The organism is Lacinutrix salivirga (genome assembly GCF_053604675.1).
This window is the reverse complement of the sequence record NZ_JBSHNP010000135.1, coordinates 1-57,671: the sequence shown is the minus strand read 5'-3', so window position 1 is coordinate 57,671 and position 57,671 is coordinate 1. Positions and strand designations below refer to the sequence as shown.

General features: G+C 31.6%; 56 protein-coding genes. 14 read left to right on the top strand and 42 right to left on the bottom strand.

Annotated elements, in window-relative coordinates:
• Nucleotides 1–224 precede the first annotated feature (224 nt).
• Complete coding sequence (gene pepE, locus ACVC5O_RS11905) at nt 225–932, bottom strand: dipeptidase PepE (protein WP_452221705.1); 708 nt, start codon at nt 930–932, stop codon at nt 225–227.
• A gap of 146 nt (nt 933–1,078) precedes the next feature.
• On the opposite strand from pepE, the gene ACVC5O_RS11900 reads away from it, so the two are divergent.
• From ACVC5O_RS11900 to ACVC5O_RS11870, 7 genes are all read left to right on the top strand, one after another.
• Entirely contained in the window at nt 1,079–1,858 is a 780-nt protein-coding gene (locus ACVC5O_RS11900; protein ID WP_452221704.1) for a carboxypeptidase-like regulatory domain-containing protein, read from the top strand.
• Nucleotides 1,845–2,651 carry a hypothetical protein gene (locus ACVC5O_RS11895; RefSeq protein ID WP_452221703.1) on the top strand — a complete coding sequence of 269 codons (807 nt, stop codon included), beginning with the start codon at nt 1,845–1,847 and terminating at the stop codon, nt 2,649–2,651. The genes ACVC5O_RS11900 and ACVC5O_RS11895 overlap by 14 nt, the downstream gene beginning before the upstream one ends.
• 53 nt (nt 2,652–2,704) lie before the next feature.
• Entirely contained in the window at nt 2,705–3,205 is a 501-nt protein-coding gene (locus tag ACVC5O_RS11890; RefSeq protein ID WP_452221702.1) for a DUF6702 family protein, read from the top strand.
• 68 nt (nt 3,206–3,273) lie between these two features.
• Nucleotides 3,274–5,574, top strand: a complete 2,301-nt coding sequence (locus ACVC5O_RS11885) for a M1 family metallopeptidase (RefSeq protein WP_452221866.1) — start codon at nt 3,274–3,276, stop codon at nt 5,572–5,574.
• Nucleotides 5,575–5,659: 85 nt separating this feature from the next.
• Nucleotides 5,660–5,947 carry a Sec-independent protein translocase subunit TatA/TatB gene (locus tag ACVC5O_RS11880; protein WP_452221701.1) on the top strand — a complete coding sequence of 96 codons (288 nt, stop codon included), beginning with the start codon at nt 5,660–5,662 and terminating at the stop codon, nt 5,945–5,947.
• 135 nt (nt 5,948–6,082) lie between these two features.
• Nucleotides 6,083–8,347 carry an ATP-binding response regulator gene (locus ACVC5O_RS11875; protein WP_452221700.1) on the top strand — a complete coding sequence of 755 codons (2,265 nt, stop codon included), beginning with the start codon at nt 6,083–6,085 and terminating at the stop codon, nt 8,345–8,347.
• Between the two features lie 127 nt (nt 8,348–8,474).
• Nucleotides 8,475–9,998: a S8 family peptidase gene (locus tag ACVC5O_RS11870; protein WP_452221699.1), complete on the top strand. Its 1,524-nt coding sequence runs from the start codon at nt 8,475–8,477 to the stop codon at nt 9,996–9,998.
• A gap of 52 nt (nt 9,999–10,050) precedes the next feature.
• On the opposite strand, the gene ACVC5O_RS11865 is transcribed toward ACVC5O_RS11870, so the two are convergent.
• From ACVC5O_RS11865 to ACVC5O_RS11805, 13 genes are all read right to left on the bottom strand, one after another.
• Nucleotides 10,051–10,836 (bottom strand): T9SS type A sorting domain-containing protein, encoded by a 786-nt coding sequence (locus tag ACVC5O_RS11865; RefSeq protein ID WP_452221698.1) that lies wholly within the window; start codon nt 10,834–10,836, stop codon nt 10,051–10,053.
• Nucleotides 10,837–10,984: 148 nt separating this feature from the next.
• Nucleotides 10,985–11,674: an ATP-binding cassette domain-containing protein gene (locus ACVC5O_RS11860; protein ID WP_452221697.1), complete on the bottom strand. Its 690-nt coding sequence runs from the start codon at nt 11,672–11,674 to the stop codon at nt 10,985–10,987.
• Between the two features lie 286 nt (nt 11,675–11,960).
• Nucleotides 11,961–12,602, bottom strand: coding sequence for an O-methyltransferase (locus tag ACVC5O_RS11855; RefSeq protein WP_452221696.1), 642 nt, complete (start codon nt 12,600–12,602; stop codon nt 11,961–11,963).
• Nucleotides 12,603–12,682: 80 nt separating this feature from the next.
• Nucleotides 12,683–12,814 carry a hypothetical protein gene (locus tag ACVC5O_RS11850; RefSeq protein ID WP_452221695.1) on the bottom strand — a complete coding sequence of 44 codons (132 nt, stop codon included), beginning with the start codon at nt 12,812–12,814 and terminating at the stop codon, nt 12,683–12,685.
• Nucleotides 12,814–13,899 carry an amidohydrolase family protein gene (locus tag ACVC5O_RS11845; protein WP_452221694.1) on the bottom strand — a complete coding sequence of 362 codons (1,086 nt, stop codon included), beginning with the start codon at nt 13,897–13,899 and terminating at the stop codon, nt 12,814–12,816. Before ACVC5O_RS11845 ends, ACVC5O_RS11850 begins: the two co-directional genes overlap by 1 nt.
• A gap of 79 nt (nt 13,900–13,978) precedes the next feature.
• Nucleotides 13,979–14,512, bottom strand: a complete 534-nt coding sequence (locus ACVC5O_RS11840) for a 3-hydroxyanthranilate 3,4-dioxygenase (RefSeq protein ID WP_452221693.1) — start codon at nt 14,510–14,512, stop codon at nt 13,979–13,981.
• A 255-nt stretch (nt 14,513–14,767) separates the two neighbouring features.
• Nucleotides 14,768–15,550: an SDR family oxidoreductase gene (locus ACVC5O_RS11835; protein ID WP_452221692.1), complete on the bottom strand. Its 783-nt coding sequence runs from the start codon at nt 15,548–15,550 to the stop codon at nt 14,768–14,770.
• 99 nt (nt 15,551–15,649) lie between these two features.
• On the bottom strand, nt 15,650–17,119 hold the full coding sequence (locus ACVC5O_RS11830) for an aldehyde dehydrogenase (RefSeq protein ID WP_452221691.1): 1,470 nt from the start codon (nt 17,117–17,119) through the stop codon (nt 15,650–15,652).
• Nucleotides 17,120–17,128: 9 nt separating this feature from the next.
• A complete protein-coding gene (locus ACVC5O_RS11825) occupies nt 17,129–17,734 on the bottom strand; it encodes a hypothetical protein (protein ID WP_452221690.1) in 606 nt (201 codons plus the stop codon).
• 60 nt (nt 17,735–17,794) lie between these two features.
• The gene (locus ACVC5O_RS11820; RefSeq protein ID WP_452221689.1) at nt 17,795–18,238 is read right to left on the bottom strand and encodes a RidA family protein; all 444 of its coding nucleotides are present in this window, start codon (nt 18,236–18,238) and stop codon (nt 17,795–17,797) included.
• 421 nt (nt 18,239–18,659) lie between these two features.
• Complete coding sequence (locus tag ACVC5O_RS11815) at nt 18,660–20,057, bottom strand: FAD-dependent oxidoreductase (RefSeq protein WP_452221688.1); 1,398 nt, start codon at nt 20,055–20,057, stop codon at nt 18,660–18,662.
• Between the two features lie 73 nt (nt 20,058–20,130).
• Nucleotides 20,131–21,396 (bottom strand): kynureninase, encoded by a 1,266-nt coding sequence (gene kynU / locus ACVC5O_RS11810; RefSeq protein WP_452221687.1) that lies wholly within the window; start codon nt 21,394–21,396, stop codon nt 20,131–20,133.
• Nucleotides 21,397–21,591: 195 nt separating this feature from the next.
• Nucleotides 21,592–22,251 carry a hypothetical protein gene (locus ACVC5O_RS11805; protein WP_452221686.1) on the bottom strand — a complete coding sequence of 220 codons (660 nt, stop codon included), beginning with the start codon at nt 22,249–22,251 and terminating at the stop codon, nt 21,592–21,594.
• A gap of 79 nt (nt 22,252–22,330) precedes the next feature.
• Here ACVC5O_RS11805 and ACVC5O_RS11800 point away from each other — a divergent pair, with 79 nt between their 5' ends.
• Nucleotides 22,331–23,125 (top strand): class I SAM-dependent methyltransferase, encoded by a 795-nt coding sequence (locus ACVC5O_RS11800; RefSeq protein ID WP_452221685.1) that lies wholly within the window; start codon nt 22,331–22,333, stop codon nt 23,123–23,125.
• Here ACVC5O_RS11800 and ACVC5O_RS11795 read toward each other — a convergent pair.
• The 4 genes from ACVC5O_RS11795 to ACVC5O_RS11780 form a co-directional block, all read right to left on the bottom strand.
• On the bottom strand, nt 23,122–25,056 hold the full coding sequence (locus ACVC5O_RS11795; protein WP_452221684.1) for a T9SS type A sorting domain-containing protein: 1,935 nt from the start codon (nt 25,054–25,056) through the stop codon (nt 23,122–23,124). The two genes, ACVC5O_RS11800 and ACVC5O_RS11795, sit on opposite strands and share 4 nt — an antisense overlap.
• Nucleotides 25,057–25,181: 125 nt before the next feature.
• Nucleotides 25,182–25,832, bottom strand: a complete 651-nt coding sequence (gene msrA / locus ACVC5O_RS11790) for a peptide-methionine (S)-S-oxide reductase MsrA (RefSeq protein ID WP_452221683.1) — start codon at nt 25,830–25,832, stop codon at nt 25,182–25,184.
• A 120-nt stretch (nt 25,833–25,952) separates the two neighbouring features.
• Nucleotides 25,953–26,732 carry a zinc ribbon domain-containing protein gene (locus tag ACVC5O_RS11785; protein ID WP_452221682.1) on the bottom strand — a complete coding sequence of 260 codons (780 nt, stop codon included), beginning with the start codon at nt 26,730–26,732 and terminating at the stop codon, nt 25,953–25,955.
• Nucleotides 26,733–26,735: 3 nt separating this feature from the next.
• The gene (locus ACVC5O_RS11780; RefSeq protein ID WP_452221681.1) at nt 26,736–27,830 is read right to left on the bottom strand and encodes a Nif3-like dinuclear metal center hexameric protein; all 1,095 of its coding nucleotides are present in this window, start codon (nt 27,828–27,830) and stop codon (nt 26,736–26,738) included.
• A 58-nt stretch (nt 27,831–27,888) separates the two neighbouring features.
• On the opposite strand from ACVC5O_RS11780, the gene lpxK reads away from it, so the two are divergent.
• Complete coding sequence (gene lpxK, locus ACVC5O_RS11775) at nt 27,889–28,911, top strand: tetraacyldisaccharide 4'-kinase (RefSeq protein ID WP_452221680.1); 1,023 nt, start codon at nt 27,889–27,891, stop codon at nt 28,909–28,911.
• Here lpxK and ACVC5O_RS11770 read toward each other — a convergent pair.
• From ACVC5O_RS11770 to ACVC5O_RS11745, 6 genes are all read right to left on the bottom strand, one after another.
• Entirely contained in the window at nt 28,908–31,136 is a 2,229-nt protein-coding gene (locus tag ACVC5O_RS11770) for an ATP-binding protein (RefSeq protein WP_452221679.1), read from the bottom strand. The two genes, lpxK and ACVC5O_RS11770, sit on opposite strands and share 4 nt — an antisense overlap.
• Before the next feature lie 31 nt (nt 31,137–31,167).
• Nucleotides 31,168–32,181, bottom strand: coding sequence for a type I glyceraldehyde-3-phosphate dehydrogenase (gene gap, locus ACVC5O_RS11765; protein ID WP_452221678.1), 1,014 nt, complete (start codon nt 32,179–32,181; stop codon nt 31,168–31,170).
• Nucleotides 32,181–33,059, bottom strand: coding sequence for a lipoyl synthase (lipA, locus tag ACVC5O_RS11760; protein WP_452221677.1), 879 nt, complete (start codon nt 33,057–33,059; stop codon nt 32,181–32,183). Before lipA ends, gap begins: the two co-directional genes overlap by 1 nt.
• A 117-nt stretch (nt 33,060–33,176) precedes the next feature.
• Nucleotides 33,177–33,725: an RNA polymerase sigma factor gene (locus tag ACVC5O_RS11755; RefSeq protein WP_452221676.1), complete on the bottom strand. Its 549-nt coding sequence runs from the start codon at nt 33,723–33,725 to the stop codon at nt 33,177–33,179.
• Entirely contained in the window at nt 33,716–34,828 is a 1,113-nt protein-coding gene (locus ACVC5O_RS11750; protein ID WP_452221675.1) for a glycosyltransferase, read from the bottom strand. Before ACVC5O_RS11750 ends, ACVC5O_RS11755 begins: the two co-directional genes overlap by 10 nt.
• Before the next feature lie 6 nt (nt 34,829–34,834).
• Complete coding sequence (locus tag ACVC5O_RS11745; protein WP_452221674.1) at nt 34,835–35,038, bottom strand: membrane or secreted protein; 204 nt, start codon at nt 35,036–35,038, stop codon at nt 34,835–34,837.
• Between the two features lie 204 nt (nt 35,039–35,242).
• Here ACVC5O_RS11745 and aqpZ point away from each other — a divergent pair, with 204 nt between their 5' ends.
• The gene (gene aqpZ, locus ACVC5O_RS11740) at nt 35,243–35,929 is read left to right on the top strand and encodes an aquaporin Z (protein ID WP_452221673.1); all 687 of its coding nucleotides are present in this window, start codon (nt 35,243–35,245) and stop codon (nt 35,927–35,929) included.
• 64 nt (nt 35,930–35,993) lie between these two features.
• Here aqpZ and ACVC5O_RS11735 read toward each other — a convergent pair whose 3' ends face one another.
• The 4 genes from ACVC5O_RS11735 to ACVC5O_RS11720 are packed head-to-tail and all read right to left on the bottom strand — an operon-like array spanning nt 35,994 to nt 39,562.
• Nucleotides 35,994–36,794, bottom strand: a complete 801-nt coding sequence (locus tag ACVC5O_RS11735) for an anti-sigma factor domain-containing protein (protein ID WP_452221672.1) — start codon at nt 36,792–36,794, stop codon at nt 35,994–35,996.
• Nucleotides 36,795–36,801: 7 nt separating this feature from the next.
• Complete coding sequence (locus ACVC5O_RS11730; RefSeq protein ID WP_452221671.1) at nt 36,802–37,338, bottom strand: RNA polymerase sigma factor; 537 nt, start codon at nt 37,336–37,338, stop codon at nt 36,802–36,804.
• Between the two features lie 20 nt (nt 37,339–37,358).
• Complete coding sequence (murB, locus tag ACVC5O_RS11725; protein WP_452221670.1) at nt 37,359–38,372, bottom strand: UDP-N-acetylmuramate dehydrogenase; 1,014 nt, start codon at nt 38,370–38,372, stop codon at nt 37,359–37,361.
• Nucleotides 38,372–39,562 carry a pyridoxal phosphate-dependent aminotransferase gene (locus ACVC5O_RS11720; protein ID WP_452221669.1) on the bottom strand — a complete coding sequence of 397 codons (1,191 nt, stop codon included), beginning with the start codon at nt 39,560–39,562 and terminating at the stop codon, nt 38,372–38,374. Before ACVC5O_RS11720 ends, murB begins: the two co-directional genes overlap by 1 nt.
• Nucleotides 39,563–39,680: 118 nt before the next feature.
• Here ACVC5O_RS11720 and ACVC5O_RS11715 point away from each other — a divergent pair, with 118 nt between their 5' ends.
• Nucleotides 39,681–41,012, top strand: a complete 1,332-nt coding sequence (locus ACVC5O_RS11715; protein WP_452221668.1) for an aspartyl protease family protein — start codon at nt 39,681–39,683, stop codon at nt 41,010–41,012.
• A 76-nt stretch (nt 41,013–41,088) separates the two neighbouring features.
• Here the strand turns inward: ACVC5O_RS11715 and ACVC5O_RS11710 are convergent, their stop codons facing one another.
• A complete protein-coding gene (locus ACVC5O_RS11710; RefSeq protein ID WP_452221667.1) occupies nt 41,089–41,514 on the bottom strand; it encodes a DUF1573 domain-containing protein in 426 nt (141 codons plus the stop codon).
• A 186-nt stretch (nt 41,515–41,700) separates the two neighbouring features.
• Here ACVC5O_RS11710 and ACVC5O_RS11705 point away from each other — a divergent pair, with 186 nt between their 5' ends.
• Nucleotides 41,701–44,415: a valine--tRNA ligase gene (locus ACVC5O_RS11705; RefSeq protein ID WP_452221666.1), complete on the top strand. Its 2,715-nt coding sequence runs from the start codon at nt 41,701–41,703 to the stop codon at nt 44,413–44,415.
• 7 nt (nt 44,416–44,422) lie between these two features.
• Nucleotides 44,423–45,229, top strand: coding sequence for a DNA/RNA non-specific endonuclease (locus tag ACVC5O_RS11700; RefSeq protein WP_452221665.1), 807 nt, complete (start codon nt 44,423–44,425; stop codon nt 45,227–45,229).
• A 96-nt stretch (nt 45,230–45,325) separates the two neighbouring features.
• On the opposite strand, the gene ACVC5O_RS11695 is transcribed toward ACVC5O_RS11700, so the two are convergent.
• The 5 genes from ACVC5O_RS11695 to gcvP all read right to left on the bottom strand — a co-directional run bounded on the left by ACVC5O_RS11695 (nt 45,326) and on the right by gcvP (nt 51,667).
• Nucleotides 45,326–46,186, bottom strand: coding sequence for a glycosyltransferase family 2 protein (locus ACVC5O_RS11695; RefSeq protein WP_452221664.1), 861 nt, complete (start codon nt 46,184–46,186; stop codon nt 45,326–45,328).
• A gap of 66 nt (nt 46,187–46,252) precedes the next feature.
• A complete protein-coding gene (locus tag ACVC5O_RS11690; protein WP_452221663.1) occupies nt 46,253–46,789 on the bottom strand; it encodes a methyltransferase in 537 nt (178 codons plus the stop codon).
• A 2-nt stretch (nt 46,790–46,791) separates the two neighbouring features.
• Complete coding sequence (gene proC / locus ACVC5O_RS11685) at nt 46,792–47,577, bottom strand: pyrroline-5-carboxylate reductase (RefSeq protein WP_452221662.1); 786 nt, start codon at nt 47,575–47,577, stop codon at nt 46,792–46,794.
• Nucleotides 47,578–47,579: 2 nt separating this feature from the next.
• Nucleotides 47,580–48,638 carry a 3-oxoacyl-ACP synthase III family protein gene (locus tag ACVC5O_RS11680; RefSeq protein WP_452221661.1) on the bottom strand — a complete coding sequence of 353 codons (1,059 nt, stop codon included), beginning with the start codon at nt 48,636–48,638 and terminating at the stop codon, nt 47,580–47,582.
• 176 nt (nt 48,639–48,814) lie between these two features.
• The gene (gene gcvP / locus ACVC5O_RS11675) at nt 48,815–51,667 is read right to left on the bottom strand and encodes an aminomethyl-transferring glycine dehydrogenase (protein ID WP_452221865.1); all 2,853 of its coding nucleotides are present in this window, start codon (nt 51,665–51,667) and stop codon (nt 48,815–48,817) included.
• 155 nt (nt 51,668–51,822) lie between these two features.
• On the opposite strand from gcvP, the gene ACVC5O_RS11670 reads away from it, so the two are divergent.
• Entirely contained in the window at nt 51,823–52,653 is an 831-nt protein-coding gene (locus ACVC5O_RS11670; RefSeq protein WP_452221660.1) for a hypothetical protein, read from the top strand.
• On the opposite strand, the gene ACVC5O_RS11665 is transcribed toward ACVC5O_RS11670, so the two are convergent.
• The 8 genes from ACVC5O_RS11665 to ACVC5O_RS11630 form a co-directional block, all read right to left on the bottom strand.
• Nucleotides 52,630–52,887 (bottom strand): hypothetical protein, encoded by a 258-nt coding sequence (locus ACVC5O_RS11665; RefSeq protein WP_452221659.1) that lies wholly within the window; start codon nt 52,885–52,887, stop codon nt 52,630–52,632. The two genes, ACVC5O_RS11670 and ACVC5O_RS11665, sit on opposite strands and share 24 nt — an antisense overlap.
• Nucleotides 52,888–52,889: 2 nt before the next feature.
• Nucleotides 52,890–53,444 (bottom strand): sigma-70 family RNA polymerase sigma factor, encoded by a 555-nt coding sequence (locus tag ACVC5O_RS11660; protein ID WP_452221658.1) that lies wholly within the window; start codon nt 53,442–53,444, stop codon nt 52,890–52,892.
• 58 nt (nt 53,445–53,502) lie between these two features.
• Nucleotides 53,503–54,201, bottom strand: a complete 699-nt coding sequence (locus tag ACVC5O_RS11655) for a YqjF family protein (RefSeq protein ID WP_452221657.1) — start codon at nt 54,199–54,201, stop codon at nt 53,503–53,505.
• A 5-nt stretch (nt 54,202–54,206) separates the two neighbouring features.
• Complete coding sequence (locus ACVC5O_RS11650; RefSeq protein ID WP_452221656.1) at nt 54,207–55,106, bottom strand: TIGR01777 family oxidoreductase; 900 nt, start codon at nt 55,104–55,106, stop codon at nt 54,207–54,209.
• A 2-nt stretch (nt 55,107–55,108) separates the two neighbouring features.
• Nucleotides 55,109–55,930, bottom strand: a complete 822-nt coding sequence (locus tag ACVC5O_RS11645; protein WP_452221655.1) for a hypothetical protein — start codon at nt 55,928–55,930, stop codon at nt 55,109–55,111.
• A gap of 12 nt (nt 55,931–55,942) precedes the next feature.
• Nucleotides 55,943–56,323, bottom strand: coding sequence for a hypothetical protein (locus ACVC5O_RS11640; protein WP_452221654.1), 381 nt, complete (start codon nt 56,321–56,323; stop codon nt 55,943–55,945).
• A 55-nt stretch (nt 56,324–56,378) separates the two neighbouring features.
• Nucleotides 56,379–56,882 carry a GbsR/MarR family transcriptional regulator gene (locus ACVC5O_RS11635; RefSeq protein ID WP_452221653.1) on the bottom strand — a complete coding sequence of 168 codons (504 nt, stop codon included), beginning with the start codon at nt 56,880–56,882 and terminating at the stop codon, nt 56,379–56,381.
• 400 nt (nt 56,883–57,282) lie between these two features.
• Nucleotides 57,283–57,558, bottom strand: a complete 276-nt coding sequence (locus ACVC5O_RS11630; protein WP_452221652.1) for a hypothetical protein — start codon at nt 57,556–57,558, stop codon at nt 57,283–57,285.
• Nucleotides 57,559–57,671: the final 113 nt, after the last annotated feature.

Here is a 57,671-nt window from a genome sequence, read left to right as displayed (position 1 = left end):
ATTTTTAAATTTTTTATAGTGTTAAGGTGAGAAGTTTATGCTGAGCGCAGCCGAAGTGAACCTGGTCTCTCGCTCTAAAGCTTTATCTAAAAACGATGAGGCTTTTTTTTTGTACTATATTTTTAAATTTTAAATAGTGTTAAGGTGAGAAGTTTATGCTGAGCGCAGCCGAAGTGAACCTGGTCTCTCGCTCTAAAGCTTCATCTAAAAACGATGAGGCTTTTTTATTTCAATTCATTTAAAAAAGAATTAGGTTCCAGTTCGTATGGCTGTTTTTGGTGCTCAAAAATTCTTGCTTTTAGATTTCCTTTAAGTACAATGGTATTGTTATTTACTTCTAGCCAGCTACCTTCTCTTAATCCAACAACAGGTTGTGTATTAAATTTATGAAACTCTTTTAGCCTGGTTTCTCGTGTTTCTCCCATGTGCTCACTATTTGTTAGAGGATCTAAATAATGTGGATTGATATTAAATGGAACTAATCCAATAGTTTTAAAACTAGGAGGATACACAATTGGCATATCGTTAGTGGTGTGCATTGTTAATCCGCAAATATTACTACCAGCACTTGTTCCTAAATATGGAGTTCCACTATTAATTACTTCTTTTAAAACAGCAAAACTCTTGTTTTTATAAAGCTGATTGACTAATACAAACGTATTACCTCCTCCTGTAAAAATACCCTCTGCATTTTTAATAGCTTTAGTGGTGTCTTCAAATTCATGTAATCCTTTTACATTAATATTTATGCTGTTAAACACTTTAGCAACCTTAGAGGTGTATTCGCTATGAGAAATACCTCCAGGTCTTGCATAAGGGATAAAAAGTATCTCTTTAGTATTGTTAAATAGTATTTTTATTTCTGGTAATAGATACTCTAAATAGTCGCCTTTATAAATAGTGGAAGTGCTTGCTATTATTAAGTTTTTCATATTTGTTGAGTTATTTTTATAGTTTTTAATACAATACAATTATTTGTTGTAAATTTAGGTAAAGATATATTTTAACAAAAGTTTAGAGGTGTCTTATATTTTAATTAAGAATACAAATCCGTTCTTTACTTTATAAATAATAAATTATGCATAAAAAATTACTTTTTGTTTTCTTTTTTTTCTCCTTAATTTCTTTTGCTCAAGATTCTGATCGTGTTAGAGTTAAAGGTAAAATTATTGTAGATGTTAAAGACGTAGCAGGTGTAACAGTATTTAACACCTCTTCTAATAAAGGAACAATTACAGACGAAAACGGTGTGTTTTATCTAAACGTAGCGTTAAATGATAATATTGAAGTTTCAGCAATTCAATTTGTGCCATTTACATTTAAAATTGATAAAGAATCACTAATAACCAAGCAATTATTTGTGTACTTAGTTGAGCGCGTAAATAATTTAGACGAAGTTGTTTTATTGCCTCATGGTTTAACAGGAAGCCTTAAAGTAGATGCAGAAAGCGTAAAGGTAGTTAAGCCTTTTATATTTGCAATGCCAGAAAGTTTAGCAGATATAGAATTGCCACCAGACAATAAAACAGGTGTAGTCAATACTGCTATAAACCAACCAATACAGCACATGGCAGATTTAGGAGAAATAATTAAGCTAGCTGCAAAATTATTTAAATCTAACACACCTAAATTTGAAGCAGAAACCCCAAAATATAATAGTATAACAGAAGCATATTCAGTTGCCTATTTGGCGCGAGTTTTAGAATTTAATAAAAAAGACGTTAAGCCTTTTGTGACTTTTGTAGAAGCTAACGATTTTGATTTTCTGTTACTAAATGAAGCTTACGAAATTCAATTTATAGATTATATACTTAAACAAAAATCTTTATACTTAGCTAAGCAAAATGGCAAAGATTAATTGGTTTGTATTAAGTGTTTTATTTACTGCTATAGGTTGGTCCCAATCGGTAAAAATTTCAGGCCAAATTGTTAGTGAACTCGATGATGATGTAGAGAACATACATGTTATTAATAAAACCCAAAACCTATTTACAATAACTAATGCCATTGGAGAATTTACTATTGTAGTTGCGTTAAACGATGTTGTCCAGTTTTCTTCAATTCAGTTTAAAAAACAAGATGTAATAATCAATCAATCTCACTTAAATAGTGGAAAGCTTAAAGTAACATTAGTCTCTAATGTCAATGCATTAGATACTGTTGTATTAGGTCGAATTCTTACAGGTGATTTGTTATCGGACATTAATAATACCGAAGGAAAACCAGATATAAATTTTTATAATTTAGGAATACCTGGTTATACAGGAAAACAAAAAACCTACGCACAACGCGAATTACAAGAAGCCTCAGACCTAACGCCTCGATTAGGAGGTTCGTTAAATGGAGTTGGAGGCTCTATTGGTATAATTCCAATTATTAATGCTATTACAGGTCGTACAAAAAAATTAAAAAATAAGGTCGCTATAGAAGCTAATGCGATGTGTATGAATAAATACCGAGTATTATTTTCTGAAGATTTATTAACTACTAATCCTCTGCCAGAGCATAGAGTTATGGAATTTTTCTATTTTGCTACCGAAACAGAAAAGTTTAAAACATTATGTAAATTGCAAAACGATTTAGAAATTTTTGATTACCTAACTCAAAAGCTAATAGAATATAAAGCGAAATTAGCAAACAGTAAAAATTAAGTTTTTTTTGGAATGCTTTTTGAACCAGTAAATTTGGTTAACATAAACCCCTTATGAGAAATTTTAAATTAAGCATTGTTTTATTACTTTTTACAGCACTCTCCTTTACAACTGCACATAAATATTATGTGAGTATCACACAAATAGAATATGTAAAAGACAAAAAAACGGTTCAAATTATTACCAGAATTTTTATAGACGATCTAGAAAATCTTTTGCGTTCTCGTTACGATAAAACGATTACGCTTCAAGAAAAAGAAGATGAAACTGTTATAAACACTTACCTTTCTAAATATCTAAAATCTAAAATTGAAATTGATATAAATAACCAACCTGTAGTCTTAAATTTTATAGGCAAGGAATATGATAATGATTTAGTATATTGTTATTTAGAGATACCAAATGTGGAGAATATAAAATCTTTCAGTATAACAAACAAGGTGCTTTTTGATGTCTTTCCTGAGCAAAAAAATGTAATAAGAACTAATATTAACTCAAAAAACAAGAGTTTTATTCTAATTCTCGAAAATGATAAAGGTTTGTTAAACTTCTAAAAAAGAACTTTGTAAACTCTTAAAAAAGAGTTAATTTCATCAGCTATATTAAGAAATAATATTTAATGATGAAAAAACTTACCTATCTACTACTATCAATTGTTTTTATTACAGCCAACAGTTACGCTCAAGAGGCCGAAACTAAAGAGCGACAACAAGGCCATACCAACACTAATAAATTTAAACAATTATACGAAGAGTTTTCAACACCAAATATGTTTAGATCTGCCTCAGGAGCACCAGGACCTGCTTATTACCAACAGCAAGCAGATTATAAAATGGATATTGAATTGGATGATGAAAACACAAAGCTATATGGTAACGAAACTATTACTTATACCAACAATTCGCCAGATATTCTAAAATATTTATGGGTTCAATTAGACCAAAACGTTAGAGCTAAAGACTCTAAATCTCCACTAATACAAAGTACTGGAGTTTCTGAAGCACAACGTGTAAGTTCGTTTTCAAACACCTATTTAAAAGAACCCTTTGATGGTGGATTTAATATACAGGAGGTAAAAGATACAAATGGGAGAGATTTACAACATACCATTAACAGAACAATGATGCGTGTAGAATTGCCTAAACCATTAGCAACTGGCGAAAAATTTTCTTTTTCAATAAAATGGTGGTACAATATTAATGATCACGTAAACGGTAGAGGTCGTTCTGGATACGAATTTTTCCCAAAAGATGGCAACAGAGCGTATGTAATTGCACAATTTTATCCCAGAATGGCTGTATATAATGATGTAGAAGGATGGCAAAACTCACAATTTTGGGGACGAGATGAGTTTGCACTGCCATTTGGAAATTTTGAAGTAAATATTACTGTACCTGCAGATCATATATTAGATGGAACAGGGAAATTAATGAATAGAAAAGAAGTATTTTCTAAAGACATGATGAAACGTTACGACAAAGCAAAAAAGTCGTTCGATGAACCTGTTTTAATAGTAACACAAGCTGAAGCTGAGGCAGCAGAAAAATCTAAAACCACTAAGAAAAAAACTTGGAAATTATATGCCGAAAACGTGCGTGACTTTGGATTTGCAACTTCACGTAAATTTATTTGGGATATGATGGCTGTTAAAATTGCAGATAAAAATGTAATGGCTGTATCTATGTACCCAAAAGAGGGTAATCCATTATGGGAAGATTGGTCCACAAAAGCAGTAGCGAGTACACTAAAAACATATTCTCGTATGGCATTCGATTATCCATATCATAAAGCCATTTCTGTACATGCTAAAAACCAAGGAATGGAGTACCCAATGATTTGTTGGAACTATGGTCGTCCAGACGAAGACGGTAATTATAGTGATAGAACAAAATACGGAATGATGAGTGTTATTATTCACGAAATAGGACATAACTTTTTCCCTATGATTGTAAATAGCGACGAGCGTCAATGGACTTGGATGGACGAAGGCTTAAATACATTTGTACAATATGTAGCAGAGCAAGATTTTGGAGAGTGGTATCCAGCAGCACTATCGCCAAACGATAAAAAGTATCCTTCTCGTAGAGGTCCTGCAGCAAACATTGTAAATTATATGGGAGGAGACCAAGATTATATTGCTCCAATTATGACTAAAGGTTTAAACACCTACCAATTTGGAAACAATGCTTATGGAAAACCAGGAACAGCCTTAAATATTTTGCGAGAAACAGTAATGGGACGCGAGTTATTTGACTATGCCTTTAGAGAATACTCTCAACGTTGGATGTTTAAACACCCAACACCAGAAGATTTTTTCCGTACAATGGAAGATGCTTCTGCATTTGATTTAGATTGGTTTTGGAGAGGATGGTTCTACACAACAGACTATGTAGATATTGGAGTTAAAGACGTTAAAAAATTCTACGTTTCTAGCGAGCCTAACGAAAAAGTAAAACAAATGGCAGCCTCTAGAGGTATGAAATTAAGCGATTTGCCTCCTTTAGTGTATATGGTAGAAGAAGGTAGTGATGAGTTTAAACAAGAACTTAAAAACGGTTCGCCATCACAAAATTCCCCAACGTTAAACGAGTATATAATGGATAATTTTACTCCAGAAGAAAGACAGAATATTAAAGAACCAAAATATTTCTATAATATTACTTTCGAGAAGCCAGGAGGATTAGTAATGCCTATAATTGTAGAATATAAATATGCAGATGGCACTTCTAAAACCGAAAAATATCCTGCTCAAATTTGGAGATTAAATGATAAAGAAGTGAAAAGAGCAGTAGCATCTCAAAAAGAAATAGTTTCAATTACTGTAGATCCTAATTTAGAAACTGCAGATGTTAATACTTCAAACAACTCATGGCCAAGAGAAGTGAAACAAAGTGAATTTGATAATTTTAAAAATAAAAATTAATAATCCAAAAAATTATTATTGAAAGCCAACTCTTAAAAGTTGGCTTTTTTTTTATTCTAAATAAACTACACACTATATTTGCATTGTGATACAGTTAACTACATTATTGTTTATTAGTGGTGGCGAAATAGTTTTTATACTATTTATCGTTATTATGGTATTTGGCGCAGATAAAATACCCGAAATAGCAAAAGGACTGGGTAAAGGTATGCGCACACTTAAAGATGCCACTAACGATATAAAAAGCGAAATCACTAAAAGCGCAGAGCATCATAGTATAGATACAAGCGTAACTAAAGATGTTGAAGACGAAATTAAAAAAGTAAAAGACGATTTAGAGGATTTTACAGGCTCTATTAAGCGTAAGCTTTAATCCAATAATTTTAAAATTTTAATTTCTTATTAATTTGATTTTTATTGAGTTAAGTTAGGTCAAAGTTTTTTGGTTTCTAATATTTTATTATATTTGACAATCCCTAAATGCTATTTAACCAAGAACTAACCTATAATGAAAAAATATTTTTATATTTTTTTTAGTCTCGTAAGTGTACTATTTTCTTATGGACAAAATGATCGCCATATTATCAATAAAATTGATAGTTTAAATACTTTAGGCGTCTCTTTTTTAGATAATGGAGATATAAAAAAATCTATAGAATTTCTTAACCTTGCTACAAAACTTTCAGACTCTATAGAAGATAACTATGGTAAAGCCATTGCTAATATAACTTTAGGTAAAATTTACTATAAGCTAAACGAAAATAAAGATGCCGAAACACGCTTCTTAAAAAGTTTAAGCGCTTCAGAGAGAATTAAAGACGATTATTTAATTGCACAATCTTATTTGTATTTAGGCGATGTTTACGCCATAGGATTTAAACAAAAGCAAAAAGGAATTGAAGAGTATAAAAGTGCTTTAACTTACGTTAATAATATAGGACTTTATGGTCAATATACCTTAAACGATAGGGAGACTGTAAAATCTAATGCTTTAATAAACCTAAGCGCCTCCTACTTAGACATAAATGAGTTTAATAGTGCCATTAATTACATTTTAGAAGCCAAAAAAAGTGCCGATTTAATTGCGGACGACCCATTAAAATTAAGTAATATAGAATTTTTATTAGGTCGCTATTACGAACAAAAAGATGTGCACTACAATGCGATTTCTAAATATGTTGAAGCAATAAATATCATTAAAAACAGCAGCATAAATAGTAATGAAGCAAACTTAGCATTATCTAAAATTTATAAAGAATACGCTAATTCACTTAAAAAAATAGATAAGATAGACGAAGCATATTTAGCCTTATTAACTCATAATAATTATAGAGAAAAAGTTATTAATGAAGAACAAGTTAAGCAATCTAAATTAGCTAAAACAAAATTTGATATAGCAGATTATAAAAACTCTATTGCAACAGCCAATAAAGAAAAGGAACTTCAAGAGCATTTGGCTAACAAAGCAAGAAACATTAATATAGTTGTAATTGCAGCTATTTTTGTGCTTTTAATATCCTTACTAACGCTATATAAAAACTTTAAATCCAAACAAAGCTTAAGTGCCTTGTTAGAAGCACGAAATAAACAACTTGAAATTGCCAAAAACGAAGCTGTAAAATCGTCTCAATTAAAAACAAATTTTATTTCTAATGTCAGTCATGAGTTAAGAACACCACTTTATGGCGTTGTTGGATTAACCTCTATTTTACTTAAAAATAATGACTTAAGTGAAAGAGATAATAAGTTTTTAAAATCTCTTAAATTTTCTGGCGATTACTTGTTAAACCTTATTAACGATGTGTTGCAAATTGGTAAAATGGAATCTAAAAAAATAGAGCTTCATAATTCCTCAATTAATTTAAAACGTATTCTCGGTAATATCACAGATTCTTTTGAATATCAATTAGAATCTAATGCCAATAAACTTCATTTATATATTGATAATGAAGTCCCTTCTCACGTATTTGGAGATAACATTAGATTGTCTCAAATCCTAATTAATTTAATAGGAAATGGCTTAAAATTTACCAGAAACGGAAATGTTTGGGTAAGCTTAGAGACATTAAAAAGCAGAAATGGTACTTGCTCTATAAGGTTTAGTGTAAAAGACGATGGACCAGGAATTCCGCTAAAACAACAAAAAAGAATCTTCGATAATTTTTCTCAATTAGAAAGAAAGCACAATAACGATTATCAAGGCACAGGACTTGGTTTATCTATTGTTAAAAACCTTGTAGAGTTATTAGGTAGCGAAATTAATTTAAAAAGTAAAGTGGATGAAGGTGCTGTTTTTAGTTTCGATTTAGACTTTAAAATAGATACCGAAACTAGTAAGTTACAAGAAAAACAAAAATCTGAATTAGAAAAAATTGCCGAAAACAATTTCACTATTTTAATTGTAGAAGACAATAAAGTAAACCAAATAGTAACACAGAATATTTTAGAAAAAGAAAACTATAAAACTCATATCGTAAACAATGGCGAGCTTGCCATCCAAGAAGTAATGAAAAACTCTTACGATTTAGTTTTAATGGATTTAAATATGCCTGTAATGGGCGGAATAGAAGCTACTACAAAAATCAGAGCATTTAATGAGCATATTCCAATTTTAGCTTTAACAGCTGCCGATTTAGATGAGGTTGAAGACAAAGTTATGCGTCATGGTTTTAACGATATTATTATTAAACCTTACGATAACTTCGAGTTTTTTCAAACCATTACCAAACACCTTTCTAAACCCGAAACTACAAGTAAATTAAATGTAGTGTAAAGCTGTGTAAACAGTGAAATTATTAATATTACACAACATTAATTGCGAATAACACAATACATTTGCTTAAAAATTTCATTTTATTTAATATATTGGGATAAAATTAACAACCAAAGATTATAATAAAATGAAAAAACTTTCCATTGGTCTATTATTATTAGGATTCCTTATATTTAATGCCTGCTCAAAAGACGATGTTGTACCAACACAAGAAGAACTCTCACAAACTCAACAAGATTTTAGTAAACCGCTTACCATTAAACAAATCAATGATAAAATAAACGACTTTATAAAAACTAAAGGAGAATTTAACTGGAATTTGGTAAGCGACCATACGTTATGGAGCGCAATACATCATGGCGATAATATTTTAACTATTGGTTATGGAGAAAAAGGACAAAGTTTTAGCGAGGTTAAAGACAATAAACTATTAGAAAACCTGAGCACTATAATTGCAACCGTTGAAACTTCTGAGAACTATAAAAGAAACGATCAAAACATTGTTGAGCACGAGATTATAAATGTTGTAGATGTAAGAATTGAAAACTACAAAACACTATTAAAACTCAAAGAATTAAATAACATTAGGTATTTAGAACCTAATGGTTACAATCATTACACTGCTAACGAAGCTGTTAGTCAAGCAGAGCGATCAAGTTCTGGTTGCGATAAGCAAGGTGTTTATGTTAGTCCTGCTTATTACACACCAATAGCACCAAACAATGCACAAGTGGCTTGGAATTTTTACGAGCATAATATACCACAAGCATGGAGCAGAAGCACAGGAGCTGGTGTAACTATTGGTTTAATAGATACAGGAGTGTCTCAATCACAATCCTTATTAAATTCTAGCGGAATCAACGATGGTTATTCTAACGGACGTTACGTACAAAAATATGGTACGTTTATAGACTCTAATTGGTGGTGGTCTAATAATTACGATGGACCACACGATAAATGTGGACATGGAACAGCAATGGCCTCTACAATGGCAGCACCAAGAAACGATAACGGAATGCCAGTAGGCGTTGCTTATAACGCTAATTTAGTAGCTTATAGAGCTACAGAAGATGTGTTATTAAACGATTACCACGAACGTAAAGGTGTGTCTAAAGCATTAACACAATTAGCAAACAGGAACGATGTTAAAATTATTTCAATGTCTATTGGTTATGTGTGGTCAATTGGTAACGTTAAAGACGCTGTTAGATATGCCTATAGCAAAGGGAAATTAATATTTGCTGCAGGAGGAACCTCTACATCGTTCACAAATGGTTTTGGTGTAATTTTTCCAGCGTCTATGAGCGAAACAGTTGCTGTAACAGGAGTTAAAGATGGTAATTATTACGAGCGTTGCGATACATGCCATAGTGGTCGTAAAATAGACTTTACAATTGTTATGGAAGGTGATACAAATTCTAATAAAAAACCACCAGTTTTAAATTTTTATAATGGTCAAAGGCGTTTTACAGGAGGTTCCTCTTGTGCCACAGCAACAACAGCAGGTATTGCCGCTTTAGTATGGTCTAAATATCCTAATTGGTCGAGAACACAAGTCTTAAACAGGTTAAAACAATCGGCAGATTTATACCCAAATAAGAGTAGTAATTTTGGCTACGGAAACATAGATGCTTTACAAGCAGTACAGTAAAATTTTTTTATTTTAAATTGAAAAGCCTCTCGGTTATGAGAGGCTTTTTAGTTTATTTAATAATAAGTTTCTTAGTTAAAACGCCATTATTAGTATAGATTTTAAAAATATATAAACCTGAAGCTAAATTTGAAACATCAAATTCTGAGAAACCTTCAGAAGCTTCAATTTTTTGCTTAGTACCTAATATAGAAAACACAGAAGCTTCTTCAATATTTATATTTACTGGCTTTATAACTTCTACTTTATCATCAATCCTTATTAGGCTAACCGATTGATCTAAATCAAAATTGGTAGTACTTAAAGTGGTGTTTTCAGTAATCTTAACATCATCAAATAAAACTTCGTAATTTCCAAAATCAGAAGGTTCTCCTTGCATATAAATTTCAACAGCATAATCAGAATCAGTAATAGTAGGATTAAATTGAAATTGTACTGTATTCCAGTCGTTATTTTGAATATTTACAGTATTAACAAATGGATTACTAACTGTTGGTCCAGAAATAATCCTAAAAGTAATATTGTCATTAGCATCAAAACCAGTAGATATATATTTATAACTGTATTCAACATCATAAGTTTTTCCTGCTTCTAAAGGAATATCAGCAGTTGTAAACAGAAATAATTCCGCATTAGGAAACGTAGAGAATAGAATGCTACTTGATCCTTCAGTAAAGTCTGAGGTGTTTTGAGAAAAATCTCCAAAATCACTGGCAGAAGACCAATTAGCTGGAGTACTTGGAAATGGCCAGTTTTCAAAACCACCATTAGTTACTAGATTTTGCGAGTAATTAAAAACGCTAATAAATAAAAAAGAAAGAAGTATTAATTTTTTCATCTGTAAATAATTTTTTTGCAAATGTAAGAAATTTATAACCTTCTAAAAGTGTGATATTACTTTATTTTGAATAGTAATTTTGCCTATCTAATATTGATGTTTAACAGAGTTTAATAACACAGAGTTAAAGCAAGCTTCTTTAATTAATTTAAAGAGATTTATTATATAAATCATTATAAATACTAGGAGTAAGGTATCCAAAATCTAACAATTCTTTTTCGTTATTTATTTCTTTAAGATAGCCTTTGTTTAAATACATAATTTTGTCAGCTAAATTAATTACGTTTTCATAGTCATGATCTGTTATAATAAACCCTTTACAAGATTTTAATTCAGTAATAATGTTAATAATACTTGTTTTAATAATTGGACTAACTCCATTGAATGGTTCATCTAAAAGAATAAATTTTGCATTAGAATAAGCAATAAGTAAAATTTCGACTATTCTTTTCTCACCTGTAGATAACTCTTGGTTTTTTTTATTTAAAAGTGGCTTTAAGTGGCTGTTTTCTAATAAGTTATTTCTGTGTTTTTTTGGAAGAAATAATTTAATTAAATTCTTTATTTTAATTCCATTAGGAAGAAAGTTATTTTGAGGTAGATAATTAATGAGATGTCTTCCATCAGAAACATTTTTTATTTTTTTATTATTCGCTCTAACAAATTTAAATTCGGCTTTTTCGGTTCCAAAAATTATTTTTAGTAAAGTTGACTTGCCAGAACCATTACGACCTATCAACCCAGTAATTTCACCAACTTCGTTAGACAAATAAACGTCTGTTAAAATAGCTTTACCATTGTAAGATTTAGTCACGCTATCTACATGTAAATGATTCATAAAAATGATAATATAATAAGATTGATTATAGCAATTAAGAGTGTAGATATCCAAAGTTTTAATTTTGTAATTCCAAGATTAAAATAATAGTAATATTGTTCGCCATTAAGAATATCGTAAACAAATAAATGCACTAAAGGTGATATAAAAAAAAATAAAACTGCTATTTCAAATATTTTACCACTAAATAAAACAACTATCAACGCAGATATAAAATACGAAATAAAGAAAATTTTTCTTTGAAATAATAATATGTTTATAAATAGTCTCAGCTTATTATTGTTGTTTACTTCTTCCTACTAATTGTCAAACCATCGCGAATTGGTAGCAAAACAGTTTCAATTCTAGTATCGTTTTTTAAAAGTGTATTAAAAGCTAAAACAGCTTTTGTAGAGGTGTCTTTAGCGTTTAAAGGCTCTACAACTTTACCATGCCATAATACATTATCAGAGAGTATTATGCCACCAGAATTTAGCCTATCGATTATTAAATTAAAGTAATTTACATAATTTGGTTTGTCAGCATCAATAAAAACCAAATCAAAAGTATGCTCTAGTTTCGGGATTATCTCTAAAGCGCTTCCTAAATGTTGATGGATTTGTTTACCAAATCCAGAAGCATCAAAATACTTACGTTGAAAATCAACTAGCTCTTCATTTACATCAATAGTATGGATTTCTCCATTAGCTTGTAAGCCTTCAGCTAAACACAGCGTAGCATAACCAGTAAAAGTACCAAGTTCTAATATTTTTTTTGGATTAACTAGTTTAGAAATCATACTTAATACGCGACCTTGGTAAGGTCCAGAAAGCATAATAGGTTGTAATATTTTCTGGTAAGTTTCGCGTGTAAGTTGTTGCAGCAATTCTGGTTCTTCTTCAGAATGCGCAACTACGTAATCGTCTAATTTTTCTGGTAAAAAGTACATATTTTGTCTGGTCTAACGCAGTCGATACCTTATTTAATAATAACTATAATAAACCTCTCGACTGCGCTCGAGGAGGCCTATTAACTTATAATTTTATTGTATAACACTTTGGCAATGAGTATAACTACTAATACTATTAAAATAATTGCAGGCACAATTGTTCTAAATTTCATATAACTAGTAAAGGTTTCCCAAAACGACTTATCTTTCATTAACCTAAAATACGTTTTACTAATTTATCTTTTGCAGCTTCGTTATCACCACATAACCATTGGATTACATTGTCTTCCCAAATGGCATCACGTTGGTTTTCTGTAATAATGTTTCTATCAATAGCTAAATCTAAAATTTTACCAGGATAAGAACTTTGTTTTTCGCTTTCCATTTCACCTAAAGGATAAGGGTCGTCAAGTCCCATTAAAACTTGTTTAGAACCTTGATTTTTAATTAACAACTCTAATCCACCAGTATCATGTACCAAGGTATCAAAAAAGATATTTTTATGTCCAACCGCTTTACGAGGATGGCTTTTACCTTCAAATAAATCTGGTCTGCCATCAAATCCTTGGATGCGTCGTCCTAAGTTTATTTGTGCCAATTGTCCACCATGAGCAAAACACGTTCGCATATTTGGGTATTTATCCTGATACCCATTTAAGGTTAAAAAATGATAAGCATCGGCACATTGTGCCAACATCCAAATTAAATGAAAACGCCAAGAGGTGTTTTCTAACTTTATAAATTTTTCACCATCGTAAGGATGAATTTCTACAGCTAAATTATACTTATTGGCCAACTCAAAAATAGGTTCATTTTCTTCATCAAAAATACAACGCCAAGTCCCAATAGTATCCATATAATGCGTTGGTAAACACAATAATTGCATTCCATGTTCTTCTACACAACGTTCAATTTCCCAACAGGCACCTCTAACAAAACCAGGATGTACCACAAAACCACAAGTAAATTTACTAGGATTTTCGCGTTGTACTTTGGCGTTAAAATCATTCTGAAAACGTAGTGCTTGCTTCATTTCTTCCACACGCAAGCCATTACCATACAATTGCGATAAGTTTAAAACAACAGCATGATCTATTTTAAAACGCTCCATCCAAGCCAATTTCTCATTTAAAAAAAAGCTAGAGTCTGTAATTGGTCTGTTCCAATCCTTCTGGAGCATAAATTTTCGGTCTTTATCTACCCAAAAAATGCCTTTATCCTTCATAAACTGTGGGATTTCTTCAGGATATGGTAATAAATGTGAGTGACCGTTTATTCTTAATTTGCGTTTTGTCATATTTGTCATTCCTGCGAAGTCAGGAATCTACTTTTTAGTTAAAATTATAATGGATTCCTGCTTTTCAGGAATGACAGCTCTACTCTATTTGCACTTTTTTAGGTGGTTGCATAACTTCACCACAATTTGGGCAGCTGCGCTTGTCTTTATCACCATAATAAGCATCAAATATTTTAGGCATATCGGTTTCAATATTTTTTACGGTAAAATCCTCTTCATATAATTTGGTGGTACAATTTTCGCAAAACCAAAGTAAGGCATCTTGCACACCTTCTTCTCTAGGATATTCAATCACTAAACCAACAGTATTTGCTCCACGTTGAGGCGAATGCGGAACTTTAGGAGGTAATAAAAAGATCTCACCTTCTTTAATTTGAATATCTTTTGGCGTGCCTTTGTCTATAACTTTTAAAACAATATCACCTTCAATTTGATAGAAAAATTCTGGAGTTTCGTTGTAGTGATAGTCCTTTCTATTATTTGGTCCTCCAACAACCATTACAATAAAATCGCCATCTTTCCATACCACTTTATTACCAACAGGTGGCTTTAATAAATGTCTATTTTCTTCAATCCAAGCTTTAAAATTTATAGGAGATACTAAATTACTCATGATATAAATATTTTAATTTTTATCATCCTGAACTTTGATTCAGGATCTTAATTTTTTTATTTTTGGGCGTTACTTTTTACTCATACCTACAAGGTTTTAGAAACCTTGCAGGATCATAAAAAGTCAGGCTATCAAGGCTCGCTCTCTGCGAGGAGCTCAAACAAACCTTTCCATCCTTAACGCAAAATTACTTTACTAATATACAAAGACCTCACAGGTTTTTAAAACCTGTGAGGTCTAAAATTATAAACTATTTTATAAAGATTTCGTTCTTCCTCCATCAACAGGCAAATTAATACCATTAATATAGGCAGCAGCTTCACTTGCTAAAAACGTAATGGCATTGGCAATTTCTTCTGGTTTAGCAAAGCGTTTTGCAGGTACAGCACTTTTCATAGCATTTGCAGAGGCTTCTTCGGTGTTTCCTGTTTTAACCGATTTGTTTTTTATTATTTCAGCAAGGCGTTCCGTTCCTGTTGCTCCAGGTAAAACGTTGTTTACAGTAATGCCAAATTGACCAAGCTCATTAGCCAAAGTTTTACTCCAATTTGCCACTGCACCACGAATGGTGTTACTAACACCTAAACCATCTAATGGTTGTTTTACAGATGTAGAAATTACATTAACAATTCTACCAAAATTTTCTTCTTTCATAAACGGAACAACTGTTTGAGCTAATACATGATTACATTTTAAATGTTGTGTAAAAGCAGACTCAAATTCCTCAATTTCTGCCGAAAAAACTGGTCCACCTTTTGGTCCTCCAGTATTATTTACCAAAATATGAAAGCCATGATGTTTAGAAACGTATTCCGAAACCTTCTTTTTTAATTCCGTAGGATTAGAAAAATCTGCAACTATATAATCGTGATTTCTATGTTGAGGTAAATCTTGTAAAGCAGCTTTTAATTTGTCTTCGTTTCTTGCAATAAGTGTTACTTGTACACCTTCTTGTGCTAAAGCTATTGCTGTTGCTTTACCAATTCCTGCAGTGCTTCCGCAAACTAATGCGTATTTGTTGTTAAGTTTTAAATTCATTCCCATCCCAACCTTCCCAAAGGGAAGGAGTTTTGTTAGTTGTTAATATTTTATTTTTTTCCATTAGAGTGTCTTCCCTTTGGGAAGAGTCAGATGGGATTAATACTTTATACAAACATTTTTCGCTTCAGTAAAAAAGCGTAACGCTTCAAAACCACCTTCACGTCCAACTCCAGAAGCTTTTACTCCTCCAAAAGGTGTTCGTAAATCGCGTAGCATCCAAGTATTTACCCAAACAATTCCTGCTTGTAATTGGTTGCTCATTCGCATGGTACGTTTTAGGTTGTTTGTCCACAATGTGGCAGATAAACCATACTTTACTTTGTTTGCCATTTGTAACACTTCATCTTCATTATTAAATGGCATAATAGTAACTACAGGACCAAAAATTTCTTCTTGATTTACTCTACATTCATCATTTGGTACTTCTATAACTGTTGGTTCAAGATAGTAACCGTTTTCATAACCTTTTACTGTTACTTCATTTCCTCCACAAAGGATTGTTCCATTTTCTTGTTTAGCAATTTCTATATATTCTTTAACTTTTTCAAGATGCGATTTAGATACTAAAGCGCCAATATTTGTTGACGCTTCCGATGGATGACCAACTTTAAGAGCCTTTATTTTTTCAACAAAATCTAACTTGAATTTCTCATAAATAGATGCTTCTACAAAAATTCTGCTTCCGCAAAGACAAATTTGTCCTTGGTTTGCAAAGGAAGAACGTACTGTAGTGTCTAACATGTCCTCATAATCGCAATCTGCAAAAATGATATTTGGGTTTTTTCCACCTAATTCTAAAGAGAGTTTCTTAAACATTGGAGCTGCTACTTTTGCAATATGTGCTCCTGTTGCTGTTCCTCCTGTAAAACTAATGGCTTTAATATCTGAGTGTTCTATAATGGCTTGTCCTGTGGAGCCTCCTAAACCATGTACAATGTTTAAAACGCCTTTTGGGAGTCCAGCTTCAGTACATATTTCTCCTAATAAATAGGCAGTCATTGGTGTAACTTCACTTGGTTTTGCAACTACACAGTTTCCTGCAGCAATTGCTGGAGCGATTTTCCAGGTAAATAAGTAGAGTGGAAGGTTCCAAGGAGAAATACAACCTACAACACCAATGGGTTGACGTAAGGTGTAATTTACTGCTTGTTGACCTACACTTTCGTGGCTTTCACTTGCAAATTGCGTTATTGCATTACCAAAAAACCTAAAATTACTTGCTGCTCTTGGTATATCTACTGCTTTTGCTAAACTAATTGGTTTCCCATTGTCTTTACTTTCTGCTTCTGCAAAGCGTTGTAAATTGGCTTCTAGTAATTCTGAAATCTTAATTAATATTCTGCTACGTTCTTCTAAAGTAGTTTGTGACCAAACAGGAAATGCAGATTTTGCAGCTATGTATGCATTTTCTACATCTTCTTTTGATGAGTTTGGTATTTGACCGTAAACTTCTCCGTTACTAGGATTGTAGTTATCTAACCACCCATTAGCAATGGGAGGCATAAATTTTCCGTTTATGTAGTTTTGAATTCCTGCGAAGGCAGGAATCTCTTTATTTTTTTTCATTACAGTTTATTAATTAACATATTCCATGATTGTCTTTTCGAATACCCAATTATCATTTTCTTTTTTGTAAATTATATCGAAGCCATGAGACATAAAATATCCCATAGAAATGTGCGCTTTATTTAGTTTTTTATTAAAAATAGGTTTTCCTAACATTAATTGCCCTTCTCGCTCATAATCATCTCTCAATTTTTTAATTGAATCATTTGAAACTAATTTAATTTCTTTATAATTATCATCATAATTAATGATTTTATCCCAATCTACAATATTGTATCCTTTTTCTGAAAGTTGATACACATCTAACGTTAGATTACCTTTCAATTGATTGATTATAAAAGTTGTGTCAGTACTTTTGAAATAAGAATTAATGAACTCAGGGAAAGTAGATGGTTTACCCATTTTTTTATGATATATAACATCTTCATTACCTGTGTATTCAAAAGTTTGAAACATTAAATAAGGGTTTTTATATTCATAAGGATATAAATATTCATCTTCTTTATTACTTAAAATATCATTCAAAAAATTTATTTTAAATTCTTCAGTAATTATTGGAGTTACAATTTCTTCAACAACAACCTCCTCTTTTTCCTTTTTACAAGAAAAACTCAAAAGGATAATTGCTACAGATAGGTATTTAAAAGTCGTTTTCAAATTAAAAATTTCGTTTTATTAATGAGATTCCTGCTTTCGCAGGAATGCGACAACCTTAATCTCCACCACCAAATCTGGATGTGGCAATTGGTGTACAGCTACTGTTGTTCTGGTTGGTCCTGTTTCTTTATCAAAAAACTCTGCGTAGGCTTTGTTGTAATCCGCAAAGTCATTCATATTTACTAAAAACGAAGAGACATCTACAACGTTTTTTAAACTAGCTCCAACTTTTTTAAGATTGGTGTCTATATTTTTTAAAACTTCCTGTGTTTGTGTGTAGGCATTTAGTTTTTTTGTTCCCATTTCGTCAATAATATCAACTCCAGCAATGGTATTGTCTGCTCTACGAGAACTGGTTCCTGAAACGAAAATAAAATCGCCTACTTGTTTTACGTGTGGATATGCTCCTCTTGGTGTTACCTTTGTTCCTGCGGAAGCAGAAATCTCATTTTTTGTACTCATAATATTTTTATTTATGTCATTGCGAGATTTTTTTAAATCGCGGCAATCTCATCTTTTTTTAGGTTCTGTTCATTTTGCCTTGATGCACTATTTTGGCAGAAATGTCTGGTAAACATTTTGCCTAAATACAAAACCAAACCTGTCTGCCGACAGGCAGAAAATCACAGCCAAGCCAAGAAATTTTCAGTTTTGCAAATTGAAACCGATTTGAAAACTCCGCGTCAAACTACGTTCTCCTGAATTTTGGAGCTTTTCTACATTTATTCTTCGCCTTGACGTTCAATTCTGCGAATTGATTTAGGACTTTAACTTTTACTAAAAGTAATGTTTTGGTCCTAATTATTATCATTTGTCTGGTCGAGCGTAGTCGAGACCTATTTGTGACCTCTCGACTGTGCTCGAGTTGACATTTAATTATAACTTATTTCAAACCAGCAATTTTATCGTCTTCTAAAATAGCTTCGGTTTCTTGTTTTACTTTTTTAAATATACTATTTAAATCTTCGTTTTTATCAATTTCTTTATCAGCTATAAGGTTTAATATAGCTTTGTCTTGTGCTCTTCCTTTGGTCATTGCTGTATAATACGGAATGTCTTCTTTAAAAGTAACCATAGAGTATTTCGAAAAATAATCGTTTGGAAATTGTTTCTCTAAAGCCATTTCAATGGCACGTTTTTCTTTAAATATTGGGTTTGCAACATGATCGCGCATTTCGTAATAATTGTCTATTGCTAAATCTGCAATAGCATCTGTATCTGCTTTTCGCGATTTTTCATAGACTTTAAAAATGGTTTCCCAGTCGCCTTCGTGTTGCTCTAGTATAGCATCAAAAACAGTGACGTCTTCAAACGAAGCATTCATACCTTGACCATAAAAAGGTACAATGGCATGCGCAGCATCTCCTAATATCACGTTTTTGTTTTTGTAATGCCAAGGCGAACATTTTATAGTACCTAATGGTCCTGTTGGATTATTGAAAAATTCTTCGGCTATATTTGGAATTAATGCTAAAGCATCTGGAAACTGCTTTTTAAAGAATTCTTTTATGGTTGCTTCTGTTGTTAAGTTGTTGAAATTATATTCACCTTCATCGTAACTTAAAAAGAGCGTTACTGTAAAGCTTCCGTCTAAATTTGGAAGTGCAATTACCATATAATCGCCTCTTGGCCAAATGTGTAGATAGTCTTTACTTATTAAATGTGTGCCATCTTTTGAAGCAGGAATTTCTAGTTCTTTGTAACCATGTGTTAAGTAGTTTTGAGAAAAACTAAATAGAAATTTACGCTCTAAATAATAAGCTTTACGTAATGATGATCCTGCTCCATCTGTACCAAAAAGGACATCACCAGTGACCTTAAGTTCGGTTTTAGAGTCGTGATCATAAAGATGTGCAGTGTTGTTTTCTATATCAATACTTTTACATTCTTTATTAAAATGAATGGTTAGATTGTTGTATTTATCGGCTTCTGTAAGCAATAAACCATTTAATTCTCCTCTAGAAATAGAGTTGATATATTCACCTTCGCGACCTGAATAATTAGAAGGAAATGTATTGCCTTCTACATCATGCATTAATCTGCCATACATTGGGATGCATAATGGTTTTACTTTGTCTTCTATACCTGCTAGTCGCATGGCTTTTAAGCCTCTGTCTGATAATGCTAAATTTATAGAACGTCCTGCAGAAATATCTGTAGTGCGTAAATCTGGTCTGCTTTCGTAAACGTTTACAGTGTAACCTCTTTGTGCTAAGCGTAAAGCTAGGAGACTTCCACAAAGTCCAGCTCCAATTATTAGTATGTTGTCTTTTTTACTCATTCTTCTGTTGTCTGGTCGAGCGCAGTCGAGACCAATTTAAAACCTCTCGACTGCGCTCGAGGTGACATTCTTATTATAATATTCCTTTTAATTTCTCTACCATTCTATACACATCTTCATAGGTGTTGTATAATGGAACAGGAGCACAGCGTATAACATCTGGTTCTCGCCAATCTGTAATAATATGAGCGTCTGTTAGCTTTTTATGTAACCCTTTATCTGCATCTTTTACTTGAATGGACAGTTGGCAACCTCTTTCTTTTGGGTTGGTTGGTGTAATGATTTTTATTTTGTCGTTATTTAATTCGTTTATTAAAAACTCGAAATAACCTGTAAGTTTTTCAGATTTATCTCTTAACGCATCCATTCCAACCTCATTAAACATGTCTAAAGATGCTTTAATTGCTGCCATAGATAAAATTGGTGGATTACTTAATTGCCAACCTTCTGCTCCTGGAATAACATCTAATGGTTGTCTCATATTAAAGCGTGTTGCTTTATTATGGCTCCACCATCCTGCAAAACGTTTAAGTTTTTTGTTATGCGCATGTGTTTCGTGTACAAACAATCCGCCTAAACTTCCTGGTCCAGAATTTAAATATTTGTAAGTACACCAAGCTGCAAAGTCAACACCAGAATCGTGCAGATTTGGCTGAATATTTCCTGCGCCATGCGCTAAGTCTATACCAACCATACAGTTTTTTGCATGACCTAATTGTGCTATTTTCTTTAAATCTAAATATTGACCAGTGTAATAATTTACACCTCCAATAAGTAATAGTGCGATTTCGTCTCCTTGTTCTTCGAGTATAGTTTCTAAATCTTCAATGTTTAAAAGCTCTTCGCCTTGTCTTGGTTTCCATTCTACTAAACCTTCATTAGCATCAAAACCATGGAATTCTAACTGTGTTTGTACAGCGTATCTATCAGATGGGAATGCATCACTTTCAATTACAATTTTATATTTTGTTTTTGTAGGTTGGTAGAAACTAACCATTAACAAATGTAAATTGGTAGTTAAGGTGTTCATTATAACTACCTCAATAGGTTTAGCGCCAACAATTTTTGCCATGGATTCTGTTAAAAACTCATGATAAGGCATCCAAGGGTTTTTAGCTTCAAAATGACCTTCTACACCAAAATTTGCCCAATCTTTTAGTTCTTGCTGAATGTATTTTTGTGTAGCCTTAGGTTGTAAACCTAGAGAGTTTCCTGTAAAGTATAACCAATCGTTTCCATGTTTATCTTTTGGAATATGAAATTGATCTCTGTAATGTGCAAGTGTGTCGTTTTGATCTTGCTGTTTCGCATAATCAAGACCTAAAGTAAAGTTGGACAAAGTGAATTGTTTTTTCGGTTTCCAACAAAAATAAGAATTATTATTTTAGGAATGAAGTAAGAGAACAGCCAACTAAAAATGCCTTGCAAATTGTTTTACAAGGCATTTTTCAATTTATATAGGCGCAAAACTAGTTGCGGAAAACTATTATATATACGTATAATAATAGCCTGTTAGATCTTTTGGTTAAACGTTTTAATCCATTTTAACTTGTATATTGGTAAAATTAAGGTTCCAGTTTTCGTTATTTTTACGATGCTCAGTAGCTATTTTAATGCCATTAAATGTTTTAATGTTTTCAAAAGTTGTAATCATTGAAGGCTCTGCAGCATTGCCTTTACGATAAATCCATTCTTTAATAATATAATTGTTATCGTAAAAAATATCGTAAGCATCACCTGGAGTATAACCTCCTTTATTGGTATAGGTTAATGTGATTTTATTTAATACTATATTGCTAATTGGTGCTTTTTCTCCTATAGTTTCAGAAATTGTAGCGCCTTCATCCCAAAATAATTGAAAAGGAGTAAGTAGCCAAAATTTATCGTTTATAAAACCTTGGTCTGCTCTAAGACTTAAACTATCTATACTTTTTCTGTTGTAGCTAATAGTGTCTTTGTTTGTTATTAAAGTCACATCGTTAGTTTTTGGAGACCATGTCCACGATCTTTGAAAATGTGTACTATCCTTATCTACATTAAACGTAAAATTTATTTTTGAAACTTTTTCCCAGTTTTCAAAGCCATAGGCATTGGCAATGTTTTCGGCAATAGATAATTTCTTTTCAATTTCCTTTTTTTCAGTTTTACAAGAAAAACAAAGGATTATAATAAGTATGAGAAATGCTTTTTTCATATTAGTTTTTTTGCAAAGGTACTGAACACTTTCTTCGTTTAAAATAGAAATAGTAATTTAGACCTTTAAATTTTATATGATGAGCTCAAATTATTTTGAAAAAAACAAATCTACCTGGAACGATAAAGTAAAAATCCATGCGGAAAGTGAGTTTTACGATATGAACGCTTTTAAAAAAGGAGAGACTACTTTAAAGCAGTATGAACTTAAGGCTTTACCAGACGTGAAAGGAAGAAGCCTGTTGCATTTGCAATGCCATTTTGGACAAGACACTTTAAGTTGGGCTAGGTTAGGCGCAAAGTGTGTTGGTGTAGATTTAAGTGATAAAGCTATAGATTTGGCGACATCGCTTAATCATGAATTGCAATTAGATTCTAAATTTATATGTTGTAATGTTTTAGACACCTCCAAACATATTAAGGAAACTTTTGATATTGTATTTACGAGTTATGGCGTTATTGGTTGGTTGCCAGATTTAAAGCCTTGGGGAAAAATGATTGCTGAGCGCTTAACTAAAGGAGGTGAGTTTTATATCGCAGAATTTCATCCAATAGTTTGGATGTTTGATTACTTAGAAAAAACACCAGTAATGCGTTATGCTTATAATAGAAAGGAAGTGATTTATGAAGAAGAACAAGGAACTTATGCAGATGAAGACGCTAATTTTGTGTCTAAAACCTATAGTTGGAATCATGGATTAAGTGAGGTGATTAATGCATTAACCGAAGCTGGTTTGCATATTGATTATTTAAACGAGTATGATGAAAGTCCTTATAACGTATTGCCAGACTTAGTTGAAACCAAATCTGGCAATTATGTTACCAAGGATAAATTATATCCTCTTATTTTTGAACTAAAAGCAACTAAGCTTTAGTTTTTAATTATAAGTTTTGAACTTATTAATTTCTCTTCTATAAAGAAAGACATTAAGTATGAACCAGACGCTAAATTTGATAAATCTATTGTTGCATTTTTAGCGTTTGTTTTTACAGCATTCATTTCCTGACCAAGTAAATTAAAGATTTTTATAGTAGATATTTTTCTGTTTGCTTGATATTTTATTGTGTTTTTAGTAGGATTAGGAAATACTTTGAAGGTTACATTTTCAAAATTATCTAAACCTAAAGTATTATCAGTAATTTCAATATTTGTAGTCGAAGAGTAATATCCACAAGTACCAGCTTCGTAGGTTACAACATAATTTCCAACTGTAGAAGAGGAGACATCAATACTACCTGTAGCACTATCAATTGTTAAGCCAGTTGTACTTGAAAAAACGCCACCTGAAACACCAGAAATTGTTGGAGTAGGATCAGAATCTGTTGTATCGTAAGAGATAGAAGCATAATTAAATTCGGTAAAATCGTTGTAATGAATATCGATATATTCTAGTACTACTGCTGCATAATCTTTAGCAAAAGGAACTAAAGTTTGTGGTCGAGTATCATAAACGTTTCCGTTATATGTGCCTAAATCTCTTACACGTCTATTAACCTCAGTCATAATACCATCTATTGTGCCTCCACCATCGTTTGATCCAGCATTTGTTCCACTTCCGTTTCCAGATCCATGTCTTCTATTGTTATAAAAGTTACCATTAAAATACGCATTGCCATGTGGTTGAGTATCGTCACAGCTTGAGTTTCCGTAATCAGAATTACTTGGTACTGCTCTGTAACCAGAAGTCACTCCGCAACCAGGATTTACATTATTGTTGTAAAACGTACCAGGAGCTTCTTGAAATAACTCACCTAAACTGTTATTACCTCTAACTAAGTCTTCAATATTTAGATTATTTATATTGTTATTAACTAAGTTTTTTATTGTTGATTTGTTTATAATAGTAGTTGTATTAATGGTACTTCCATTTAATTCTCCAGAAGTAATGTTATAACCAATTTCTATTCTTGGAATAGTATGGCTTTGTCCATGTAAGTCAATATACAACCCTTTTCCCCAATTATTTGTAACAGATGTGCTTGCTTGATCAATAAAGTTATGCCATGCATTCCAATGGTCTATCGCATCAGAATCTCCACAAGTAGCTTCGTTAATTTCTCTATTTGGGTCTAGTTTACTTCTGTGTAAATTATTAATAATAACGTGAGCGTAGCAACCTGTTAGGTTAAAAATTTCTTCTTGTATTTCTCTAACAAGTATGTCTGTATTATCATCTCTTTCTACAGTTCCACAGCTTCTATCTGGCAATGTGCTATCGTTATCAGGATAATTTGTTCCACCAATTGTAGAACCAGATTGTTTAACTCCACCATGAGGTGCAGATATAATAATTGGCAGATTTCCTGGAATGTACTCAATATATCCTCTTGTGTCTCCAGCAAATTGCTCATAAAAAACAGGAACTCCAGGTCCTGGAACTGGAGCGTTTTCTACAGCAAAATAGATAGTTTGTGTAATTTCACTATTAGTTGCACTGGTATCAAAATTACCATCAAAAGTTAATGCAGTAACACCATCTGATGTTATGGTTAACGATCCATTTCCGTTCCATCCATCTCCATACGTATCGTAAACAATTACGTAGTAACCTGTGTTTCCTCCTGTGTTTGGGTTGTTTGGATAATTAACAGCTGTAGTTGTTTCGTTATAAGGATTTCCAGCAGTACCAGAGCCATCATAACCATTATCAATAGTTTGTAGCAATACATTGTTAGGGCTATACAGCTCAACTTTATTCTCTGTGGACCATTGTGGCCAGTTAACCGTTAAAATTACATCAGAGTTTTGAGCAGTGGACATTAAGCATAAGCATACCAATATACCGAATAGTAGATTTGTTTTCATTAGTTTGGGTTTAATAAAATTTTTATCAATTATAATTAAGAAACGAAATTGATTGAATCATCAATCGCACTTCAAATCTTCGGCAAAATACATATATATTCGATAAAATACTACTTATTCTTAATTTATTTTAATAAATCTGGAAATTTAGCTTGAAAACGTTTTAATCTTGGAATAGAAACATTTTTTACATAAGGGTTGTTTGGGTTTAGCCTTTCGTAGTTTTGGTGATAGCCTTCTGCTTCCCAAAATTTTTGAAAAGGCATTACTTCTGCAGCTATTTTAGCATTCAGTAATTTCGCTAACGCTTCTTTTTTATTTAATATGATTTGTTTCTGTGTTTCATTTTGATAAAAAATAATAGAACGATACTGCGAGCCTCTATCTGGACCTTGACCATTGACTTGTGTAGGGTTTTGAGAACCAAAATACACATCTACAAGAGTTTTAAAACTAATTATTTTGGGATCGTAAATAACTTCTACAGCTTCGGCATGTCCTGTTCTGCCTGTGTTGCTAGACTCGTAAGTTGGGTTTTTGGTGTGGCCACCAGCATAACCATTTATTACTTCGCTTACACCTTTTACGCTTTCGTAAACAGCCTCAACACACCAAAAACAACCACTAGCAAAGTAAGCGCGTTCTAAACCGTTTTCTGCGTTTACTTGTATTGGTGTTGCTGATTTTAGATCTTCTTTAGGATTTGTGTTGTTTTGTGCATTATTTGCACAGCTAAATGCTAATATTGTAGTTAATGCTAGTAAGAGATTTTTCATTGTGTTTTTTAATTAGGTCTATTAAATATGAAAAAACTTATTTTAAAACCTGTTAAATTTTATATAAAAAAAAGGACTTAGCTAACTAAGTCCTTTTTAAAAGTATTGTAAGATTGCTATTTAAAGTTTAGCCATCATTTTTTTCATTTTTTCTTTTTGCTCTTCAGCTAAAGCTTGATCTACAAGTATTCTACCACTATGCTCATCTGTAATTATTTTTTTACGTGCAGCAATTTCCATTTGTACTTGTGGTGGAATTGTAAAATATGATCCTCCAGAGGCACCTCTTTCGATAGGTACTACTGCTAATCCGTTTTTTACATTTACTCTAATTCTATTATACGCTTTTACCAAACGCTCTTCAATTTTCTTTTTATAGTCTTCAGACTTTTTAATAAGTGCTTGCTCTTCTTTTTCAGTTTCAGCTAAAATGGCATCTAATTCACTCTTTTTATGTTTAAGGTGATTTTCACGCTCTTTTAAACGCTCTTTAGATTGCTCAATAACTTCTTTTTTCTGTTCTATTTGAGCTTTAAATTCTTTAATGTGCTTTTCAGCCAATTGGATTTCTAGTTCTTGAAATTCAACTTCTTTAGTTAGTGAGTTAAATTCTCTGTTATTTCTAACATTTTTTTGTTGCTCACTATATTTTTTGATTAAAGATTTAGATTCTTCAATTAGGTTTTTTCTAGCACTAATGTCGTTATCGATAGCATGTAAACTATCTTTAAGCTTTTCTAATCTTGTGTTTAATCCAGCAACTTCGTCTTCTAAATCGCTTACTTCTAAAGGAAGTTCTCCACGTACATTTCTAATTTCATCTATTCTAGAATCAATTAACTGTAAATCGTAAAGTGCTCTTAAACGCTCTTCTACAGTTACTTCTTTACTTTTTGCCATACTTTAAAAATACTTAACAGGATTGGTATTTATCTTTGATAAAATGATGGCAAAATTAGTAATTTTTTTTGTAAGAAATGCTACTATTCCGTTTTTTGTGTATTGTTCACTCTCATAATGGCCAATATCTGCAAGAATAAGTTTGTTTTCGGCAGTAAAAAAGTCGTGGTATTTTAAGTCTGCTGTTACAAAAACATCTGCTCCTGCTGCTTTTGCAGCTTGTATAGCAAAACTGCCAGAGCCTCCAAGTACTGCAACTTTTTTAATTGGTTTTTGTAATAAGTTGCTGTGTCTTATTACGTCGGTTTTCATTTTAGATTTTAAAAATTTAAGAAAATCTTGTTCTGATTGTTCTGTTTGTAGCTCTCCAATCATTCCCATTCCAATATTTTGGTTGGTGTTTTCTAAAGTAATAATTTCGTAGGCGACTTCTTCGTAACTGTGGTTTTCGAATAGAGTATTAATAATTTTAGGTTCTAAATCTTTGGCAAAAGTGACAGTAATTTTTGTTTCGTTTTCGTGGTGTTCTTCATTTTTTTCTCCTTTTGTAGGATTGCTATTTTCGTTGCCTTTAAAAGTGCCTAAGCCACTGGTGTTAAAACTACAATTGCTGTAATTACCAATAGATCCTGCTCCTGCTTTAAAAAGCGCTTGCCTTAATTGGTTTGCTTCTTGTTGAGGTGCATAAGTGGTTAATTTTTTTATGGTACCTGTTTGAGGTATTAATATTTTTGTTTTTGTAAGTTGTAATTGCTCACATATTATATGATTTACGCCTTGGTTTGAATTGTCTAAAGCAGTATGGATAGCATATAGGGCAATATTGTTTTTAATCGCTTTTATTACAACACGCTCTACATACGTTTTACCTGTTATTTTTTTTAAGCCTTTAAATACTATTGGATGAAAACTGACAATGAAGTTGCAATTATTTTCTATAGCTTCCTCTACAACAGCTTCAGTGGTATCTAAAGTAACTAATACACCTTTTAATTTTGTGTTTTTATCGCCAACTAGTAGTCCAACATTATCAAAATCTTCAGCATAAGAAAGTGGTGCAAAGTCTTCTAAATAATTTATTACGTCTTGTATAATCATATTATTTTATAAATTGATTTATTAACAAATATAAAATTTTTACTTTCGTTGCAAGCTAATGCTTTATCACAATATTTTAATGCGCTTTTTACGTTACTTACTTTTTCCTGTTGTTCCTATTTATTTTTTAATAACATGGGTTATAAACAAGTGCTATGATTTAGGTATTTTTAAATCTAAATCCTATGCTTTTCCTGTTATATGTGTTGGTAATTTGAGTGTTGGAGGTACTGGTAAATCGCCAATGATTGAGTATGTGATTGGACTCTTAAAAAATGATTATAAATTGGCTACCTTAAGTAGAGGTTATAAAAGAAAAAGTAGTGGTTTTGTAATTGCAGATACTACAACTAATGTTGAAGATATTGGCGATGAGCCATTTCAGTTTTATACTAAGTTTGGAGATGCTGTTACTGTTGCTGTGGATGCCAACAGACAAAATGGAATAGAGAATTTAATGCAAACACAACCTGATTTAGAAGTGATTTTGTTAGATGATGCTTACCAACATAGAAAAGTGAAGGCTGGCTTAAATATATTATTAACTACTTATTCTAATTTGTATTGTGATGATGTTGTATTACCAACAGGAAATTTACGTGAGCCTAAAGCAGGAGCAAAGCGAGCAGATTTAATAGTGGTTACAAAATGTCCGAAATCACTAACTATAAATGAAAAAGAGAAGATTAAAACCAGGCTTAAATTAAATAACAAGCAACAGTTATTTTTTAGTTATATTGAGTATTCTGACGAGGTGTTTTCTGCTTCGCAGGCATTAAAACTTAATGCTTTAAACGAATTTACATTGGTTACAGGAATTGCAAACGCAACACCTTTAGTAAATTATTTAGAAGAAGGTAACTCTACATTTAAGCATTTAGAATTTAAAGACCATCATTTTTTTAGTGATGAGGATATTAAAACTTTAGCTAGAGAGAAGGTGATTGTTACTACTGAAAAAGATTTTATGAGATTAAAATCATACAAAATTTTAGAAAACAAGCTTTATTATTTGCCTATTACTATTTCTATAGATTTTGATGAACAGTTTAAAGCAACACTTTTAAATTTTGTTGATTAAGTTAAAGTAACTCCATCATTAACTAAAGCATTGTATAATTTTTTCTCAAAGTCTTCTTGTTTAAAAGGTTTGGAAATAATATCTGTAAAACCAGCTTCGTCAAACTCCTGCATTTTATCTTCTATGGTTACAGCTGTAAGTGCAAATATGGTTAGGTTTTTATCAAATGCTCTTATTTGTTTAGTTGCTTCTATACCACTTATTCCAGGCATGTGAATATCCATTAATACTACATCGTAATTATTATTTTTAACTTGTTCTACTGCTGCTTCTCCATTATCTACGACTGTGCAGTTAAGTTTCATTTTAGTAAGTATTTTTTTAGTAATCATTTGGTTAATTTTGTTGTCTTCGACTACCAAAATTTTAATGTTACTAAGTTCAACTTCGTTAATCTCATTAAAGAAAGTTGGCTCTGCTTGTTTTATTGTTTTGTCACTATACTTCATTGGTAACTCAAAATAAAAAGTTGTACCTTTATTAAGTTCGTTTTTTAAATATATTTTTCCTTTTAAAATATCTATTAATCCTTTTACAATAGAAAGACCTAAACCAGTTCCTCCATATTTGCGATTAATTTGGATTGAGCCTTGCGAGAAGCTTTCAAAAATATTCTTTTGTTTTTCTTCGCTAATTCCAATACCATTATCTTCCACTTCAAAACGAATGCTATAAATTCCATTTTGCTCGTTAATTTTATAAATTCTTACCCAAATGTCTCCATTTTTGGTAAACTTAATTGAGTTGCCTATAAGATTAATTAAAATTTGTGATATTTTTAATTGATCTGCATTATAGTTTAACGGAAGGTTTTTATCGTATTCAAAATGAATTTTAGTATTGTTATTTGATGCAGAGTTACTTAAAGCGGAAATAACATTAGCTACTTTCTTTTTTAAATTGAATAGTTCTGGTTCAATTTCTACCTTATTCGCTTCTATTTTATTAATTTGAAGAATATCGTTTATAAAGGTTAGTAAATATTCGCCTGAGAATTTTAATGATTTTAAATGTTGTATCTGTTCTGGTTTTGGGTTTTCGTCCAAAAGCATATTAGTGAGACCTGTTACAGCATATAATGGAGTACGTAGCTCGTGTGTTACTGTAGATAAAAAGTTAGCTTTTGTTTTAGAGGCTAATTCGGCTTTTTCCATGGCCATAATTAATTCACTATTTTTTTTGTACAACATATTATTAGTTTTTAATCTAATATTATTGTTTTTGTAAAGTGATAATGTTAATAAGGATAATATGGTAATTAAGGCAATACTTAATATAGTAGTAAGTTTGTTAATTTTATTTTCGTCTTTTAAAGCTTCAAGATTAGCCAATTCGTTTTTTTGATATTCTGTGTTGTTATCTAGTAACAACTGTAGGCGTTTTTCTGGAGACGAATTTTTTCGTTTTACGTTTAATAACGAATCAGAAATATTAATATGTAGTTTTAGGTAAGTGTTTGCTATACCAAAATTACCTGCACTTTGATTTAAGTCGCTTAATACTAAGTACGCTTCACTTTTTAAATTAGAATAGCCATTTTTATTTGCAATATTATACCCTTTATTAACAACTTCTAATGCTTTTTCTAGTTGCCCTTGTTTGTATATTGTTTTACTATAATTTATTAGTGTACCACTTTCAATTTTTTCTAAATCGTACCTTCTAGAGAGTGCTAAAGCGGTTTCTAATAATTCTTTTGCTTTTTTGTATTTGCCTAATTGGTAATTTGCAATGCCTTCATTGAGAGTGCTTTCTGCTTCGTATTCATGTAAATCTTCTTGTTTAAATAGTGCTTTAGAAGATTTAAAATAATTAATGGCTTGCTCGTAATTTTTTAAGGCCATATATACGTAGCCTTTTGTTTTGTAGGTTTCGGCTAAATTTAAATTGTCTTTAGCAAAACGTTGTACTTCTATTGCCTTTACTAATGTTTTTCGAGCTTCTTCAGGCTCTTCAATGGTGTATTGTACCTTTCCTATTTTAGATAAAATAAGGCCTATTTGCTTTTTGTTGTCTATAGATTTGGCTAGTTCTAAACCTTTTTCTAGTTTATCTTTAGCTTCAAAATAATTATTATCATCAAAGAGTGATTGCGCTTGGTTAATTAGCACATTAATTTGAGAATCTACTTCTTCAACATTCTGAATAATAGTGGTTTCTTGAGCAGAAATATGTAGTGCTACAAAAAACGATATTAAGTAGATATAAGTCTTAAATCGGGACATTTTTTTGAATATGTAAGAACAAATATAGAAATTAATCCGATAAAAGCACTTTTTTTTCCGATAAATAGTAAATTAAATCAATTAATCTGCTAGAATACCCTGTCTCATTATCGTACCAACCTATGATTTTTATCATATTTCCAATAACGGAAGTCATTTGAGAATCGAATATACAGGAGTGTGGATTTCCAACAATATCTATGGAGACAATTGGGTCTTCTGTATATTCTAAAATGTTTTTATAATTTTCTGAAGCTGCTTTCTTAAAAGCGTTATTAATAGTGTTAATAGACACCTCTTTTTCTACATTTAAAGTAATATCCGTAAGCGAGCCATTTGCTACAGGTACTCTAATGCCGCAGCCTCCAATAACGTCTTGTAATTTAGGAAAAATTTTAGTTAATGCCTTGGCAGCTCCTGTTGTTGTTGGTACTATGGATTGTCCTGCAGCTCTTGCACGACGTAAATCTCGATGAGGTTGGTCGTGTAAACTTTGGTCTGTTGTGTAAGAATGAACCGTTGTTATGTAAGCCTGCTTAACACCACAGAGTTTATGTATTACATCAATCATTGGTGCAGCATTATTTGTAGTGCAAGAAGCGTTAGAGATTATACGCTCTGTGCCATCAATAAGATGGTGATTAACACCTAAAACTATGGTTTTAATATCGTCCTCTAAAGGAGGAACGCTAAGTATAACACGTTGTGCGCCATTATTAATATGTTGCTGAAGTGTTTCTGAGGTTTTAAATTTACCTGTTGCTTCAATCACAAAATCTGGAGAATATTTAGACCAATCTATATCTTCTGGATGATTTTTATTTAATAGTGGAAATTTAGCAGTATCAACTATAATATGATTAACGTCTGAAGTTATGTTAGCTTGCAAAACACCATGAATACTATCGTATTTTAGTAAATGTGCTAGTGTTTTAGCATTTGCTAAATCGTTGATAGCAACAACTGTAATGTCTTTATGTTCTAGCAAAAGACGAAATACACGTCTGCCAATTCTACCAAAACCATTAATGGCAACAGTAATCATTAATTAATGTGTTTTTGTGCTTTGTAAGACGAGCGTACAAGAGCACTACTCTCCACATGTCTAAAACCTAACTCTAAACCTATAGTTTTATATTCTTCAAACTGCTCTGGCAATATAAACTGTTTAACAGGTAAGTGTTTTTTACTAGGTTGTAAATATTGCCCAATAGTTACTACATCTACATCATTATCTTTAAGGTCGTGTAAAGTTTCAATTACTTCTTCTCTGGTTTCACCTAAACCCAACATTATGCCAGATTTGGTTCTGCGTTGTCCTTGTTGTTTTAAGTATTTTAATACACCAAGGCTTCTATCGTATTTTGCTTGTATTCTCACTTCTCTGGTGAGTCGTCTAACCGTTTCTATATTATGAGACACTACTTCTGGAGCAACATCAATAATTCTATCTATGTGTTTTTCAATACCTTGAAAATCTGGAATTAAAGTTTCTAGTGTTGTTTCAGGATTCATGCGTCGAACGGCTTTAACAGTTTCGCTCCACATAATGCTTCCCATATCCTTTAAATCATCACGATCTACACTAGTTAATACTGCGTGTTTAATTTGCATTAATTTTATGGAGCGTCCTACTTTTTCTGGCTCATCCCAATCTACAGTTTCTGGTCGCCCAGTTTTAACACCACAAAAGCCACAAGATCGTGTACATACATTACCTAAAATCATAAACGTAGCAGTGCCTTCGCCCCAGCATTCACCCATATTAGGACAACTACCAGAAGCACAAATAGTATTTAAGCTGTACTTATCTACCAGACTACGCAGTTCTTTGTATTTTTTTCCAGTTGGCAATTTTACGCGTAACCATTTTGGTTTTCCTTGTCTTTCTGGTAAAATATTAGATGTTGTTTCTGTAATCATAAATGCAATATTATTAGTGCAAAGATACGAACTATTTGGTACAATATTAAGTGAGGTAAATTATAGATTGGCTTTTATAAAATTGCAGTAAAAATTTTAACTTATTTGCAATTAGTATTAGTTTTTTTTAATAATATCAGCAAGCAGCTGCTTTGCTCTAAGCAATCTAACTTTTACATTGTTAATAGGTTGTTTAAGCTCTTCGGCCATTTCTTTATAGCTTAATTCTTGAAAAAATCTTAAATTAATTACCTCTTGGTAATGTGGTTTTAATTTTTTAATGTCGCGTAGTAATTTCGCTAAATTTTGTTCTGTAATTAGCTTGTCTTCTGCTGAAGGAGATTCGTCTGGAATTTGATAAGCTTTAGTTTCATTATCATTTATAATAGTTTCAGAAAGTTTATGCTTTTCTTTTCTTAATAAATCGATATGAATATTCTTAGATATAGTAATTAACCATGTACTAAACTTATAGTCGCTGTTGTAAGTTTCAATTTTATCAAACGCTTTAGAAAAAGTTCTAATGGTAATGTCTTCAGCGTCATTTTCGTTTTTCACACGCTTAAGCTGAAACAAATACACATCGTCCCAAAAAGTATTTAGTAAATATTTAAACGCTTTTTGATTGTTTAATTTGGCTAGTTCAATGGCATCGTTTATTTCCAATGTGTAGGTTTTGATATTAAATTAGATATAAATATAGTTAATTGAAAACCAACCAAAAAGAGTTCTAAAAAGGGTAGAAGCACAAGTAGGTCTAATTCTTTAAGTTTTTTTGCTGAAAACCCTATAATTAAATAATTCACAACACTTCTAATTATAATTAATGCCACAACAAACTTCCAAAGAAAAAGTGTTGATAATAAAACTATTGCAAACAGCCAAAACAATAGTTGCGAGGCATAGAATACACTTAGTATAATTTTATGTTTTACCTTGTATAAATTAGCAGTAGATACATGTCTTCTTTTTTGTGTAAACCAAGCCTTTAGTGTGGTTTTAGGCTTAGAATACGTAAAACTATCTTTACTAAAGCAAACTGTTGTGTTGTTGCTATTTGCGGCTTCATTAATAAATAAATCATCGTCACCAGAACGAACTTGTATATGTTTTATAAAACCATTAGTGTTAAAAAACTCTTCTTTTTTATAGGCTAAATTACGACCAACACCCATATAAGGCATGCCTAATTTCGCAAACGAAAAATATTGAATTGCTGTTAAAAGCGTTTCATAACGTATTAATTTATTTAAAAGCGAGTTTTTAATTTTATAATAAGCGCCATAGCCAAGTACAATAGATTGCGTGTTGTTTATTGGCGCTGTCATATTTGTTATCCAATTTAATGATACAGGTTTACAATCGGCATCTGTAAATAAAAGCAACTCGTGTTTAGCAGCTTTAATACCTAATGTTAACGCGTATTTTTTGTTTCCCCAAAAGGCTTCAATGTTTTTAACATTAACAATTTTTATGTTATCATGCAGTGTTTTAAAATGTTCCATCACTTCTAATGTGTTATCACTAGAGGCATCATTAATTAAAACAACTTCGAAGTTAGAATAGTTTTGGTTTAATATAGTTGGCAAAAAAGTTTTAAGATTGTCTTCTTCATTTTTTGCACATATAATGACTGAAACAGTAGCTGTATTAGAGTCTAGTTTTTTTGGTTTAGCAAAGGCAAAATTACCAAAAACAACACCATAATAAATAACCTGAATACATACTATAGCTACAAAAGTGTAGAACAGGATATCAAGTAATACCATGAAGTGCTAAGCGTGTTGAGTTTCGTTGCAATTCTCAAATTGGTCTGGAGATTTACCACAAAATCCACAAGCTTCACCTTCTTTATTAAGCATTGGATTTTGGCTAGCACATGTGCCTGCAAATTTACCGTCTTTTTTTGCCCAAATTTTAATGGCAATACCAGCAAAGGCAATACCCATTAGTAATAAAGTAATTAATATAAGTTTCACGAAAATGAAGAGTTTTAAATGTTTTACAAAGTTACAAAAATCTTAAGTATTTATTTAAATTTTGGTAAGTTGTCTTCTGCAAAATGTTGTTTTAACGACTTTTTGTGTCTTTTTGTCGTAAACACCTTTTTAGCAACGACTTCATTTTAATTAGCCATGATATTTAAATTAAATTATTCTCTAATTAACTAATACTTTGAAATTATGAAAAAATTATTAGCCGAGTTTTTCGGTACATTTTGGTTGGTTTTTGGAGGTTGTGGTAGTGCTATTTTTGCTGCAGGCTTTCCAGAACTTGGAATTGGATTTTTAGGCGTCTCATTAGCTTTTGGTTTAACAGTGCTTACAATGGCTTATGCTGTAGGTCATGTTTCTGGAGCGCATTTTAATCCAGCGGTAAGTATAGGTCTATGGGCTGGAGGAAAATTTCCAGCAAAAGATTTGCTAGGATATATTATTGCACAACTTGTTGGAGCTATTGTTGCGGCAGGAGCTCTTTATTTAATAGTTTCTGGTAAAGAAGGATTTACAGATATTGGAGGTTTTGCAGCTAATGGCTATGGTGCATTATCTCCTGGTGGTTACTCTATGACCTCTGCTTTGGTTGCTGAGTTTTTATTAACTCTGTTCTTTTTACTGGTAATTTTAGGAAGTACTTATCCTAAAGCGCCAAAAGGGTTTGCTGGTATTGCTATTGGTTTGGCTTTAACACTTATACATTTAATTAGTATTCCAATTACCAATACTTCTGTAAATCCTGCACGTTCTACAAGTCAGGCTTTATTTGCTGGAGGAGATTATCCTGCTCAATTATGGTTGTTTTGGTTGGCGCCAATTGCAGGAGCAATTATTGCAGGATTTATTCATAAAGCATTTTTTGATAAGGAATAATTAAAATGCGCTAAATAAAAAAGCCTCAATGTACATTGAGGCTTTTTTATTTACTGTTTAGCGTCTATTGCTTACTGTTTTTTAATAAAATTTCAGCAACAGAGTTGCCTTTATAAGTATTAGCTTCTCCTTTGTTTTCTATGGTAATATGTAATCCTAAAGCATCTTCAGAATAAGGTATAGGTTTAAGTTTTCTGTCTGATTCTTTTAAAATACCTAAATTAACCATTTTGCCTTCTATATCTGCCCACATTTGGTATTGTTGTTCTTCTGGTAATTGTGGTAGAGAAACCACATCAATTAATGAGGTTCTTTCTTTTGGATTTATATAGGCTACAGTTTTTAAATTTTTTGCTCTTTTGTTACCCTTAATCACATACTTTTCAGTCTCAGGGTTGTTTAATTGCAGAAACTGGTCCATAAGTGTACTTAACTTTTGGTTATTGTTTTGTATGTCTCCACGTAAATCAAAAATTTCATCTACAATTTTTTGGTTTTCGCCTTTTAATTGTTGATTTTGATCGTATAATATGTATGAAGAACCTGCAAATATTAAAGCGGCAAAACTTGCTGCAATAGCGTAACTAAACCAAGATTTTCTTTTTATAGTTTGTTGTTGTAAAGTCACAACAGGTTTTGTGTCTAAAGCTTCTAAAACAGAATTTAATACAGCTTTTGGAGCTTCAATGGCCTGAGTTTGCGCTACAAACTCTAAGTTGTCTTGTAATTTGTTGTAGGTGTCTTTGACTTGTGGGTATTTATTGATGTAGGATTCCACAAGTTTAGTTTCATCATAATCTGTTTGGCCTATTAAATATTTATCTAATAAGTCTGAATTTAAAAAAATAGTTATTTTATCATTCATGGCTATTCTATTCTGGATTGTAGATTTTTTTTAGTTCTCGCAATCCAATCTTTAATCTCGATTTTATTGTTCCTAAAGGTATTTCTAGTTCGTCGCTTGCTTCTTGTTGCGTCATACCTTCAAAAAAAAGCGCATTAATAACTACCTGATATTTTAAATCTAAGGTGTTAAGATGCTTTTTTATATCCATCACATCTAGATTTAAACTATTGGTTGTCATTTTATATACGTTAGAATCTTCAATCTGGACTTCTCTATTCGTTTTTTTTGAGGATGATCTAATTTTGTCAATTGCTGTGTTGTACGCAATTCTATAAAGCCAAGTAAATAACTTGGCTTTATTAGGATCGTAACTTTTGCCTTTTTTCCAGACTTTTATTAGGCTTTCTTGTAAGGCATCTTGTGCTAAATCATCGTCTTTATTTATTACTTTTTTTATAACACCAAAAAGTGCATCAGCATAATGCTCATATATGAGGGAAATAGCCTGTTTGTCGCTATTTTTTAAAAGTTCAATAATTTTATTTTCAATGGAAAAACTCAAGCTTAATGTTGTTTGTTTGATTAAATAATATTGACTTCAGCTTCAATTTGAATATTAAAGATACGATAAATTGTGAGTTGAATTAATTTTGAAAGCTTTAATATATCTTCTCCTTTAGCATTTCCGTAATTAACTAAGACTAAAGCTTGCTTTTTGTGCACACCATAATCACCAAAAGTTTTCCCTTTAAAACCTGCTTTTTCAATTAGCCAACCAGCAGGAACTTTTACTTCTTTATTAGAAACCGGATAACTTGGAGCTTCTGGGAAATTTTCTTTTAAAACCGTAAACGCTTCAGTAGAAATTACAGGGTTTTTAAAAAAACTACCACTATTACCAATCTCTTTTGGGTCTGGTAATTTGCTTTGGCGAATTGCAATTACTGCTCTAGAAATAGCTTGTATGGTTGGTGTTTTAATATTCATTTTTTCTAATTCTGAAGTAATTGCTCCATAATTAGTATGTAATTGATGTTGTTGCGTCGTTAACTTAAAGACTACAGAAAGTATAACGTACTTTCCTTTTGCTTGTTGTTTAAATATGGAATTTCTATACCCAAACTCGCATTGGGATTTGGTAAAGGTTTCTATTTGTTTTGTTGTAATATTTAAAACCTCACAAGACACAAAAGTATCTTTTAGCTCCACGCCGTAAGCTCCAATATTTTGTATTGGTGCTGTGCCTACGTTACCAGGAATTAACGATAGGTTTTCTAAGCCACCAAAATTGTTTTCTAAACAATACAGGACAAATTCGTGCCAGTTTTCTCCTGCATTTGCTCTTACAATAGCATGATTGTTAGTGTTCTCTAATACTGTAATGCCTTTTAAATTTAGATGGATAACTAATGCATTAATATTTTTGGTTAATAGCATGTTGCTTCCTCCTCCAATAAAAAACACTTCTGGATAATTTTTAAGCGAAAGCGCTTCAATTAACTCATTAGTATTTTGAACAGAAATAAAGTGCTTTGCACTAACCTCTATACCAAAAGTGTTATAGGGTTTTAACGATATGTTGTTTTTAATTTGCACTAATCTTTGTAAACTTTTAGTGCTTCTTTTAAAATATTTACAGCTTTAATTAGGCTTTCTTCTTTTAAAACATAAGCAATCCTGATTTGATTAAGACCAACTCCAGGAGTGGAGTAAAATCCACCAGCAGGAGCAACCATAATGGTTTCGTTATTAATATCAAAATCTTGTAACAGCCATTGCGCAAAAGCATCACTGTTTTTTACTGGTAATTCTACTATGCAATAGAAAGCGCCTTTTGGATTGGCTACTTTTACACCATCAATCCTTTTTAGTTCGTTAACTAATGTATTACGACGTTGTAAGTACTCAGAAATTACATTATCAAAATAACTTTGTGGTGTTGCTAATGCTGCTTCACTTGCAATTTGAGCTAAGGTTGGAGGGCTTAACCTGGCTTGTGCAAATTTTAATGCTGTGGCAATAACTTGTTTGTTTTTAGAGACTAAACAACCAATACGCGCGCCACACATACTGTAGCGTTTAGAAACAGAATCTATAACAATGGCATGCTCTTCTATGCCTTTTTCTTGTAATATGGAGTAATGCGTTGCACCATCGTATGCAAACTCTCTATACACTTCATCTGCGATTAAAAATAAATCGTGCTTTTTAACAATTTCAGCTAGTTTTTTAATTTCGTCTTTAGAGTATAAGTAACCTGTTGGATTACCAGGATTACAAATTAAAATAGCTTTAGTTTTTGGTGTAATTAGTTTTTCAAACTCTTCAATAGGAGGTAAGGCAAAGTTGTTTTCAATTTTAGAAATTACAGGTACTACATTAACTCCAGAAGCCGTAGAAAAACCGTTATAATTAGCATAAAAGGGTTCTGGAATTATAATCTCGTCATCCACATCCATAATACTGCCAAATGCAAACAATAAAGCTTCACTTCCTCCTGTAGTTACAATAATGTCGTCGTGCTTTACATGGATGTCATTTTTTGCATAATAATTGGCTATTTTTTGTCTGTAGCCTTCAGACCCTTCAGATCTAGTATAGGCTAAAATGTCTAATGAATGCGCTCTTACTGCATCTAGAGCAATTTCTGGTGTCTTTATATCTGGCTGCCCAATGTTTAAGTGATAAACTGTTTTCCCTTTTTTGTAAGCTTCTTCAGCAAAAGGAACCAATTTTCTAATTGGAGATTGCGGCATTTTTTTGCCTTTAGAGGAAATTGTTGGCATAGTCGTTATTATTTATCTTACAAAGTTGCAAAAATATTATGAATTTCGATTTAAAAATACTGAATTTGAAACATCTTACTTCTTTTTTTCGTAACTTAAATAACATTATTTTTTAGTCATGAAAAAAGTAGTATTAGTTTTTCTTTTTTTTAGTGCTGTGATTTTTAACGGTTTTAGTCAAAACACGTTTAAGTTACCTGCAAATAAAACTAGTGATAAAATTAAGTTTAAGCTTATAAATAATGTAATTATAATTCCTGTAAATTTAAACGGAAAAACCCTATCCTTTATATTAGATACAGGAGTAAGTAAGCCTATTATATTTAATTATGAGGAGGTACAGAATAATGTAAATAATAATAGTAAACAAACCATATTTTTAAAAGGGTTAGGTAAAGGTAAACACGTTGAGGCAATACGCTCTTTTTATAATTCTATTTCTGTTGGAAAAGCGAAAAATGTAGAGCAAGATTTATATGTAATTAAGAACTTAAATATTGGTTTTGCCTCTAAGCTTGGTACAGAGATTCATGGTATAATTGGCTATGATTTGTTTAAAGATTTTGTTGTAGAAATTAATTACATTAAAAAACATATTAAATTAACCAATCCGGAAGATTATAAAACTAAAACGTGTAGAAAGTGTGAAGTTTTAGAATTACAATTTCATAATAAAAAACCTTATTTTAATGCAGAACTTACTGTTGAAAACAATAAAATACCTGTAAAACTATTAATTGATACAGGAGCAACTGAAGCTTTATGGGTTTTTGAAAATGAAGAAAAAAACATTGTATCTACAGATAATCATTTTGAAGATCTTTTAGGTTATGGTCTTGGAGGTGAGCTACATGGTAAACGTTCTAAAATAGAATCATTTAATATAAAATCTTTTAAATTAGACTATGCGTTAATTGCATTTCCGGATTCTACGTCTGTTTCCTACAAATCAAAAGTAGTGGATAGAAATGGTAGTGTTGGTGGTGAAATTTTAAAACGCTTTCATGTTGTTTTTAATTATGCTGAAAATACAATTACTTTAAAAAAGAATTCTAATTTTAAAAATAGATTTAGTTACAATAAAAGTGGAATTACTATAGAACAACATGGATTTAGGATAGTTGAAGAAAAAGAATATACACTACAATATAGTAGAGTAGTGCGAGACAAAGCTGGTATGTCTGCTTACTCTACAATCAGTAATGGAAAATTAGTTTTAAAACCAGCGTTTATTATTACTAATTTAAGAGCAGATTCTCCTGCCAAAAACACTGGATTACAAGTTGGTGATTTAATTTTAAAAATAAATAATAAAGAAACGCACAACTTGTCTCTACAAGAAACTTCTCAATATTTTTATGGTAAAGAAGGGAAAACTCTAAATTTACTAATAGATAGAAATGGTAAGACTTTAAGGTATTCCTTTAAATTAAAAAGTCTTTTAAAATAAACGCGATTAAATTCTTAAGGCAAAAAAAAAGCCAGAACATAAATTCTGGCTTTTTTAAATTTTATAAAAATGGCTATTATTTTTCCATAACACTTTTCTGTTTTTTCTCCATAACGCTCACTTTATCAGGATCAATAACCTCACCTTTAATTTTAAGCGAAACAGTTGGTGTTTCAGCATTAGATAAAACAGTTATAGTTTTACGAATTGGCATAACTCTTTTTGTATCGTATTTTACCTCAATCTCACCTGTTTTTCCTGGCATAATTGGCGCTTCTGGCTTTTTTGGTACTGTACAACCGCAGCTAGAACTTACTTTAGATATAATTAGTGGTGCATCTCCAGTATTGGTAAACATAAAAGTTCTAACGCCATCATCTCCTTTGTTAATTGTTCCGTAATCTATAGTAGTCTCTTTAAATTCAATTTTAGCTACTTTTTCCTGAGCATTTAACGAAAAACTTAGTAATCCGATAAATAATAATGTAAAGATTTTTTTCATTTTATTTATATTTTTAATGGTTTGTAAATTTAATCACTTTTTATTCCTCTTGCAAAATTATTAGATGTAATGCATACTTACAAATACTTACAACATATTTAACTATACATTAATACTCATTAAAATTTCACAAAAACAGAAATATAAGTACTTTTGCATGATATTATTCAAAAACTATTCCAAAGTATGAGCATTCCATCAAAATATGATGCAAATAGCGTAGAAAGCAAGTGGTACAACTACTGGACAGAAAATAAATATTTTCATTCTAAACCAGACGACAGAGAGCCTTATACCATTGTAATTCCGCCACCAAACGTTACTGGAGTCCTGCACATGGGACACATGCTTAATAATACCATACAAGATGTGCTTATACGTCGTGCACGTTTATTAGGTAAAAATGCATGTTGGGTTCCTGGAACAGATCATGCATCTATTGCAACAGAAGCAAAAGTTGTTGCAAAATTAAAGGAACAAGGAATAGATAAAAATGATTTAACTCGTGATGAGTTTTTGGCACATGCTTGGGAATGGACCGAAGAATATGGAGGAGTAATACTTGAACAACTTAAAAAATTAGGATGCTCTTGCGATTGGGACAGAACCAAATTTACAATGGATGACGATATGTCTGAAGCTGTAATAAAAGTTTTTGTTGATTTACATAAAAAAGGATTGATATATAGAGGTTACCGAATGGTAAACTGGGATCCAGAAGCAAAAACAACACTTTCTGATGAAGAAGTAATTCATGAAGAACGTCAAGGAAACCTTTACTATATAAATTATAAAATCCTCTCCCCAACCCTCTCCAAAGGAAAGGGAGCAATGAGTGAGAGTTCTCCTCCTTTGGAGGAGCTAGAGGAGGAATATTTAACAATTGCTACTACAAGACCTGAAACCATTTTTGGTGATACAGCAATTTGTATTAATCCAGAAGATGAGCGTTTTACACACTTACGTGGAAAAAAAGCCATAGTACCAATTGCAAATCGTGTAATACCAATTATTGAAGACGAATATGTAGATCTGGAATTTGGAACAGGTTGTTTAAAAGTAACTCCAGCACATGATGAAAATGATAAAAATCTTGGAGATAAGCACCAATTAGAAGTAATAGATATTTTTAATGAAGATGCTTCATTGAATAGTTTTGGATTACAATTTGAAGGTCAAGACCGTTTTGTTGCTAGAAAAAATGTGGCAAAAGAACTAGAAAATAGTGGTGCATTAGTTAAAACCGAAACACATATTAATAAAGTAGGTACTAGTGAACGAACTAAAGCAGTTATTGAACCAAGATTAAGTGACCAATGGTTCTTAAAAATGGAAGAACTAGTAAAACCAGCAATAGAAGCTGTTTTAGGTGAAGATGCTGAAATTAAATTGTTTCCAAAGAAATTTGAAAACACCTATCGTCATTGGATGGAAAACATTCGCGATTGGAATATCTCACGTCAATTACTTTGGGGACAACAAATTCCTGCATATTATTATGGTGACGGAAAAGAAGATTTTGTAGTTGCTGAAACAATAGAAGAAGCTGTTGAAAAAGCTAATAAGAAACTAAATGTCACTTCGAGCGCAGTCGAGAAGTCTCTAACTAAAGAAGATTTACGTCAAGACACAGACGCTTTAGACACATGGTTTTCATCATGGCTTTGGCCAATGTCTGTTTTTGACGGAATTCGTAATCCAGAAAACGAAGAAATAAATTATTACTATCCTACAAATGATTTAGTAACAGGACCAGATATTTTATTCTTTTGGGTTGCACGTATGATAATTGCAGGTTACGAGTATAAAGACGCTAAACCATTTAACAATGTGTATTTAACTGGTTTGGTTCGTGATAAACAAAGACGTAAAATGTCTAAATCTTTAGGAAACTCTCCAGATGCTTTAAAACTTATTGAAGATTATAGTGCAGATGGTGTACGTGTTGGTTTACTATTAAGTTCTGCAGCAGGAAACGATTTAATGTTTGACGAAGCACTTTGTCAACAAGGAAAAGGTTTTGGAAACAAAATATGGAATGCTTTTAAACTTACAAATATTTGGGAAGTTAGTGAAACTATAGAGCAGCCGAATTCTAGTAAAATTGCTTTAGATTGGTACGAAGCTAGATTTCAAACTGTTTTAGCAGAAATTGAAGATCACTTTAGTAAATACAGATTAAGCGATGCTTTAATGGCTATTTACAAATTGGTTTATGATGATTTTTGTGGTTGGTTATTAGAGATTGTAAAACCAGCATATCAACAACCAATTGATGCTGCAACATACAATAAAGTAATGTCTATATTTGAAGACAATCTTAAAATATTACATCCTTTTATGCCATTTTTAACTGAAGATATTTGGCAATATATTGCTGAACGTACTCCAGAAGAAGCATTAATAATTGCAAAATGGCCAGAAGCTAAACCAGTAAATAAGGAGATTATCTCACAGTTTGAATTTGCATCTGAAGTTATTTCTGGAATAAGAACCGTTAGAAAAGAAAAGAATATTGCATTTAAAGATGCTATTGGTTTTTCTGTAATAAATAACGAAAACTCAAATACTGCATTCGATACAGTAATTGCAAAACTAGGCAATCTTGAAAGTATAGAATACGTAAAAGAGCCAGTTGCAGGAGCGCTTACTTTTAGAGTAAAATCAAACGAGTATTTTATACCAATGGATGGCGCAATAGATGTAGAAGCAGAGATTAAAAAACTTACAGAAGAATTAAACTATACCGAAGGTTTTCTTAAATCTGTGCAAAAAAAATTATCTAATGAACGTTTTGTTGCAGGAGCACCAGAACAAGTAGTTGCTAGTGAAAAGAAAAAAGAAGCAGATGCTTTGGCAAAGATTGAGACTTTGAAAGCAAGTTTGGGTAGTTTAAAATAAAAAATTAATGTCAAAAAAAACAATATACTCTCTACTTACTGCCATAGTTGTAATCGCGTTTTATGCCTGTAATTTTTATATAGAAAATCAAGAAAAAGAAACCATTGTTAATAAGGGTAAAACAGTAAAAACCAACACTAACGAGTACTTTTTACCAACCAGTACCACAGGACAAATAGTACATCACGAAGGTTATAGTTTAAGTTATAGCGAACCACATGAGCAAGCAGAATGGGTCGCTTACGAGCTTAAAAAAGAGCATTTATCCAGTAGCAATTTTAAACGTCCTTATTTTGAAATAGACAACGCAGTAAAAACTGGAGCTGCACATTGGCGAAATTATAAAAAATCGGGTTACGATCGTGGGCATTTGTGTCCTGCAGGAGACAGGAAATACACTAAAGAAGCACACGACGAAACCTTTTTAACTAGTAATATTTCTCCTCAAAATCATGATTTTAATGCTGGTTTGTGGAATAGATTAGAACAAAAAACAAGATATTGGGCAAGTAAATACGATGGTGTTTTTGTGGTTTCTGGTGGTGTTTTAAATGGTACACTTAAAACTATAGGAGAAGAAAAAGTTGCAGTGCCAAATCAGTTTTATAAAGTATTAATAGATACTAATAGTGGAGACACTAAAGTAATCGCTTTTTTAATGAATAACGAAGACTCTAACCAACCACTTTACAAATTTGTAACCTCTGTAGATAGAATAGAGGAACTAACAGGAATTGATTTCTTCTCGGAATTAGACGATGAAACCGAAAATAAGATAGAAGCATCGAGAGATTATAAAGGCTGGAGTTTTTAGACTTTATCAGTTAACAATTAACAATTAACAATTATTATTTTTAATTTTTGCTCACTACTCACTACTCACTACTCACTACTCACTACTCACTACTCACTACTCACTACTCAAGCTAAGCTTTTTCTTAATTCCTTTCCAGCGTAAGTTTCTAATGTATTTCCCTTCAGCTTCTGTAATTAAACGCTCAGGTTTATTACTTGCAGCTTTTAAATACCCAAAAATATAATCTTTAAAGTATCTAAAACTTTTCTTCTTTAAACCCATTTTTAAAGCCGTTAAAAATGTAAGAGTAAAACCATAACGCATTTTATACATTGCTTCGCCTTGTAAGTACTTAGCTGCTTTGTTATAGCTTGCTCCTGTTGGTTTTAAATGCTTTACTTTTAAAGACTCGTCCAGTACAATTTGCCAACCGTTATATTTAGCTAAAAGCTCGTCTAAAGTATCCCAACCCATAGATTTTTTGAGTTGTCCAATAGCTTCAAAGCACTCTTTTGTGTAGGTTTTTAATGCACCACGAATATGGTCTTTTCCTGTAATAGATTCTAAAACCCAATCGTTGTTTTTTTTAATATAACAGTAGCCTGCAACCATGCCTATGTTTTTAGATTTTTTAAAATGAAGTGATAACGTTTCTAAATAATGTAATGGAAAAATTAAATCTGCATCAAACTTGCATATCACGTCAAAATCTTTATTTATAAAGTCATAACCTTTATAGAACGCATTTATGATTTTTGTACCAGGCAAATGTTGGTTGGAAGAGGTTGTGTTTACTAATTTTATAAAGTTGTATTGCTTTTGAAACTCTTCAACAATACGTTGTGTATTATCTGTAGAATTATCATTAACCACCACAATTTCTTTTGGGAGTAACGTTTGCTCAACTAGAGATTGTAACGTTAAACCAATCGAAGATTCTTCGTTATGAGCAGGTATGATGATGGAAAATTTCATAAAACAAATTACAGCATTATAAACCCAACTTCCAAAACCAATTGAGTAAGCTTTGAGTTTTTTTGTTTAGCTTATTGAATTTTCTACGCGTTCAGCATAAACAATATAATATCTAGGAGTAAAGCGTCTTAATAATGGTCTAATTCCAATTTTTTTTGGTGGATTGGTCCATTTTTGACGATCTATAATTTTCCATCCTGTTTTTTCTAATAGCCAATCTAATTGCCAATCTTCAAATTCGTGGTAGTGTCTATCCCATTTATCGGTTTTACTTCTGTAAGCACTCGAAAACCACAAGCGTAAAGGAACACTAATTACTAATTTTTGTGCTTTAATACTTTGTAAAACTGTAAAAGGAGAAAGCAGGTGTTCAAAAATTTCGAAAGCTGTGATTACTGTAGCTTTAGAGTTTTCAATGGTTGAGGTGTCAAAATCTAAATCTTCGCCTTTAGTGTTTTCGACAGTAAACCCATTATTTTTTAAAATACCCGTAAACGGATTTTCTACGCCTAAATCTAAAAGTGTTTCAGATTTTGATACATGTTTTTCTAAAAATTGGAGTGTATGTTTATAACGTTTGTTGGGAAAGTATTCTGAATACATTACTAAGAAATTTTATCGTAAGATGTTTTTATTCCTTTAATTAATGCAGAGCTAAATCCTTGATGTTCCATTTCGTTTAATCCTGTAATAGTACAGCCTTTAGGAGTTGTCACTTTGTCGATTTCTGCTTCAGGATGATTGCCGTTTTGCAATAACAATTCGCAAGCACCTTTAACGGTTTGAATTGTAATTTCACTAGCTGTTTTAGAGTCGAATCCAATTTCAATACCACCTTGCGTCATACTTCTAATAAATCGCAATACAAAAGCAATACCACAAGCGCCTAAAACAGTCGCTGCATTCATTAATTGCTCGTTAATTACAATTGTATTTCCTAGTGTGTCGAATATGTGTTTTACAGTTTCTGTGTCTTTATTACTAGCATTTTCGCTTGCAATACAATTAACAGATTCGTTAACAGAAGCTGCAGTATTTGGCATGGCTCTAAAAATGGTTGGAAGTGTAGAGAGGTTCTTTTTTATTTCTGAAATTGAAAAATCACTAACAACAGAAATCAATAATTTGTCTTTAGTTATAACTGGAGCAATCTCTTGTAAAACTTCAGTAATTTTATAAGGTTTTACAGCTATAATTACTATTTGAGCATTTTTTACAGCTTCAGAATTATTTGAAGACACAGTAACACCTTGCATACTAAACTTAGATAAAAGTTCTACTTTATGACGCGTTATGGTAATGTGAGAGGATTTGTAGTTTTGAGAGAGTAAACCAGAAGCAATGGCTTGTCCTAAATTGCCTCCTCCAATTATAGCAATGGATTTAGTCATAACTAGTATTTATATACAAAAGAGTTAATGTGCATACCTCCACCAACACTAGCAAAAATTATGATATCTCCTTTTTCTATATTTTGATTTTCTAATTTATTGTTTCTAATTAAATCAAATAAAGTTGGTACAGTAGCAACAGAACTATTTCCTAATTTATGAATGCTCATTGGCATCACACCTTCCGGAATTTCGGTTTTATACAAACGGTAAAAACGTTTAATAATAGCTTCATCCATTTTTTCGTTGGCTTGATGAATTAAAATTTTCTTTACGTCTTTAATATCAATACCACTTTTATCTAAGCATTCCTTCATGGCTAAAGGCACGTGGTTTAGCGCAAATTCATAAATTTTGCGACCATGCATTTTTATATAACGCGTATTTTTGTCTAAATCTTGATTGTTAGATTTTCCAAAAAATAAATAGTAAGCTTCGTCATAAGTAAAACTTGCTGTTTCGTGAGCTAAAATGCCACCTTCTTCATCTGTAGCTTCAACAATTGTAGCTCCAGCTCCATCACTATAAATCATACTGTCTCTATCGTGTTTATCGACCACTCTAGATAACGTTTCACTTCCAATAACTAAACATTTTTTTGCCATACCTGACTTTATAAAAGCTTGCGCTTGTATAACGCCTTCTATCCAACCAGGACACCCAAATAAAATGTCGTAGGCGACACATTTAGGGTTTTTAATACGTAAATTATGTTTAATTCGAGAAGCCAAACATGGTAAAACATCGGTTTGAATGGTGTTTGCTTTTACATCTCCAAAGTTATGTGCGCAAATAATATAATCCAACTCTTCAGGATTTATATTGGCATCTTCAATAGCTTTTTGTGCAGCTAAAAAACCTAAATCTGATGAGGTTAATTGCTCGGCAGCATAACGACGCTCGCTAATTCCTGTAATGTCTTTAAATTTTTCAACAATAACTTTATTTGGAGTATCTATGCTGCTGCCATCAATATTTAAGAATTTATGCTGATGAAAATCCTCGTTTTTTTCAACTTCATTAGGAATATAACTTCCAGTTCCTGTTATTTTTATTGACATTAATGTTAATTTTAGGGTTAACTTAATACTAAAATAGTGAATATTAATTTCTTAAATTAATGTTAGCGAATTAAGTTGAAATTTTTGTGATATTCTTAGAAAAAAGAAATCTAATCTATTTATAATCGAAAAAGCACACCAATAATTGATGTGCTTTTACAAAATTTATGTTTTAATTATACTTCTTCCATGTAAGCTTCAATTGGAGCACAAGAGCAAATTAAATTTCTGTCGCCATAAGCATCATCTACACGACGTACAGAAGGCCAAAATTTATTATCATTTACATACTCTAATGGAAATCCTGCTTTCTCTCTAGAGTAAGGCAATAACCACTCATCACTTGTCAACATTTCTAAAGTATGTGGTGCATTTTTTAATGGGTTATTATCATCGTCTTTATCTGCAACATCAATTTCCTTTCTAATAGAAATCATGGCATCACAAAAGCGATCCATTTCTGCTTTACTTTCACTTTCTGTTGGCTCAATCATCATTGTTCCTGCAACAGGAAAGGATACTGTTGGCGCATGGAAACCGTAATCCATTAAACGTTTTGCGATATCTGTTACTTCAATGCCATTCTCTTTAAAAGGACGACAATCAATAATCATTTCGTGTGCAGCTCTTCCGTTTTCACCAGAGTATAATGTTGGGTAATAATCTTTTAAACGCTCTTTAATATAGTTAGCATTTAATATGGCAATTTCAGTAGCTTTTTTAAGCCCTCTGTAACCTAACATTTTTATATAACCATAAGAAATTAGGCACACTAAAGACGATCCAAAAGGTGCTCCAGAAATTGCCGAAATCGCTTGGTGACCACCAGTTTTTACTAAAGGGTTGCCAGGTAAAAAAGGAACCAGTTGTTTAGCAACACAAATGGGTCCAACTCCTGGTCCTCCTCCTCCATGAGGAATAGCAAACGTTTTATGTAAATTTAAATGGCAAACGTCTGCACCAATATTTCCTGGATTGGTTAAACCAACTTGTGCATTCATATTTGCACCATCCATATATACTTGTCCGCCATTATCGTGAATTAGCTTTGTAATTTCTTTAATAGCAGACTCGTAAACACCATGTGTTGATGGATAAGTTACCATTAAAGCAGCTAAATTATCTTTATGTAATTCTGCTTTTTCTCTTAAATCGTCAACATCAATATTTCCGTTTTCAGAGGCTTTAGTTACTATAACTTTCATACCAGCCATAACTGCACTTGCAGGATTTGTTCCGTGTGCAGACGAAGGGATTAAGCAAATATTTCTGTGATGGTCTCCACGAGATTCGTGGTATGCTTTAATAACCATTAAACCTGCAAATTCTCCTTGTGCACCAGAGTTTGGTTGTAAAGAGGTTGCAGCGAAACCAGTAATTTCTGTTAACTGATTTTCGAGTGCGTTAAGCATTAACTTATAGCCTATTGGCTGGTCTGCTGGTACAAATGGATGCATATTTCCCCAACTGCTCCAACTTAATGGTAACATCTCGGCAGCTGCATTTAATTTCATTGTGCAAGAACCTAACGAAATCATTGAGTGATTTAACGCTAAATCTTTACGTTCTAAACGTTTAATGTAGCGCATGAGTTCTGTCTCTGAATGGTAGGTATTGAAGACTTCAAAGTTTAAAAAGTCTGATTGACGTTTTAAATGATCTGGAATTGTTTTGAAACTAGAAATTTCTTCAATTTTATCGGTTGTGTTTCCAGTAGCGTTTTCAAAAATCGAAATAATTTCATTTAAATCTGAAATATTTGTGGTTTCATTTATTGAAATAGTTACTGTATTTGTATCAGGATAATAAAAATTTACCTCGTTTTTTTCAGCTTCATATTTTACTTTAACAGCATCTGCTTTTATTTGAAGCGTATCGAAATAATGAGAGTTTACTTGTTCTAATCCTAAGTTTTCTAAAGCTTTTGCTAGTGTAGCTGTTGAGTTTTTAACTTTATCTGCAATAAATGTTAAGCCTTTTGGACCATGATACACAGCGTACATTCCTGCCATTACAGCTAATAATACTTGTGCTGTACAAATGTTAGAAGTTGCTTTGTCGCGTTTAATATGTTGTTCTCTGGTTTGTAATGCCATACGCAAAGCTCTGTTGCCATTAGCATCTTTGGTAACACCAATTATACGTCCAGGAACATCACGTTTATAAGCGTCTTTAGTCGCAAAAAATGCAGCGTGAGGTCCACCATAACCCATTGGGATTCCAAAACGTTGTGTTGTGCCAACTACCACATCTGCGCCAAATTTACCAGGTGCTTCAAGCTTTACTAAGCTTAAAATATCTGCTGCTACTGCAACTTTAATATTTTCGGCATTTGCTTTTTCTATAAATGATTTTATATCTGTAATCTTTCCGTTTTTGCCTGGATACTGTAATAAGGCACCAAAATACTCATCAGATAAGTTGTATTCTGCTTCATTACCAATTATTAATTCAATTCCAATTGGGTTTGCTCTTGTTTCTAATAAAGCAATAGTTTGTGGCAATACTAAATCTGAAACAAAAAATTTATTGACGTTAGCTTTCTTTTGGCTACGTTCTCTAACAGCAAATAATAATGCCATAGCTTCTGCAGCAGCAGTACTTTCGTCTAAAAGTGAGGCATTAGCAATTTCCATACCTGTTAAATCAATAACCATAGTTTGGAAATTTAATAAAGCTTCTAAACGACCTTGAGCAATTTCTGCTTGGTAAGGTGTGTATGCAGTGTACCAACCAGGATTTTCTAAAATATTACGCTGTATTACTGCAGGTAAAATTGTTGGATGATAGCCTAAACCAATATATGTTTTATAGGTTTTATTTAACTTAGAGAGTTCGTAAATATGATTGGTGTATTCATATTCTGTTAATGCAGCATCTAAATTCAAGTCGTCCTTTAAACGTATGTTAGAAGGTATTGTTTCTTTAATTAATTGTTCTATATTCTCTGCACCTATAGTTTCTAACATTAATTTTTCGTCGTCTTCTCTAGGTCCAATGTGGCGTAATGCAAAAGCGTTTGTGTTCATGTGTGTTGTGTTGTTAGTCTTTAAAACTAAAGACATAAATTAATTGCTTTTTTAATGACTGCAAAATTAACGAAAACTAACAGTTAATTTTTGTTAAAAATTGAAAGTTTTCAACTAAAAGACAGCTTTATTAACAGATTAATTATTTTTGTGTAATGCGATTTTTAAAACAGCTTTTCGATTTTTACATTAACAGTAGTATTCATGTGGCATTGGCTGTTTATGCGTTGAGTAATATAACCTTACTTTATTTTAATGTTGAAACTAACAACAGTATATTATGTTTTAATTTTTTTGCAACCATAACAGCCTATAATTTTGTAAAGTATTTAGGAGTTGCAAAATGGCATCATCGAAATATGTCTGGAAGTTTAAAAGCTATACGATTAGTATCGATTATAAGTGTGGTGTGTATGCTTTATTATATGTTTGCTCTCCAATTAAATACGCTAATTTGTGTTTTTATTTTTGCTTTAATTACTTTTTTATATGCCATTCCTTTATTTCCAAAACAATGGTACTTAAATACACAAAAAAATTTACGCGAAGTGAGTGGTGTAAAGGTGTATGTAATTGCGTTGGTTTGGTCTGGAGTTACCGTTTTTTTACCTTTAATAGATGCTAGTTTATTTGTTTTTAAAGTTGCTTACGTACACTTACTACAAATTTTTATTTTCGTTATTGCTTTAATGTTGCCTTTTGAAATTAGAGATTTACAATTTGACAGTTTAAAATTAGCCACAATACCACAAAAAATAGGTGTTATACAAACAAAATATTTTGGTTTTGTATTACTTATAGTTTTTAACTTATTAGAATTATTAAAGGAAGAAACACTTTGGAAACACTTAGTAATACAGATTATTATTAGTGTTATAGTATTAATTTTTATTGTTTTTTCAGAAGAAAAACAGAACAAATATTACAGTGCTTTTTTTGTAGAGGGAATACCTATATTTTGGTTATTGCTGTTGCAGTTTCTCTAATTCTTTTTCAAAATTAAGCTTCATTTTTTCTTTAGTTGAAGTCTCTAAAGGTGCTACTTTATTTTTTCTTAATAATTTTGAAAGTTTACCATTTTTAGCTGAATATTTTCTGCAAACAGCACAGCCAATAACATGAAAGTTAAGCTTTATTTTTTCCAATAGAGTAGCTTCCTTGTATTGATTTTTATCACATACATGGTTAGCTTCTTCGCAAGAATAGAAAAATTTACTCATAATTAAAACCAATTTTTTTCTAGGCATCCAGCCATTGCAGTTCGTGCTCTATGGATAATTACCCATAGGTTAGACGCAGTAATATTTAATTCATTACAAATAGTTTCGGTATCGTAATTTAAAATTGTTTTCATTTCAAAAACTTTAGCTTGTTTTTCGGGTAATTTATCTAAACAGTTATAGATAGCTTCGCCTAATTCTTCGTTTTCTAAAGTGTCTTGAGCAGATTTGTCAAAAGGGTCTGCCACACGCTCCTCTAGCCAATCACCTTCGGTTTCGGAATCACTGTTGTAGGTCATTCTCACTTCAGCTTTGCCTTTGTTGGAATTGGACTTGCGGTAATAATCAATAATTTTTCGTTTTAAAATAGAAATTAGCCACGTACGTTCGCTAGCTTCACCTTTAAAATTTTTCATTGATTTTAAACCTGCAAAAAAAGTATCTTGTACGATATCTTGTGCCATCTCTCTATCACTAACTCTAGAAATAGTGTAGTTAAAAAGGTAGTTGGAGTACAAATCAATCCATTTATTGGGATTTATTGTGTGTTTTGGCATTTTTTAAATTGAGATATTGAATTCAAAAATAACTTAAAATTTTCATTTTTTCTAAAATTTATAGTCGTAATGTGGTTTTGTTCTTTACACTTATTTTTGAACCTTCTGCTAATAGTATTGAAGTTGGTTTCGCTGCGTTTAAAAAAGCAAAAGCTTTGCCGTAATTAGCTTCAAAATCAACTTGTATGCCATGGTTTATTACCTTGTAATGCTTCCAAATTGGATGTGTAACTTCGTATTGGTAGGTTTTATTGTTATGTTTTGTGTAGCCAAAATAATGCTCTGTAATAAATTCTTCTTCAGAATTTAGTGGTATTTCTGTGGCTGTTTTACTTGTTTCTACTGCAATAGACTGCCATTTATTGTTTAATTTCCACTTGTAACTTACTAATTTAAAGTTTTCATTTTCGCTCCAATTATGAGACATTTTTTGTGTTTCGTAATGCTCGTGATATAATGTATTGGCTATTTTGGTTATTAATGGCTTCGGAACAATTTCTTTTATAAAAACCACACCTCTTTTATCGTTTCGTTTTACATAAAACCGAAGATTAACTTCTTCAAAATTTATGTGGTAAGGGAATTTTATACCTAAAACTCTTGTGTCCATAAACATAAATCCTACTAGACTAACATAGCATTTATTGTTATAAAAATCGAGTTCTGTTCCCTTTGGTAAAAACGGTTTTAATACGTTTGGGTCTATTACATAATTTGCAAGGACTAAGTTTTTCCAATAAGCGTTTAAAAAGGTCATAATTTTTAGTTTATAATAGTTTTAATAGCAGTATCAATAGATGTAAAGTTAAATACAAACCCGTTTTTAAGCAAGCGTTCCGGAATCACATTTCGGCTTTTTAACACTAATTCGGTTTCTGTACCAATAAGTTTTGCACCTAATTTTAATAGCCATACAGGATGCGAAAGTCCAAAAGGAATAGACATAGCCTGTCTAAAAGCAGACATTAGCGCTTTATTAGTTGTTGGTTTAGGAACAGAAAGATTAAATATGCCATCTAGTTCTTCGTGTTTTAATAAAAAATGTACCGCTCTTGCAAAATCATTTTCGTGAATCCAACTCACCTTTTGTTGTCCAGAGCCTTGTTTACCTCCTAATCCAAATCGAGTTAGTTGTTTTAGAGGTTGTAATGCTCCACCATGTTTCCCCATTACTATAGAGGTGCGCAACGCTATTTTTCTTGTTCTAGGAGTTGTAATTTCAAAAAAAGTTTTTTCCCAACTCTTTGCAATATTCATAGAAAAGTCGTCTCCAATTTCACCATTAGTTTCCGTCATTTCTTTATCTAAAGAATGTCTGTAAATTGTAGCAGTAGAGGAGTTGAACCATACTTTTGGAGGATGTTCGCACAGATTTACAGCCAATCCTAAAATAGAGGTAGAGTCTATACGAGAGTCGTAAATTTGTTGTTTGTTTTTATCTGTGTATCTACAATCTGCAGATTTTCCTGTTAAGTTTATAAGTGCGTCGCAGTTTTCTAAACTTTTGGTCCAATCTCCCAAAGTTTTAGCATCCCAATAAATATCGCTTTCTTTTTTAGTTTGCCTAGTTATAATATAAACGTTGTAACCATTAGTTGTAAAATAGTGTTCTAAAACTTGACCTAGAAATCCTGATCCTCCTGCTATTGTTATTTTTTTCATAATTAAAAATTTAAAAGTATTAGTAAAACAATAAGCCTGTACACTAGCCAAGTAAGGGTTAAATGCCTTGGTAGGTCTAAACGTTTTATGCGTTTAATATGCTCAATAAGCATCAATACAACAGTAGCACCAAACCAGCTTAATAGTATATAAATATTTAATTCAAATACGCTGTTTACAATTAATAATGGTAATAATAATAAAGAACCGAAAAGTGAAATTGTTAAGAGGTTTCCAAAGTAATTTAGGATTGTTTCTTTTTTTAAATTGAAAATAAATAGTGTTTGAAAAAGAAGTTGTCCCATTGTAATAATCGCTTCTCTACTAAGTGAAGAAGTTGGGATTTCTGGTATTAATTTTGAAAAATTGAACAATACTATACTCGTTACAACTGAAGCAAACACGATATATAAAATCCTGTATTTTATATTAAAATCTGGGATACATTCTAGCGTTGAGCTATCATTGTTTTTACTTGGTATAATTACTTTTCTGTTGTAAGAAATAAAAGAATACAATTTTTTAAGTAGAAAATGTATTGGCTTTACGTTTCCTATCTTTTCAATCATTGGGAAAGAGTAGCCTATCACTTTTAATAAACTATCTATGCCATAAGTTACTTTTTTTGTAGCATTATCTACTAAAGCGATTTCGTTTGTAGCACGCTTAATATCAATATAAGTTTGTTCAGTTTTAGTTAGTGTAGAAAATGGTTTGCGTCCATTTTTGTCTAACATGCCTGTGTTTATAAATCCAGAAGTATAAACAGTACAAAGCGGACAGTCCTTATCGTAAAGCAGTGTTTGGTTTTCTAATGTTTTCATAATTATAAATTTTTAAACAGCTCCTAATTGGTCCAATTGATTAATACTGTTTTTTTGTTTAATTTCTTTATTAATTTTATTAAGAAGCAATTGAAAGTACACTGCTATTCCCATTGGTATTACAATTATTGCTAAAACCCAGAAATATTCTGAATTCAATGATTGCCAATCGAATAACCAACACATACCATAAACAGAAGTTATTATCCAATACATAAAGAGTTTTTGTTTGTTTAAGTTGCTCATTTTACTCCAAACTGCGAGCAATAAAAATGAACTTATAACTTGAACTGCACCTAATACAATTTGTGCGTATAAACCTAATATTAAGGTTAAGTACAATAAAGCTGTAATTATTAAAATAATTTTGTTGGTGTTGTATAAATATTTCATATTTCGATAGTTTTAAACTTTCAGAAAAAATTGAAAGTATAATTTAAATTTTTTTTTATTTGAATAGTTTTAAAATAGATTTTGTAATCCAGTTTTGTTGTTGATTAACTAATTTATTAATCATAGCATCTGCAGTTTCGGTTAAATCGTGTAAGGCTTTTGTTTGTTTAATTAATTCTTTTGTTTGTTCTGAGCCATCATTTTTAATAGATGAGACATCTTTTAGTACTTTAATTACAGGTTTAATTTCGCGTCTGCTTCGTTCCTTAGCAATCACTCTTGCTAATTCCTGCACATCTTTTTCGGTAGTAAAAAACTCTTTTCGTTCTCCAGGAATAATCTCTTTAGTTACAATTCCCCAATCCATAAGTTGACGTAAATTCATACTTGTATTCCCTCTAGAAATTTTAAGGTCTTCCATAATATCTTCCATAGATAGAGGTTGAGTAGAAATAAAAAGAAGTGCTTGTATTTGAGCCATAGCCTTGTTAATTCCCCAAAGCGAACCCAAACTTCCCCAAGTACTTATAAATTTTATTTTTGCCTCATTGTAATCCATAGTACAAATGTATATAAAATATTTTAAACTTTCAATAATTATTGAAAGTTTGTTTTATTTTTTTAAAATGCAGCAGAAGTGCGACTCCTCTGGAGTCGAGTTTTCAAAAGCGTATGAGGTTTTTATAAATGTTAGATGCTTCTAGCATCTTTTAATAAATAGAAAGAAAGTAATTTTTTTTATTGTAATATTTTAATATTGGTGTGAATTTTCAATCAAAAAAACTCTAAAAGCTAAAAATTGATTTCACTTAAAATGATACTTAACTTTTAGTTTTATAGTGTCCAAAAAATCCCAGAGGGATTTAAACATTTATAAACAAACAAAATTTGTAAACTCGACTCCAGAGGAGTCGTACTAATAATGAGTTAATAAAATATAAAAAATTAAATATAACCAATCAGTTTTCCAACCAATCAAAAAGGTATTCAGACTTATAATCTACCTTAAATTTATCTAAAAAATCTAAATATTCCTCTTTAAAAGACTTCATTTTATGATGTTTTTTCTGATTTAATATGTAATGATACACTGCATCAATTTGAGAATGTCCATAAGAAAATGCTCCAAAACCTTTTTGCCAATTAAATTTATTAGATGAAAAATTTTCAGTAATTATATATTTTGTGCTGGCTTTTTTTATTTCACTGTCACGTCCTGAAATAAGTTGACACAAAATCGACTTATTATGAAAAACAAAGAAACCAAAAGAGTAAAACGTACCCAACGCGATTATAATTTAGGCTTTAAATTAGCCCTTGTATCAGAGGTGGAAAAAGGCAATTACAC

Bases quoted from the DNA above. Each gene is read 5' to 3' on its own strand.
- msrA (WP_452221683.1), bottom strand. From the start codon at position 25,832: ATGAAAAATCTCTTACTAGCATTAACTACAATATTAGCATTTAGCTGT.
- ACVC5O_RS11890 (WP_452221702.1), top strand. From the start codon at position 2,705: ATGAGAAATTTTAAATTAAGCATTGTTTTATTACTTTTTACAGCACTC.
- gap (WP_452221678.1), bottom strand. From the start codon at position 32,181: ATGATTACTGTTGCCATTAATGGTTTTGGTAGAATTGGCAGACGTGTA.
- ACVC5O_RS11635 (WP_452221653.1), bottom strand. From the start codon at position 56,882: ATGGATTACAATGAGGCAAAAATAAAATTTATAAGTACTTGGGGAAGT.
- ACVC5O_RS11680 (WP_452221661.1), bottom strand. From the start codon at position 48,638: ATGTCAATAAAAATAACAGGAACTGGAAGTTATATTCCTAATGAAGTT.
- ACVC5O_RS11720 (WP_452221669.1), bottom strand. From the start codon at position 39,562: ATGCCAACAATTTCCTCTAAAGGCAAAAAAATGCCGCAATCTCCAATT.
- pepE (WP_452221705.1), bottom strand. From the start codon at position 932: ATGAAAAACTTAATAATAGCAAGCACTTCCACTATTTATAAAGGCGAC.
- ACVC5O_RS11665 (WP_452221659.1), bottom strand. From the start codon at position 52,887: ATGAGTAAATTTTTCTATTCTTGCGAAGAAGCTAACCATGTATGTGAT.
- ACVC5O_RS11750 (WP_452221675.1), bottom strand. From the start codon at position 34,828: ATGGTATTACTTGATATCCTGTTCTACACTTTTGTAGCTATAGTATGT.
- ACVC5O_RS11660 (WP_452221658.1), bottom strand. From the start codon at position 53,444: ATGCCAAAACACACAATAAATCCCAATAAATGGATTGATTTGTACTCC.
- ACVC5O_RS11645 (WP_452221655.1), bottom strand. From the start codon at position 55,930: ATGAAAACATTAGAAAACCAAACACTGCTTTACGATAAGGACTGTCCG.
- ACVC5O_RS11850 (WP_452221695.1), bottom strand. From the start codon at position 12,814: ATGAAAGATAAGTCGTTTTGGGAAACCTTTACTAGTTATATGAAATTT.
- ACVC5O_RS11870 (WP_452221699.1), top strand. From the start codon at position 8,475: ATGAAAAAACTTTCCATTGGTCTATTATTATTAGGATTCCTTATATTT.
- lipA (WP_452221677.1), bottom strand. From the start codon at position 33,059: ATGATTACAGAAACAACATCTAATATTTTACCAGAAAGACAAGGAAAA.
- ACVC5O_RS11860 (WP_452221697.1), bottom strand. From the start codon at position 11,674: ATGAATCATTTACATGTAGATAGCGTGACTAAATCTTACAATGGTAAA.
- aqpZ (WP_452221673.1), top strand. From the start codon at position 35,243: ATGAAAAAATTATTAGCCGAGTTTTTCGGTACATTTTGGTTGGTTTTT.
- ACVC5O_RS11835 (WP_452221692.1), bottom strand. From the start codon at position 15,550: ATGAATTTAAAACTTAACAACAAATACGCATTAGTTTGCGGAAGCACT.
- ACVC5O_RS11705 (WP_452221666.1), top strand. From the start codon at position 41,701: ATGAGCATTCCATCAAAATATGATGCAAATAGCGTAGAAAGCAAGTGG.
- ACVC5O_RS11900 (WP_452221704.1), top strand. From the start codon at position 1,079: ATGCATAAAAAATTACTTTTTGTTTTCTTTTTTTTCTCCTTAATTTCT.
- ACVC5O_RS11710 (WP_452221667.1), bottom strand. From the start codon at position 41,514: ATGAAAAAAATCTTTACATTATTATTTATCGGATTACTAAGTTTTTCG.
- ACVC5O_RS11670 (WP_452221660.1), top strand. From the start codon at position 51,823: ATGCGATTTTTAAAACAGCTTTTCGATTTTTACATTAACAGTAGTATT.
- ACVC5O_RS11785 (WP_452221682.1), bottom strand. From the start codon at position 26,732: ATGGCAAAAAGTAAAGAAGTAACTGTAGAAGAGCGTTTAAGAGCACTT.
- ACVC5O_RS11695 (WP_452221664.1), bottom strand. From the start codon at position 46,186: ATGAAATTTTCCATCATCATACCTGCTCATAACGAAGAATCTTCGATT.
- ACVC5O_RS11655 (WP_452221657.1), bottom strand. From the start codon at position 54,201: ATGACCTTTTTAAACGCTTATTGGAAAAACTTAGTCCTTGCAAATTAT.
- ACVC5O_RS11895 (WP_452221703.1), top strand. From the start codon at position 1,845: ATGGCAAAGATTAATTGGTTTGTATTAAGTGTTTTATTTACTGCTATA.
- ACVC5O_RS11830 (WP_452221691.1), bottom strand. From the start codon at position 17,119: ATGAAAAAAAATAAAGAGATTCCTGCCTTCGCAGGAATTCAAAACTAC.
- ACVC5O_RS11800 (WP_452221685.1), top strand. From the start codon at position 22,331: ATGAGCTCAAATTATTTTGAAAAAAACAAATCTACCTGGAACGATAAA.
- ACVC5O_RS11715 (WP_452221668.1), top strand. From the start codon at position 39,681: ATGAAAAAAGTAGTATTAGTTTTTCTTTTTTTTAGTGCTGTGATTTTT.
- ACVC5O_RS11780 (WP_452221681.1), bottom strand. From the start codon at position 27,830: ATGATTATACAAGACGTAATAAATTATTTAGAAGACTTTGCACCACTT.
- ACVC5O_RS11650 (WP_452221656.1), bottom strand. From the start codon at position 55,106: ATGAAAAAAATAACAATAGCAGGAGGATCAGGATTTCTAGGTCAAGTT.
- ACVC5O_RS11640 (WP_452221654.1), bottom strand. From the start codon at position 56,323: ATGAAATATTTATACAACACCAACAAAATTATTTTAATAATTACAGCT.
- ACVC5O_RS11855 (WP_452221696.1), bottom strand. From the start codon at position 12,602: ATGTACTTTTTACCAGAAAAATTAGACGATTACGTAGTTGCGCATTCT.
- ACVC5O_RS11805 (WP_452221686.1), bottom strand. From the start codon at position 22,251: ATGAAAAAAGCATTTCTCATACTTATTATAATCCTTTGTTTTTCTTGT.
- ACVC5O_RS11820 (WP_452221689.1), bottom strand. From the start codon at position 18,238: ATGAGTACAAAAAATGAGATTTCTGCTTCCGCAGGAACAAAGGTAACA.
- gcvP (WP_452221865.1), bottom strand. From the start codon at position 51,667: ATGAACACAAACGCTTTTGCATTACGCCACATTGGACCTAGAGAAGAC.
- ACVC5O_RS11875 (WP_452221700.1), top strand. From the start codon at position 6,083: ATGAAAAAATATTTTTATATTTTTTTTAGTCTCGTAAGTGTACTATTT.
- ACVC5O_RS11865 (WP_452221698.1), bottom strand. From the start codon at position 10,836: ATGAAAAAATTAATACTTCTTTCTTTTTTATTTATTAGCGTTTTTAAT.
- lpxK (WP_452221680.1), top strand. From the start codon at position 27,889: ATGCTTTATCACAATATTTTAATGCGCTTTTTACGTTACTTACTTTTT.
- ACVC5O_RS11815 (WP_452221688.1), bottom strand. From the start codon at position 20,057: ATGAGTAAAAAAGACAACATACTAATAATTGGAGCTGGACTTTGTGGA.
- ACVC5O_RS11770 (WP_452221679.1), bottom strand. From the start codon at position 31,136: ATGTCCCGATTTAAGACTTATATCTACTTAATATCGTTTTTTGTAGCA.
- proC (WP_452221662.1), bottom strand. From the start codon at position 47,577: ATGACTAAATCCATTGCTATAATTGGAGGAGGCAATTTAGGACAAGCC.
- ACVC5O_RS11840 (WP_452221693.1), bottom strand. From the start codon at position 14,512: ATGAGTAATTTAGTATCTCCTATAAATTTTAAAGCTTGGATTGAAGAA.
- ACVC5O_RS11700 (WP_452221665.1), top strand. From the start codon at position 44,423: ATGTCAAAAAAAACAATATACTCTCTACTTACTGCCATAGTTGTAATC.
- ACVC5O_RS11795 (WP_452221684.1), bottom strand. From the start codon at position 25,056: ATGAAAACAAATCTACTATTCGGTATATTGGTATGCTTATGCTTAATG.
- ACVC5O_RS11845 (WP_452221694.1), bottom strand. From the start codon at position 13,899: ATGACAAAACGCAAATTAAGAATAAACGGTCACTCACATTTATTACCA.
- ACVC5O_RS11885 (WP_452221866.1), top strand. From the start codon at position 3,274: ATGAAAAAACTTACCTATCTACTACTATCAATTGTTTTTATTACAGCC.
- ACVC5O_RS11690 (WP_452221663.1), bottom strand. From the start codon at position 46,789: ATGTATTCAGAATACTTTCCCAACAAACGTTATAAACATACACTCCAA.
- ACVC5O_RS11735 (WP_452221672.1), bottom strand. From the start codon at position 36,794: ATGAATGATAAAATAACTATTTTTTTAAATTCAGACTTATTAGATAAA.